Below are 57,671 nucleotides of genomic sequence, written 5' to 3' on the forward strand. Positions count from 1 at the left end.
TTCACACTCTGCCTTTTAGTATAGCTTTGAGACTGCTCTTTCACCCTTTCTCTTTCTTCAGTATCTTCAATTGCAGAAAGTCTTGTGTCCAGCTCCAGGTCTAAGAATTCCTGGTCGTATTTTGGAGTGATTAGTTCTTCCCCCCTGCTGTAGTTAAATGGAATCCTCACTCCCCAATCTACAGGCAAAACCTGGCCTAAATTTACATTAGTAACAACATCATACTGCTGTAAATCTTCACGGCTCCTTTGGTTTGGCCCTTGTTCTATAGAACCAAAACCAACAGTACTTCTTCTTCCTGTAGCAGAAACATTGGCAAAATCGGCAAAATTGGTATCCATATTTACTATGCCGGCCCAGCCTCCTTCATTATTTAAACCGGAAAGCCTTAATTCATTAAACCATACTTCTCCACAAAGATCCTGCACTCCTTCGGTACTTGTGCCGTTCTTTACACCCAGCATAAGCATGCGAATATTTCCAAAACTGGGGTTCCCCTTTATTCCAATGCGCAGTCTGCCCATTTCATAATCAGATTCGGCATCGGTTAACACAGCATCTTCAGTAAAAAAATTAAGTTCACCTGTGCTTAAAGAAGGGTCTCCCAAAACTGCAGTTTTTACCTTTTGAAGTAGTTCCAGGGATAAATTCAGGCGGTTTACGTCCGGCCAGATTTCTTCTGCAGTAGCTGCATTGAACTGGGTGGGAGATAAAGGCACTTCAATTTGATAATAGTTTTCTTTAAAATCTGTTCCCATCCTTATAAAAGCAACTAACTGCCCGTCTTTTAAAGGAATTTCACCCAGAAAAGATTCGGCATGAAGAAACATTTCCAGATTTTCATACTGCCGCATATCCAGTTGAAAGTTCTTGTAAACTGCGCGGGCATCCTGTGGTTCCAGATCACAAACTCTGATAAGAAGTGATTGTTCATTCTGGCGAATATTGGTATTCCCTTCATATAACTCTTCACGAAGAACACCGGGAGGTAATACATAAGGAATAGGCTCCCGGTTTTCATTTTCTTCAATATTTACCGCAGCTACTTCAAACAGTGTATTGGAATTTTCGGGAATGGGGCTTTCGGTATTCAGGCTTTGAGTGTACCTTCGGTAGTCGCCTCTTACCAAGTCCATTGTTCCGAATCGTAAAAGAGTAGGATCTTCAAAACCTGTAAGGTACATGCGCATAAACCTGATGGACCGGAAGTCGGCTATTCCTCCCAAAGCAGTGGTTGGTTCATAAATAGGAATTTTGAACTGCAACCATCTTACCGGAAGGTTTTGACCATTCCTGAGCGTGGTTGTAATCTCCCGCACATCGGTTATATACTGATTATTGGCTATTCCCATACCGGGAAAAAACGGAATTTCATACTCAAAATAGCTGTTAATTGTATTCATGGTGTTGTCCCGGTTAATATCCTCGGTGGTAGGAAGGGTAGTATTCCCCCTATTGGTGTTTCCTACATTGGTAGGGGAGTTACCCTCTGTATTATTGTAATTGAGATATCTTTCTACAATCCCGCCATTGGTATTTAGAAAATATTCGAAATTATCTGCAGAAGGATCTTCTGAATCTGCAAACTGCGGAAAAAACTCAGCTTCGGCAGCATCAAGTAATCCGTCATACCCGGCATCCTGATTTATTCGCGCCTGGCCTTCAGAATCAAACGCATAAACCAGGGACTGATCTGCAGGGACTTTGGCAAAATTGGTTAATATAGCATTTTCTGCTCCGCCACCCTGGGAAAGGCCATTTTCGTACTGTTTCCTTCCATCCTTCAGAACATCCTCAGATATATTCCCGAGGTTAAAGACAATTTTTCCACCGGAATCATTCCTGTTATCTTCATAGATGTAGGGGTCCATCACCCAGAATTCTATAAACTCCACATTGGATTGTTCAAAATTGGTGGTATTGATGCCCCTCATTATACCTGCGAAATTCTGTTGTGGAGATGGCAAAATACCCGTTCCGGCTGCGGCAGGGTTGTAATTATATGAACCTCTTTGTTCCGGAAGATAAGAAACATCCATAGTATACAACACCTGTGGCTGCCCCTGCACCACATCGGTATTCGGAAAAATTTCACTTAGCGCTACCCGGCGGGTCCTGAAGTTGGAAAGTTCAGCATCTGTAATACCATCAGGCCTGCTGCTGGTATAAAAAATGGGATCTACCGTGTACCAGGACAATTTGGCTCTTTTGTATCCATACTCTATAGATCCGTTCGCCAATTCCCCACCAAAGCCCAGGGGTACACTGGAAAGCTCCCAGCTAAGAGGTGAATTAATATCTATAGAAGTTTGTGAAGCCTCAAAATCATCTACATAGGTGGTAACATCTCCTTCAAAATCGCTTGCAGCAGGAGCACCGGGTAATAAATATGCAAATTCCCCCCGTACCGAAAGATTGGATTTAACATCGGTGTCTATATTGGGCAGCTTATTCACAAGCCGGGTGAAGAATGGAACTTCAGTCGCGTAATTAAGGTTTACACCAAAAATAGAATTATTGATAGGTTCATAACTATAACTAGATTTTTGGGTAAGTGGTTTTTCCTTTAAATTTAGAAATGTACCTCCCACAAGAAAATTTTCATTAATAAGGTGCTGCACATTAATACCTGTAAACCGCTTGGTTTGCTGCCCGAATAATGCATTGGTTTCGGTATTTACCTGAATAGGAATATCTGAAGCCAACAGCGCTTCATCCAAAATCTGAACCCTGCCTAATTCATAATTCACCACATAATCCACGCCTTCCTGAAGCACCCGGCCTCCGGCAGTAACCGTAACAGACCCCTGCGGCAGGTTAAAGCCAATAGGAATTCCCTCCACTTCACCGGAAGTATACCTTCCCTTTAACTGGAACTTATTTTTATCGGCGTCCTCCTGTTCTGCCTGGGTTTTGGTGGTACGGTAAAGTGACCTGAATACATATTTTTCCTGATTCTCATTCCATGTGGAAGGAAGATCATAAAGCTCTGTCCCGCTGTTGGGAGTGACATCCAGTTTATTAAATAAATATTCACCAAAAGGTTCCACAGTGGTAAAAATCACGTTTCCATTTTCTGGATCTATGGTAATTCCCGGCACATAATCAAAGAAACCATCCCCTCCATTTATAGGATCACTATTGGTATTTAGTTTATCGAGGCGAAAAACCCGAAGCAATGGTGTTTCCTGAACATCTTCAGGCAAAGGCAGCGAGGCATCTGCCGCAGGTTTAATATAATTAAGCGGTTGCGGATCTGTATACAGAATATTCATTCTGAAATCTTCCCGTTCCAACTGATAGGCACCAAGGCTATAGATGTTTTTCATCATCAGGTCCCAGATAGGTTCATTCACATTGGTAATGGTACTTTTTAACAGCTTCACCACCAGGTTTCGGTTAGATCGCGGATTGGCATCAGGATCATTGTTCACGCTTACATCTCCTGTTGCATTCACCCCGTCATTGGCAAATTCTCCTACCTGGTAAACCTCTCCGTTTACGGTGAATTGAAATGCCACGGCCAAAACCTCATCATTGCTCAGGCGCTGGTTCAAGCTAATATACCCCAGCTGGGTATTCAGGGTAAATTCATTAGGTTGAAGCTGGCGTGCGTTTTCCAGCTTCACATAATCTGTTCCTTCAGAAACTGTCACTCCGCCAAATCCTCTGTCTACAGTAGCTACATCCCTTATTGCCGGGGTTAAAACAGATTGGGAAGTACCTGTTATTCCAAAAGGATTAAAATCGTTATTATCATTATCAGGATATGCACCGGGCGGTAAATTAAAGAAGCCGGCAGGCGGTGATTCCACGCCGATATTCCCGGGTACATTAGTTTCTCCTATGTCCTGAATACCCACAATATTACGTGTATCCTGCAAGTTTTGCACGTTATTGGTCCTGTTTGTCACCCATACCTGAATACGTTTAACCTGAATATTAGAATTGATAAAAGGATAATCTTCCAGGGCTTCGTTATAATGGTCCCGAAAGTAATGTGCAAGAAAAAAGTGCCGGTCCTGGTCGTAATCCAGGATAAAACGCTCAAAATCTTCAACCGTGGCACCACCTTCAACATTCACCGTACGACGTTCAGATTTTTGTTCAGAAAAAACGCCGGTTATGGTAGTTTTACCAAACTGCAGTTCGGTTTTAAAACCAAAAAGGCTTTGCGCGCCCTGTATTAATGCCGAATTGAGCGGCATGTTTACATTACCCACTTCAATTTTTCTAACAATATCATCTTCGGTAGGTGAATATTCCAGTTTTAACTGGTTCTGAAAATCGAAAGTAGATTCAGTATCATAATTTGCAGTTACAGCCAGTCTACTCCCAATGTTCCCCATCATGCTTAAGCTAATGCGTTGATCAAAATCAAAACTGAGGTTACTGCGGTTTCGGGGAGAAAATGCAGGATTATCCTGCCGGGTGTACAGCAATCCCAGATCCATTTCAACTGTACCCTGCGGGACTATATTAATTTCGGTTCCCCCAAAAATACTCTCAAAGAAATTATTGTTTACATAGAAGTCGGGCAGGAGATCCCTCTGGATTTCTTCAGCTCCTTCTTTATTTCCGGCAAGGGCATCGTTCTTCAGCTTAAAATAATTCTGCATTTCCTCCTGAAGCACCAGGTCTTCATATTCTTCAGGAGTAAGAATAAGCGGGAGGGAAAAATTGATATCCCCCAGGGTGCGCCGGTAGATGTACCTGTCCAGCAGGGGATCATATTCGTATTTTGTGACAATACTCTCCGGATCGGGCAGGGAAATTTCCCCAAGCACATAACCGGTTTGAGTAGTATCCTGCGGGGTTTGCCCCTCTTCCTGGGCAGAGAGTTTAAAAGAAATTACTAATAGCAACACTAAGGTAGACCATCCCGATGTTGGCATTTGCAAGTAATTGTTCTTCAAAGTAATTATAAATTTTTAAGCGCCTGTTTTATCAAAGACTCAACGGTTGGGGCATGGCTTTCCTTCAAAATTTTATCAATGACTTTTTCAGCTTGTTTTCGGGCAAAACCAAGGGTTTCCAGTGCAGATAACGCTTCTTCCTTTACAGTATTGTCTGAAGAAGCAAAAACTTCATCTTCACCAAAAACTTTAAGAATTTTATCCTTTAAATCGAGAATTACGCGCTGGGCGGTTTTAGTTCCTATACCTTTAATACTTTGAATAGTTGCAGCATCCCCGGCTGCAATGGCTTCCTTAATTTGCCCGGGCTCTAAGGAAGAAAGCATAGTTCTGGCGGTGCTTGCCCCCACTCCGGATACCGAAATGAGCAACCTGAAGATCTCTCTCTCAGATTTTTCCTTAAAGCCGAAAAGAGTGTGGGAATCCTCTTTCACTTGTAAATGAGTATACAGGCTCACAGCTTCATCTTGCGGAATTAACGAAAATGTATGCAGGGAGATATGGAGAAAATAACCAACACCGCCGCATTCTACAACGACATATGTAGGGTTCTTTTCAACAAGCTTCCCTTTTAAATGGTGGATCATGCGTTAACAGAAAGTTAAAGATCCCAAATGTAGTAAAATAAAGCAAAGGCCAATACCGCATTTATGTTATTAAATGCCTCATATTGTTATTGTTTCTTTAGCTTCTTTTCCTTTTCCTGGGCATCTACCACAGCCACGGCAGACATATTTACCATTTCTTCCACACTGGCTCCCAGCTGAAGTATATGTACCGGTCTTTTCATACCCATCATAATAGGCCCTATGGAATCTACATTATTAAGTTCTTTAATAAGTTTGTAAGTGCTGTTGGCGGAATCTAGATTAGGGTAAATCAGAGTATTTACTTTCTTTCCGGCCAGTTTTGAAAAAGGGAATTTTCCCTCCAGCATTTCTTTATTAAGGGCAAAATCTGTTTGTAATTCCCCATCCACATTTAATTCAGGATGAAAGCGATGCAGGTAAGTAACCGCTTCCTTCACCTTTTTCGCCCTCGGGTCTTTTGAAGAACCAAAATTAGCATAAGAAATCATGGCAATTACCGGATCCATACCAAACAATTGTACCGTTCGGGCAGTCATTTGGGCAATTTTAGCAAGATCTTTAGCTGAGGGATCTATATTAATGGAGGTATCACTTATAAAGATAGGGCCGCGGGAGGTATTCATAACGTTGGTAGCGGCCACCCTTGTTACTCCTTTTGCCATCCCTATAAGTTCCAGCATAGGCTTCACCACAGTTGGATATGCCCTGGAATAGCCTGAAAGTAAGGCATCGGCATCACCTTCATTTACCATCATGGCAGCAAAATAGTTGCGTTCGCGCATCAGCTTTTCAGCATCGTAAAGCGTTATTCCATTCCTGCTCCTGGTTTTCCAGTAAACCTGTGCATAAGCTTTCCTGTGCTCTTCCTCCTCATCAGAAATGGGATCGATTATTTCAACATCGGATGCATCAAAATCTATCTCCTTCATTAATTCCTCAATCACTTCCCTTCTTCCCAGTAAAATTGGAGTTCCTATTCCTTCATCTTTAACGATTTGGGCAGCTTTAAGCACATCCAGGTGATCTGCTTCAGCATAAACAATTCGTTTCGGATTTATTTTAGCACGGTTAATGAGCAAACGGGTAATTTTATTTTCGTTGCCCATGCGTTCCAGGAGTTCATCTTCATATTTTTGCCAATCCTGAATAGGCTGCCTGGCGACACCACTTTGCATCGCTGCCATGGCAACTGCCGGCGGCACCTTCGCAATTAAACGTGGATCGAACGGCTTCGGAATAATATAATCTGCCCCAAAATTAAGGCGGGTTTCCCCGTAAGCAATATTTACCTGTTCCGGCACAGCTTCCTTTGCCAGTTCGGCAAGGGCTTTTACCGCTGCCATTTTCATTTCCTCATTTATTTTTGTTCCACGCACGTCCAGTGCGCCACGGAAAATGAAAGGAAAACCAAGTACGTTATTTACCTGATTAGGATGGTCACTTCTTCCGGTAGCCATAATGATATCGTCCCGGGTATCCATAGCCAATTGGTAATCTATCTCGGGATTTGGATTGGCCATGGCAAAAACAATAGGTGTTTTGGCCATGCTTTTAAGCATATTAGGAGAAACAATATTCGCAATGGAAAGCCCTATAAATACATCGGCATCCTTCATGGCTTCCTCAAGGGTATCAATTTTCCTTTCAGTAGCGAATTCAATTTTCTCTTCAGAAATCCCCGGACGATCCTTGCGGATCACTCCTTTACTGTCCAGCATTACTATATTTTCAGCTTTGGCACCAAAAGATTTGTAAAGCTTGGTACAGGAAACGGCTGCAGCACCGGCGCCACTCACCACAATCTTTACATTTTCTATCTTCTTTTCAGCGAGTTCAAGGGCATTTAATAAGGCTGCCGCCGAGATAATTGCAGTCCCGTGCTGATCGTCATGCATTACCGGGATATCCAGTTCAGCCTTTAGGCGCTGCTCAATTTCAAAAGCTTCGGGCGCCTTAATATCTTCAAGGTTGATTCCGCCGAATGTAGGCGCAATATTTTTAACGGTTTCAATGAATTTGTCCACATCTTTAGTGTCCACTTCAATATCAAAAACATCAATATCAGCAAATATTTTAAACAGCAGGCCTTTCCCCTCCATTACAGGTTTGGAAGCTTCCGGGCCAATATCGCCTAGCCCCAATACAGCAGTACCATTAGAAATCACCGCTACCAGGTTTCCCTTAGTGGTATATTTGTAGGCATTGTCTTTATCTTTTTCAATTTCAAGGCAAGGTTCTGCCACGCCGGGGGAATATGCCAGGGAAAGGTCCCTTTGGGTTGCATATTTCTTAGTGGGCACAACTTCAATTTTTCCCGGTTTTGGTTTTGCGTGATAAACCAGTGCTTCGCGTCTTTTCCTTGCTTTGTTATCCATGATATTTTTTTTACCTGATTTACAAAGTTAGGAAGCTTACCCACAATAACTAATTATATATTTTAAAATGTTTGTAAGATATTATCCTCTTCGGAAGAGAAGAAGGGATACAAAGATTTTGAAGGTGCCAACCATTTAGAAAACTAAATTGAATTACAGCAATTTATATGTACATAAAATAATGCTATTTTAGTGCTTAAACTATGATTGTTATGAAACAAATTGCCGTAATGTTTTCCTTTTACACTTTATGTGCTTTAAATCTCCAAGCACAAACCAAAATATTTAATCTTGCCGAAGTTGATGAAGCACCCTTTATTATTAAATGCGCTGACAGCCTTAACAGCAAAGAATGTTTTACTACCGGGTTAAATGAATATATTCATCAAAACATAGATATCATGAAGTTGGTGGACCATCGAAATTTACCAGGCAAAGCCTATGTACAATTTATAGTTACTGAGGAAGCAGTAGTTAGACAGGTAAATGTTAGAACACGAAATAAATTTTTAAAAGAAGAGGCGTTGCGATTATTTGCTGATTTAAAGATAGAACATCCTGCCAGGAAAAATTCGAAGAATGTTGCCATACAACATGTGATCCCCATTACCTTTAATACTGAAGTTTTTAAAAGTTACAAAGATTTTGAAAGGAATGGAAAGAAGCAATAAACCCACAGCACTAACTTTGCAGATATTTAAGGTTTCGTTTCAATCCCTCCTATTTGTTCTTTTTACGGCCGATTTTTTTTGAAAATGACTGAATAAGGTACCACTGCAACTCTCTTCCTTAACATAAGATGATAGCTAATTTTTCATTAATTCCTCCATATCTTCAATGGTGCTTTCCAATTTAGCCAGCAAACTTCCGTAGATTATTTTAGTACTTATTCGATAAGCTAAAACTCCTAATACTGAAAGCAATGCAGCCACACCCGAAAAAATCAAAATTTCCTCAGATAACGGGAGTTGCTTAAAGCCGGTCATTAGTTTGCTACCCCTAAAAAACATCCAATACGCTGGAATAGTCACTAAAGGAAATCCAACTCCCATGAGCCATGTAGAATATCTCATAATACTTTTAACCTGAGTTCTATAGTTTAAGAGATAATCATAGGTGCTATTTCTAACATCAAGTGTATCCAGCTCTTTCAGCTTTTTCTTGTTCAAAAAATAAAGTACAGTAATTAAAGCAGCAACATAAAAACCCAGCAAGAGTTTACCCATAAAAACCAGGATACCAAAAATCACAACTCCAACTGGAATTAAGCTTAAATTATCCTTTTTAGTGGCCCTCTTTATTTGTTCAATAAGAAGTGCCGATTTCCTTTCATACAAATTTGACACCACCGGAGCCGAAAGTTTTTCTTCAGCTTCAAATCCTTTTTTCCAGATATTTTCAATAGATTTTTCCATCAAGTATTTTTTTGATTTGTTTCTTAATTCGGGTTATTCTCACCCCAATATTATTTGGTGTAGTTCCAATTATTTCTGCAATTTCTTTATAAGATTTTTCTTCCAGGTAAAGCAAAATTATAGCACGGTCTAATTCTGATAGTTGCCGTATTGCCCTATACAATAATTGTAAAGATTCATCCTGGAAGGAGTTTTCGGCATCTGGGATATTTTGCACTTCAATGTGATCGGAAGAATAAACCTGTTTCTTTTTCCTCTTCCTTAAAAGGCTCATACATACATTAAGGGAAATCCTGTAAACCCAGGTAGACCATTTTGACTTTTCCTGAAAGTTTTTACGGCTATTCCATATTTGCAGACAAACCTCCTGGTAATAGTCCTGAAAATCCTCTTCTGTATCGGTATATGCCCTGCATATCTTAATGATAATCCCGGCGTATGGCAGAATAAACTGGGTGTAGAAATCTTTACTCAAAATGGTCTTTACCTGTTTAGTGACAAAAAAACCGGTTTATTACAATAACTGAAAAAAAATTTGTGATGCTGTGATACACAGATATAGACAATGAAGGACTTAAATAATATATATTGCGATTATTTAAGCTATTTCTCTAAAAACCTGAGATTTCGTATCAATCCCTCATATTTTGTTCTTTTTACAGCCGATTTTTTAAAGATTTCATTGAAGGTTTCTTTGGTAATTTCCTGCCAATCTTTTTTATCATTTTCCAGCAGTTGCGGGTGCGGGTTAAAAAGCGGCTCATTATGTGGTTTTGAAAACCGGTTCCAGGGACAAACGTCCTGGCAAACATCACAGCCAAACATCCAGTCGTCAAACTTATCTTTGTAAGAGTTTGGCAGCTCATCTTTAAGTTCAATCGTGAAGTAAGAAATACATTTGCTGCCATCTACCTTATAAGGTTCCACAATGGCATCTGTAGGACAGGCATCAATGCATGCGGTACAGCTTCCGCAGTGATCGGTAACCGGCATGTCATATTCCAGATCCAGGTCTACAATAAGTTCAGCAATAAAAAAGAAGGAGCCGGTTTGTTTGGAAAGCAGATTGGAATTTTTACCAATCCAGCCCAGTCCACTTCTGGCGGCCCAGGCTTTATCCAAAACAGGCGCCGAATCTACAAAAGCACGGCCTTCAATTTCCCCAATTTCATCCTGCATGAAATTAAGCAACTGCTTCAGTTTATCTTTTATCACAAAATGATAATCCCGGCCGAAGGCATATTTGCTGATTTTATAAGAATCGTTATTTTGAAAATCGTGAGGATAGTAATTCAGCAACAGGGAAATTACACTTTTTGAACCGGGAACGAGTTTTGTGGGATCAAGGCGTTTATCAAAATGATTTTCCATCCACTGCATTTCGCCGTGGCGGTTTTTATTCAGAAATTCTTCCAGCCGTGGAGCCTCTTCTTCAAGAAATTCAGCTTTGGAAATTCCGCATGACAGAAAACCGAGACGTTTAGCTTCGGTTTTAATCATTTCAGAATATTTCCCTTCATTACTCATAACGATCTTGGACTAAATTTTAGGAGGGCATTTTTTGGTTTCAGCGTTATCAATGGCAAAACTTCAATTTTTCCTGAAGCACCCGATATTTTATAGCGTGAAACCAATTCTGCCACAGCTATAATCATCTCATACATTGCAAAATTGTTGCCAATACATTTCCTGGGGCCGGCACCAAAAGGATAATAAAATGGCTCATGATTATTCTCTCCCATAAATCTTTCCGGATCAAATTTTTCAGGATTTTCCCAGTGCGATTTGTGCCGGTGGATTTCAAACATAGAGAACAACAGGCTGGAACCTTTCGGAATAGAAATTCCTTCATATTCATCTTCTTCAAGATTCACGCGATCTATAAAATAAACCGGCGGATATAAGCGCATGGATTCTTCTATTACGGCAGCAGTATATGTACAGGATTTTAGAAATTGAAAAAGATTTTCAGAGCCTGCCTTTGCTTTCTTAGTTTCTGCAGAAATTTTCTCCTGAACTTCCGGATGTTTTGCAAGCAATTCAGCAATAAAAGTCAGCGCATTTGATGTAGTTTCATGGCCTGCAGTAAAGAGAATTAGAATTTCATCTATCAGCTGTTCTTCATCCATCCCATTGCCATCTTCATAACGGGCGTCCAGCAACATATCCAGCAAATCATCATACCGCTTTCCACCTGCCTTACGTTCTGCCACTATTTTCTTCAGAATATCACGCGCCTCCTGTGTAAGCTGAAGGTGATGCCTTATTTTTCCCGTAAGGTGAAAATACCATCTCTTGAAAGGCTGACGTAGTTCTTTTACCAGCATTTTCTGAGCGGCTTCGGTGATATATTGCAGCCGGTCAATTTCTTCCTGATTAGCCGCACCACTAAATAACGATTGCACCACGGTTTGAAAAGCCAGATCATTAAAAATTGGAAAAATATCAGTTTCCTTATTTGGTTTAATCTTATCCAGCTCAATTTTTATAGCTGAATCTATACTTTCCAGAAGCCGGGCCAGTTGTTTTTTGTGAAAGGCCGGCTGAATCATTCGCCGCTGTTTCTTCCACTTTTCACCATCGGTGGTAAGAAGTCCGTGGCCAATATACTTGGCCATTTCTTTAGTCTGAATTTCAGATTTATGGTAGTCTTTCTGATTCTTCTGAAGGGCATATTTAGCCAGGCCGGCATTCCTGCAAAAGATTATTTTCTTGCCGAAGCCTAGATCTATCTGAAAAACATCACCGAATTTTTCAAAATTTTCATGGTGGAAGGGTAAGGGATTCCGCAGAATACGATTGGCATTCTTTAAAAACTGAAAAGTAGAAACTGTTGGAATCATATTTTTCATCTGGTCATATTAGATTTGACCTCCTCCGGCCTCGATAAATTCTTCCATTAAAACAGGAGAACACAGTATTATATTTTCAGTTTTCATTCAGTTGGGTTATCAAGACCTCACAGGTTTAAAACGTGGGGTCTGTTACTCCCATCCATCTACTAAAAAAGTCCTCCCTGCATGTTATCTTTAATCCTGCCGAGATGCTTATAAGCAGCTTCAGTAACTTCACGGCCGCGGGGCGTTCTGTAAATAAACCCCTGCTGAATAAGGAAAGGTTCGTAAACTTCTTCAATTGTCTCGGCACTTTCGCTCACTGCCGTGGCCAAAGTAGTGATCCCAACAGGACCACCTTTAAATTTATCAATTATCGTACTCAGTATCTTGTTATCCATCTCGTCCAGGCCGTGCGCATCTACATTAAGTGCTTTAAGCCCATATTTGGAAATTTCAATATCTATTTTCCCATTACCCTTTATCTGGGCAAAATCGCGCACTCTGCGAAGTAGTGCATTTGCAATACGCGGTGTACCTCTACTACGACCGGCGATTTCTATTGCCGCATCCAAAGTAATAGGAACTTTAAGAATTTCAGCACTACGCTGCACGATATCAGAAAGCAGTTCGGTAGAGTAATATTGTAACCTGCTGGAAATTCCAAATCTTGCCCGCATAGGCGCGGTAAGCAAACCAGACCTGGTAGTTGCGCCAACAAGGGTAAAAGGACTGAGATTTATTTGAACCGTACGGGCATTGGGCCCTGACTCTATCATAATATCAATTCGATAATCTTCCATTGCGGAATACAAATACTCCTCCACTACAGGGCTCAACCTGTGGATTTCATCTATAAAAAGAATATCACGTTCTTCAAGATTGGTAAGTAAACCTGCTAAATCTCCTGGTTTATCCAGCACAGGGCCGGAGGTAACTTTAAGGCTCACATCAAGTTCATTAGCCAGGATATGGGCAAGGGTGGTTTTCCCCAGGCCCGGAGGACCATGAAATAAAGTATGGTCTAAAGCCTCACCTCTTAAATTCGCTGCCTGAACAAAAACCTTCAGGTTTTCCAGCACCTGATCCTGCCCTGCAAAGTCATCAAAACTGAGGGGACGCAGTGCTCTTTCAATATCAAATTCTTCCGGAGAAAAATTCTCACCGGTAGGATCAAGATTTTCGTTCATAGCATATTTTATTGGCAGTAGGGCTTTATTTAAGATTCAGCCTTCTGCTGAACAAATATAAAAAGAAAAAGCCTCTTCGGTAAGAAAAGGCTTTTTGTATAAATTATAAAAGAAATTTTAATGATTTAGTTCTTCTTCATCTTTTTGAAGTGGTGTGGTCTGCGGAACAAAATCCTGACCATGAATTACATATTCTCCATCTTCATTTATTTTGCTATAATCATAAGGCCAACGATAGACGGAAGGAATAGCGCCAGGCCAGTTCCCATGAATGTGCTCCACCGGGGTAGTCCATTCAAGAGTATTCGATTTCCATGGATTCTGAACAGCTCTTTTTCCGAAGAACATAGAGCTGAAGAAGTTGTAAATAAATGCCAACTGTACCAATGCGGTAATAATAGCCGAAACAGTAATAATTACATTTACATCTGCCAGATCATCAAAATAAGGGAATGCTGTGTTAGTGTAATATCTTCTTGGAAGACCTGCCATACCAATAAAATGCATCGGAAAGAAGACTCCGTAGGCTCCAACAGCAGTTACCCAGAAATGGATATAACCAAGGTTTTTATTCATCATTCTTCCAAACATCTTCGGATACCAGTGATAAACACCGGCAAACAAACCATAGAGTGCTGATATACCCATTACCAGGTGGAAGTGAGCAACCACAAAGTAAGTATCATGCACGTTGATATCCAGAGTGGAATCTCCCAAAATAATACCTGTTAAACCACCAGTAATAAAAGTTGAAACCAAACCTATGGAAAATAACATTGCAGGGTTCATCTGTAAATTTCCTTTCCATAAAGTGGTAATGTAGTTAAAGGCTTTTACAGCTGAAGGGATCGCAATCAACAATGTTGTAAAGGTAAATACCGAACCAAGGAACGGGTTCATACCAGATACAAACATGTGGTGTCCCCATACAATTGTAGAAAGGAATGCAATTGCCAGTATAGATGCAACCATCGCACGATATCCGAAAATGGGTTTACGGGAGTTGGTGGCAATAATTTCTGAAGTAATACCCAGGGCCGGTAGAATTACAATATAAACTTCCGGATGGCCGAGGAACCAGAAAAGGTGTTCAAAAAGAACCGGTGAACCGCCCTGATGTGCCAGTACTTCTCCCTGGATAAATATATCACTGAGGAAGAATGATGTTCCAAAGCTACGGTCCATAATAAGAAGTAGTGCAGCTGAAAGCAACACCGGGAAAGATACCACCCCGATAATTGCAGTTACAAAAAATGCCCAGATAGTTAAAGGCAGCCTGGTCATAGACATACCTTTGGTTCTCAGGTTGAGTACAGTTACAATATAATTTAATGATCCAAGAAGTGAGGAAGCAATAAACACAGCCATTGCCACCAACCATAAGGTCATACCCGTACCAGATCCACTAATTGCCTGAGGCAATGCACTAAGCGGCGGATAAATGGTCCATCCCGCCATGGCAGGCCCGGATTCCACAAAAAGAGAACTTAACATGATAATACAGGACAGGAAGAACAACCAGTAAGAAACCATGTTCAAAAATCCAGATGCCATATCACGCGCACCAATCTGCAACGGAATAAGAAGGTTACTAAATGTACCACTTAAGCCCGCAGTAAGCACAAAGAAAACCATAATGGTACCATGGATAGTCACCAAAGCCAGATAAATGGAAGGAGACATTACACCATCTGGCGCCCATTTTCCCAATAATACTTCAAAAACCCAGAAAGATTCCCCGGGCCAGGCCAGTTGCATCCTGAAAAGGATAGACATGGCAATACCTATAACTCCCATTAAAAGTCCGGTGATAAGATATTGCTTGGCAATCATCTTATGATCCTGACTAAAAATATATTTTGTTATAAATGTTTGTTTATGATGATGTCCATGATCATCGTGATGATCGTGAGCCGGTGCGTTTGCTATTGCTGACATATCTGTACTTCTTTAATCTTTTAATTTTCTACTCCTTGATCCTGATCCATTGCCTCTGTGGTCTCCCCTACTTCTTTTGGCGGATCCCACTGCTCCTCTTCCTGTCCTCCGGGATCCTGAACCTCTACAGGTTCATTCTGAGCTGCCTCGGTGGCCATAGTTTCTTTAAAAGTGGTTTGCTCTTCAATCCACTCCTGATAATCTTCAGGACTTTCAACCACAATTTTCATTTGCATATTGTAGTGTGCAATACCACAAATTTTATTACAAAGCAGATAATAATCAAATTCGTAAGAATCTAAAGGTGCTTCTCCATTTGCAATTAAGGTTTTACTATTATCCTTTCTTATTTCATTAATGTTCCGCACCTTATCTTCCATATACTGGCTTGACCTCATATCTTCAGTAGTGATAGTTGGAGTAAAGCCAAATTGAGTAATCATACCCGGCACCACATTCATTTGAGCCCGGAAATGAGGGAAATATGCAGAGTGTAATACATCCTGGGAACGAAGTTTAAAAATTACCGGCCTGCCTACAGGAAGGTGTAATTCAGTAGCTACAATATCATCTTCGGCATAGCTGTCGGTTTGATCTACACCTACTGTATTAACTCCTTCTATAAACCGGACATTTGCCTTTCCAAGGGTATTATCCTCACCTGCATAGCGGGCGGTCCAGCTAAACTGCTGTGCATATAATTCAACCACCAAAGGATTATCCTCTTCATTTACATTCATAATATTAGACCATGTAAACAAGCCGTAAAGAATCAAACCTGCCAGAACAATTACCGGAATAATGGTCCAGATAAATTCCAGACGGTCATTATCGGCATAAAAAAGAGCTTTTTGCCTTTTGTTTCCTCGGTATTTATAAGCAAAATAAAACAGTAAAGCCTGGGTGATTACCTGTACAGTCATAATAACCGCAATGGAAATAAACATCAGGCTGTCGTACTGAGAACCATGTTCGGAGGCTGCTCCCGGAAGATAGAACTGACTATAATACCAGAAACAGTAAATCATTAATGCAAAGAACATAATCACGAATATAAACATGAAAAGTCCCTGGGTATTATTATCCTTATCGTTGGCTACCTGCGAAGTATCTGTATCGGGTCTTTTTGATAACTGGAATATCTTTGACATTTGCCATCCAGTTACGGCCAGAAGTGCCAGTACTACGATTACTAAAAATACGGTCATCTTTTATATTCTTCTTTAAACAATCAATCTTTTATTAATAATGGTAATTTTCACTCTCCTTTATAAAAGGATTCCTTTTTACCAGTAGCGGCGCCTTGGTAAGTGCACTAAAGACCACAAAAGTAAACAATCCTCCAAAGAAAAGCACAGCACTTATTTCAGGAATTCCTATAAACCAGGATTCTCCCACGGTTGCCGGCATTATCATCACAAAAACATCAAGGTAGTGACCAATTAATATCACAATACCAGTCATGATCACAAACCAGTTTACGCGTTTGAAATCACTATTCATGAGCACCAATACCGGAAACAGGAAATTAATAGCCACCATTCCGAAGAAAGGCAGGGTATAATCTTCTATACGCGTAATAAAGTAAACCACTTCTTCCGGAATATTAGAATACCAGATTAACATAAACTGTGAAAACCACAGATAGGTCCAGAAAATACTAATCCCGAACATGAATTTGGCAAGATCATGAATATGACTGTTATTCACAAATGTGAGGTAATTTCTTGATTTCAAATAGATAGTAATTATTGCGATAACCGTAATTCCCGAAACAAACATACTTGAGAATACATACCATCCAAACAAGGTACTAAACCAGTGCGGGTCTACACTCATAATCCAGTCCCAGGACATCATAGATTCTGAAACCGCGTAAAATACTAAAAATCCTGCCGCAAGTTTGAAATTTGATTTGAACCACCTGTTATCTGTGGCATTATCCAAACGGATAGAATTTCTTCTTAATAAATACCTGAAAAGAATCCATCCCCCCAAATATACAGCTGCTCTTATTAAGAAGAACGGGACATTCAGATAAGAAGATTTATTTTGAATTATCTCGTCAGTAGCAACTACTTCGGGGTCCATCCATATAAACAGGTGATTTACATGAAATCCAGCCAGTAAAAGAATAATAAAAATAATCACACCTCCGGGAAGAATATAGGCTGTTATTGCTTCCATTACCCGGAATAATACCGGAGACCATCCAGCCTGAGCTGCGTATTGAATCGCATAGAAAACAAGTGCACCCAGAGAGATCATAAAGAAAAAGAAAGCTGCAACATAAAGTGCTGCCCATGGCCTGTTTTGAAGCTGATGTAAAACATGCTCATAATGATCATTCTCATGAGATCCAGCTTCAGCATGCTCTTCCTCTTCACTAAGATGGGTTTGCTCTTCAGCCATTTCATTATCGGTACGTTCATCAATTTCATATCCTGCCGGCTGCGGGTACTCTGCTTCATCTCCAATTTCTTCTTGATGAGTTTCACCGTGCGCTCCGTGGGATGCCAACATTTCCCTTACCTCCCCAACGGAATCCGGCGCTGCTATAAATCCGTAAACGAGACCTATGGCACCCACAATCATACAGATAATTGCCGTTAATTTTAATTTACTAGATAGCGTGTACATATTACTAGATCTAAATGCTTTATTCTTAATTTTGGTTTTCCTGGTCTCCTGATGTAGTGCTTACACCACGCCCATTATCCTTAACAATTATAGGCTTCTCTGCATTAATTGCAGGTATAAGATTTCGGGCTGGTTCTGCCCCTCTCTGGGTTTGATCAAATTCCCTTTCCGGGCCACCCTGCAGATCATTTTTCAACTTCATCACATACTGATCAATTAACCACCGCTCTGTTATAGTGGTTTGAGAGGCATAGGATCCCATATTATTAAGTCCGTAATACATCACATGATAAACGGTACCTTCATTTATATTTCTTCCGGCATCATCGTAAGGAGGGATACCAAGAATTTTTTCTCTTTCGGCCAAAATACCCTGTCCATCTCCATTATCGCCATGGCAGACTGCACAATAAATTGTGTACAATTGCTTTCCGGCAGCGAGGTTGTCTTCAGTATATGGTAATGGATTCTTTAGATTGGCCCTTGCCGCTGCAAATCCTTCAGGAGTATTCTCATATGGATAAGGCATCCATCCCCTTGGAACTGATCCCTCAGCCGGCAATTTTGCTTCCTGCCCATTTTCAAACACCGGATACTCCCCATAAGTCTCATAGGTTACGGTATGGTACATATTGGGCATATATTCATAATTTCGACTGCTGTCTTCCGCACAGGAAATCACACTTGCCGCAAAGATGAACAACAATAAATATCTTCTAAATGAACTTTTCATTCTGCCTGATTATTTTTCAATTAATTTAATTTCAGATGCACCGGTATCATACAAAAACTTCGTTAGACCATCTACATCATGTCCCGCGGCATCTATTTCCATAAGGAACATATCATCTGTTGTCCTTACATCGGGATTCTCAGCTTTCTTAAATGGCCATATTTTGCTTCTCATATAAAAGGTGATAACCATGAGGTGAGCTGCAAAGAATACCGTAAGTTCAAACATAATTGGCACAAAAGCCGGCATATTTTGAAGAAAACTAAAACTTGGTTTACCACCAATATCCTGTGGCCAGTCCTGTATCATAAGTCCGTTCATCATTACTACCGCAACGGTCAAACCAACTACTCCGTAAAGAAAGGAAGTGATTGCTAATCTTGTTGGAGCAAGCCCCATTACCTTATCAAGACCGTGCACCGGAAAGGGAGTATAAATCTCGCCAATGTGATAACGTGCTTCACGAACCTGCTTTACCGCCTGGAGAAGCAAGTCGTCATCATTGTAAATAGCGTGTATAACTTTTGATGCCATCTTATTTATTTTTTAATTCGTTCGCCTGTGCCGCCCAGTTTTTACGTTTCTCTGCACCAGGGAAACCTTCAATAACTTCATAAAGCAATACAAAATCTTCATCTTTTAGGTTACTTACCTGTTCAAACCTGTAAATCCCAACCTGATGCAGGCGCTGTTCAAGTAATGGACCTACAGCGGTAAGTTTTTGCAGGTTGTCCTGTTTATGAGTGGCAGGATCGTAAGTACCAATTCTGGCCAGCATTTCGTCTATTCTATCTCTTGTCACTTCGGAAACTGTAAGTGCATCGGCATTTACGGTATCTTCATGTTCATGTCCATCTCCATCTCCATCAGATGCAGTTTCATCGGAAGAAGTTACACGGTTATAGTTTTCAGCATTCTTTTCATCCCTGGAAGAATTTGCAGCAGGCTGAGGAGGATTTGGATCATAATGTTTAACATGATCTCCATGCTCGGCTCTTAGGCGCTTGTATTTTTCTCCAGAAGCTTTTAAAATAGATTTCACCTCTGCCTGCGCAATTACAGGAAATGAACGTGCATAAAGCAGGAACAAAACAAAGAAAAATCCAATGGTTCCTATAAATATACCAATATCAACAAAGGTTGGGGAGAACATTGTCCATGCAGAAGGAAGGTAATCCCTGTGCAGCGAGGTAACGATAATTACGAAACGCTCAAACCACATTCCAATGTTTACAATTATCGAAATAAAGAAGGAGAACATAATGCTTCTTCTTAATCGCGGGAACCACATAAACTGTGGAGAGAATACATTACAGGTCATCATAGACCAATATGCCCACCAGTAGGGCCCCGTTGCCCTGTTAAGAAATGCATATTGCTCATATTCCACTCCTGAATACCACGCGATAACCAGTTCTGTAATGTAAGCTGTACCCACAATAGAACCAGTAATCATGATTACGATATTCATTAATTCTATATGCTGAACCGTAATATAATCTTCCAGATTAGAAACTTTTCTCATAATGATAAGCAGTGTGTTTACCATTGCGAATCCGGAGAAAATTGCACCTGCAACAAAGTAGGGAGGGAAAATGGTGGTATGCCATCCCGGAATAACCGAGGTAGCAAAGTCAAAAGATACAATGGTATGTACTGAAAGTACCAGCGGAGTTGCCAGCCCGGCAAGAACCAGTGACACCTCTTCAAAACGCTGCCAGTCTTTTGCACGACCACTCCAACCGAAAGAAAGGATACTGTAAATTCGTTTGGTAAAAGGGGTAATAGCCCTGTCCCTGATCATTGCGAAATCCGGCAATAATCCTGTCCACCAGAAGACGAGGGATACTGAAAGATAAGTGGAAATCGCAAATACATCCCATAGCAGCGGAGAATTAAAGTTGGGCCACAAACTTCCAAACTGGTTTGGAATTGGCAACACCCAGTAAGCCAGCCATGGCCGTCCCATGTGAATAATAGGGAAGAGACCTGCCTGCATAACCGAGAAAATTGTCATCGCTTCTGCCGAACGGTTAATTGCCATTCTCCATTTCTGACGGAATAATAGCAGTACTGCTGAAATAAGGGTTCCTGCGTGCCCGATACCTACCCACCAAACAAAATTGGTGATATCCCAGGCCCATCCCACAGTTTTATTTAATCCCCATGTTCCTATACCTGTAGATACTGTATAAACAATACAACCTAATCCCCACATAAAGGCCACAAGCGATATGGAAAAAACTATCCACCAGGATTTATTCGCCCTTCCCTCAACCGGGGCAGCCACGTCTATAGTAACGTCGTGGTAGGTTTTATCACCAGTAACTAAAGGCTTTCTTATAGGTGCTTCGTAATGAGACATATCCTTTTAAAATTGATTCTTTATTAATGTTTTATTAAGCGTCAGCAGTGTTTCTAACTTTGGTTTGATACATTACATTCGGCTTAGTACCAAGATATTCTAACATGTGGTACATTCTATCGTCTGTACTTTTCTCATAAATTAAGGTAGAGTCGTCATTAACGTCTCCAAAAACAATAGCACCCTTATCGCAGGCCAAAGAACAGGCAGTCTGGAATTCTCCATCCTCCACAGGCCTACCATCACGTTTGGCATCGAGAATAGTTTTTTGGGTTCTCTGGATACACATAGAGCATTTTTCCATAACCCCTCTGGAGCGTACAGTCACATCAGGATTTAAAACCATACGTCCAAGATCGTTGTTCATATGATAATCGAACTCCTCGTTTTTGTTATACAGGAACCAGTTGAACCTACGTACTTTATAAGGACAGTTATTCGCACAATATCTTGTACCCACACAACGGTTATAGACCATCTGATTTTGTCCCTGACGCCCATGTACGGTTGCCGCTACAGGACATACAGTTTCACAAGGGGCGTGATTACAATGCTGGCACATAACTGGCTGAAAAATCACCTGCGGATTATCTGCAGGTTGCTCAAGTTCAGCAAAAGTAGAAAGTGAGCTGCCAAGGCCAGACATATTTTCTTTGGTTTCTATATCAGATCCAAAGCCTTCATCTTCAGAAGCGTAATATCTATCAATACGCAGCCAATGCATATCCCTGGATTTTCTCACTTCTTCCTTCCCTACAACCGGCACATTGTTTTCTGCGTGACATGCTATCACACATGCCCCACAACCGGTACAGGCATTGAGATCTATAGACATATTGAAATGATGCCCTATACTGCGGTCAAAGCTCTCCCACATATCCACTTCCGGAGCCGTAACCGGAGTCTCCTGGTGATTAAGGGAAACTTCAGGTACAGGGTTCCAAAAATGGGAATCCTTGGTATTGAAGATTTCAAGGGTGGTTTCTTTAACAATATCCCCCCTACCCATCAAAGTATTATGGAGCTGAATACATGCAAATTCATGTATACCTTCAGCCTTTTCCAAAGTAATGTTTTGGAAAGATTTAAAATTTTTATAAAGTGGGTAAGCATTCACACCCACCTGCATTTCTTCCTGAATTGCCTCAGTTTTACCATATCCCAAAGCCAGCGAAACAGCACCTTTAGCCTGTCCCGGCTGAATTATAACCGGCACATTTTTAACCAAAGTATCCCCCAGCCTAATGTTCACATAACTACCATTTAACCCCCCATTGGCCACATGGTAATTTTCAAGTTCCATTTCTTCGGCATCTGCCCTGGAAATTTTTAAGTAATTATCCCATGAAGCTCTTGTAAGAGGATCAGGCATCTCCTGTAACCAGGGATTATTAGCCTGCTGCCCGTCACCCATGGCAACCGAAGTATAAAGCTCCAGCTCCATTCCATTATTTTCAGAAGACTGGGAAAGATTTCTTGCGGCGGCTACATCGTTATTTATGCCCGCGCCACCTTCCGCAGATGTTTCTCCCGTAATTGCATTGTCAACACCATTTTCTACCTGAAAAGCTCCGTCATGCAAAGCTTTTGACCATGCTTCTTCACCACCAAGCATCCCGGACCACATTTGCCTGAGGTATTCATAATAAGTTTGATTATTATCACTCCATCTAAGCAACACATCCTGAATTTGCCTTGTATCAAACAACGGCCGGATGGTTGGCTGCATCAAAGTAAATTGCCTTCCGGTAAACTGAACGTCTCTCCAGCTTTCAAGATAATGTGGCGTAGCGCCAATAAATTCACATAATTTAGCCGTTTCATCTTCTTTGGAAGAAAATGCCACCCGCAGGTCTACTTTTTTCAGGCCTTCCACAAATTGATCTGCATTAGGCAGGCTGTAAACAGGATTTACACCAGCAATAAGAACAGCACCAATCTGGCCGGCATTCATATCTTCCACCAACTGCATTACCTGCGCAGCATTACCCTGACGAAGCAATCTTGGATTCTCCACATCTACAACTTCACTGGCAAGGCGCTCATTTATTGCAAGCGCCAGAGCCTGTGCGTCATCATCAGGAATACCGGTAATTACAACACCTCCGTTCCCTGATCTTCTAAGTTGTGCCGCAGCTTTAACAACAGCATCATCAAGTTTAGAAGGAAGTTCACTTGTAGAACCGCCCCCAACAATGTAACCATAAAGTGCAGCTAAAACTGCTTTTTGCTGAGATGGTGTTACAGGAATACGTTTATCTGCATTAGAACCCGAAAGACTCATATTTGATTCAAACTGTACATGCCTGGACATTCTTCCTTCTTCTTTAGGGATACGTCCCAGAGCATATTGTGAATCATAACCACCTCCCTGCCAGTCACCAAGGAAATCTGCACCAACAGAAACAATAGTTTCAGCTTTGGAAAAATCGTAAGAAGGAAGAGCCCTTCTGCCGTATCTTGCCTGAAAAGCGTTTAATGCCGAATCCTCAGAAACGGTATCATAAACCACATGCCTGACATTTCCATATTTCTGCGAAAATTCATTTATAAGCCTGGAAGTGGAAGGACTGGCATAGGTAGGAGTAATTAAAGCAATCTCTCCATCTACATTATCCAGCCGGCCTCTTACAGCACGATCAAATTCTTCCCAGGAAATATTTTGTCCGTTAGCTTTTGGACGCTTAAGCCTTTTACTATCATATAAAGATAATACCGATGCCTGCACTCTCGCATTTGCCCCGGTATTCCCCATCGTATTAACCTCAATTTTAATTGGCCTCCCCTCGCGGGTTTTCACCAACACACTGGAAAAATCAAACCCATCAGCCATAGTAGTGGCATAATAATTTGATTTTCCGGGAACAATTCGCTCCGGCTGCACCACATAAGGTATAGAGGTAACCACCGGCCCCTCACATGAAGCCAGAGTGGCCGCAGCTGTACTAAATCCAACATATTTAAGAAAGTCTCTCCTTGAAGTTTTTGAATTCTCAAGAGAATTTTTGTTCCCCAGAAACTCATCAACCGGTATTTCCTCAACAAATTCTTTCTGTTGGAGTGCCTCAACAATAGAACTATCTTCCTTTAGCTCTTCAACACTTGTCCAGTATTTTTTGTTTGATGACATATATTTCTAAATATTAACTTCTTGATTAAGCCTGCCGTTTAGCAGGAAAATAATTTTTTAGTAGTGGCATTTACCACATTCTATACCACCCATCTGGGCAGCAGTTACTTCTTCTACACCATATTTCCTGGCCAGCTCTTCATGAATCTTGTCATAATACTGATTCCCTTCCATTCTGACTTCGGTTTCACGGTGACAATTAACACACCAACCCATAGTAAGAGGAGCATTTTGGTACATCACCTCCATTTCCTGCACAGGACCATGACAGGTTTGACATTGCGTCCCCTGAACAGAAACGTGCTGCGAGTGATTGAAATATGCAAAATCCGGAAGGTTATGCAAACGAATCCATTTTACCGGCTTCGCTTCCCCAGAATATGTTCTTGAACCGGGTTCCCAACCGGTAGCAGCATAGAGTTTAGCAATTTCTTTATCATAAAATTGCTTTGAGAATTCTTCAGTAGCAGTTTCAGGGGCTACTTCAGAAATTGATTTATGACAGTTCATACAAACATTCAGAGAAGGAATTCCTGAAGTTTTAGAAGTCCTTGCCGAAGAATGACAGTATCTACATTCTATTTCGTTATCCCCGGCGTGAATCCTGTGAGAGAAATGAATAGGCTGAATAGGCTTGTAACCCTGATCAACCCCTACCTGCATCAAATAACCGTATCCAAAATAGGCTACCGTAAGCAACACAAAAACAGCTACTACAACCAGCAGAAATTCATTTTCAACAAAAGCCTTATGAATAGGTTTTCTTTTTGGTTTCTCCGGAAGCACCACCCCGCTAGCTTCTGCAAAATTTCTAAGCGTTTTGTTTACCAGGAACAATACCGCCAAAAGCATTAGCAGCACAAATGCAAGAATCCCTAGGATAATATCCATGGAAACCCCCTGTCCTCCACCGGAAGCACCTGCTTCCCCGCCAGCCTGTTGCCCTGCTGCAGGCTCAGGTTTAGGCTGCTCTACATAAGCAAGAATATCGTTAATTTGGGTTTCGGTTAACTGCGGAAAAGGAGGCATTACTGTCTCATTGTATTCCTCAAAAATAGCAACCGCTTCTTCATCTCCCGAAGCTATAAGGTTCCCGCTATTATTTATCCACCTATAAAGCCAGTCCATATCGTGACGACTTGTCACGCCATTTAAAGCAGGACCTATAGATTCTGAATATGGCTTATGACAGGCAGCACAAAGGGAATTAAACAATGATTTTCCACTGGCCGCATCACCCAAACCGGTTGCAGCTCCCGAGTCTTCAGATTCTCCGCCCTCAGACGGAGCCTGTTCCTGCCCCTGTTCAGCAGCATCCTGCTGAGCCGAAGCATCTGCCTGGTCCTGAGCTATCCCAATAACTGTAAACGAGAGAAAAAATGCTACCCCTAAAAGCAGTATTCGTGAAGTTGAATGGCGGTATTTCACCTTTTTCATATTATAAGTTGAATTAACGTCTAAACTTTGGTACGGTTTTTATACATAACTACTGCATTAAAAAACGCCTTTCGCACCCCTAAATTCGTCGACAAAAGTAATATATAAAGTCCATTTTAGGAATGTTACAATAGTGTTAATCGATAATTTATAACAGTTCTAAATAATAATTATGAACACTTTTATGTTTTTAATTTTACATTTGTTTTAAATCCCGTAAATATGAGAATCTTAGCTCCTAAAAAAATAATATTAGCCGGTTTGTTGGCAACATTTTCTTTTATGAATTTATCAGCCCAGGAAGGAAATTACAATGTAAACCAGGATGAAAAAATATCTAAACTTCTTGAAATAAAAACTGGTATGTCCCGCGAAAGTAAAATTGGGGACCGATATAAAATCCAATTGTTCTATGGCGACAATAATGAAGCAAGCGAAGTCTATAAAAAGTACAGCAGTGAGTTTGATTATCCGGCTATTATCGATTACGAAACTCCTAATTATAAAGTTTACGTAGGAAATTTCCGAAATAGGTTGGAAGCAGACCGGGCACTACTAAAAATTAAAGAAGCCTTTCCGGGAGCTTTTATTCCGAAGCCTAAAAGAAGGTAATTGCAAGATGAAGCATAAAAGTAAATGGACAGTGGAGAATGGATAAATGAAAACTATGTTGTTAAACATATAAAGGCAGAGAAATTCCACATTTATCGGCAAGAGAAAATCAACAGCCTTATTGATCCTTGGTAGGATATTAAACAAAAAAAGCCGCTCTCCTAATGAGAACGGCTTTTATATTTGATAAAACTGAACTTTTATTTCAATTTCTTCTTAACCTCTACTTCTCTGAAGGCCTCAACTACATCACCCTCTTTAATATCATTGTAATTCTTCACCTGCAATCCACAATCGTATCCTTTGGAAACTTCTTTCACATCATCCTTAAATCGTTTCAAGGAAGAAAGTTCCCCGGTAAATACCACCACTCCGTCACGAATAAGCCTTATTCCTGAGCTTCTGTAGATTTTTCCTGAAGTAACCATACAACCAGCAATTGTTCCAATTTTGGAGATTTTAAATGTTTCCCTGATTTCGGCAGTACCGGTAATTTCTTCTTTCAGTTCAGGAGACAACATTCCTTCCATCGCATCTTTAAGATCGTTGATGGCATCATAAATAATTGAGTAAGTCCTGATGTCTATTTCTTCCTTATCGGCAACCTGCCTGGCGTTTCCAGCAGGACGAACGTTAAATCCGATAATAACGGCATCTGACGCTGAAGCAAGTAGTACGTCACTTTCAGTAATTGCACCTACTCCTTTATGAATAATATTCACCTGAATTTCTTCCGTAGAAAGTTTCTGGAAACTATCTGTTAACGCTTCAACTGAACCATCCACATCACCCTTCAGGATAATGTTCAACTCTTTGAAATCTCCAAGGGCAATTCTACGTCCAATCTCATCAAGCGTGATATGCCTTTGGGTTCGTACCGTTTGCTCACGTTGCAGCTGGGTTCTCTTGGCAGCTATATTCTTAGCCTCCCTTTCATCAGTCATTACTTTAAAAGTATCACCCGCCTGAGGCGCGCCGTCCAATCCTAGAATAGATACCGGGGTAGAAGGTCCTGCCTCCCTTACCTCGTGACCACGCTCATCCTGCATCGCTTTAATTTTACCACTGCTCCTTCCGGCAAGAACGTAATCCCCTATCCTTAAAGTACCTGTCTGTACCAGAACTGTTGATACATACCCACGACCACGGTCCAGGTAAGCCTCCACTACAGTACCTGTAGCCAGACGGTCCGGATTTGATTGTAGTTCCAGGATTTCTGCTTCAAGAAGTACTTTCTCAAGCAGTTCCTTAACACCCTCCCCTGTTTTAGCTGAAATATCATGAGACTGAATTTTACCTCCCCAGTCTTCCACAAGCAGATTCATACCCGCAAGTTTTTCTTTAATTTTCTCAGGATTTGCAGTTGGCAAATCAGATTTGTTAATAGCAAAAACTATAGGTACACCTGCTGCCTGCGCGTGAGAAATTGCTTCCTTGGTTTGGGGCATCACATCATCATCGGCCGCAATTACTATAATTGCAATATCGGTAACCTGTGCACCACGGGCACGCATAGCTGTAAAGGCCTCGTGACCCGGAGTATCTAAAAATGCCATTTTCTGGCCACCTTCCAGTTCCACCCCGTATGCTCCAATATGCTGGGTAATACCACCACTTTCGCCCGCAATTACATTTTCCTGACGGATGTAATCCAGAAGGGACGTTTTACCGTGATCTACGTGTCCCATAACTGTAACAATAGGAGCTCTTGCTTTAAGGTCTTCAGGATTTTCTTCTACTTCCAGTGTAGTTTCCTCTACGTCTGCAGTTACAAATTCCACCTCATACCCAAACTCCTCAGCAACTATAGAAAGTGTTTCAGCATCAAGCCGCTGGTTCATGGTTACCATCATACCAAGAGACATACATGCGGAAATTACCTTTGTAACCGGCACATCCATCATGTTGGAAATTTCAGTAACCGTAACAAATTCGGTTACTTTTAATGTTTTGCTTTCAAGCTCCTGTTGTGCAAGATCTTCTTCGGAACGTTGACGGTGTTGATCCCTCTTACCTCTTCTGTATTTGGCACCTTTACCTTTGCCGGATTTCCCCTGAAGTTTTTCAAGAGTTTCACGAACCTGCTTTTGCACTTCTTCTTCGCTTGGCTCTTCTTTGGTAATAGGTCTTGAACGCGGCTTATTGCGTCCTTTTCTACCTCCGCCACCTCCCTGAGCACCGGGTTTAACATCTTTACTTATTCTTCTGCGACGCTTCTTACGTTTGTCTTTATCGTCAGCTTTTTTGTCTTCTTTTTTCTTTTCAGGTTTTTTGAATTTAGAAAGATCAATTTTTTCACCTGTAAAATTAGGACCATCCAATTTTGCATAGTTGGTCTTTAAAGTACTCGATTCCTCTTTCTCTTCAGTAGCCTCCGATTTTTCTTCCGGTTTGGCAGATTCCTCTTTTTTAACCTGTGGTTTCTCTTCTTTCTTTTCAGAAGCCGGAGTTTCCTTCTCAGGCTGTTTTTCTTCTTCTTCTTTAGAAACTTTTTCGGACTTTACTTCCTCAGGCTTTGCTTTCTCAGGTTTTGGAGTCTCCTCTGCCGCGGGCTGTTCAGCTTTTTCAGACTCTTTTTCCTTTTTAGGCTCTTTTTCCTTTTCAGCTTCTGTCTCAGATTCAGGTTCAGAAGTGCCAGATTTTTTATCGAGGTCTATTTTACCTACTTTTTTAGGCCCTGAAAGCTTAGCTCTTGCTGAAACAACCTCATCTTCCTCTTTTTTATCTTCAGCCTTACGTTTCTCTTCCATTTCTTTTTCGCGGGCCAGGCGAATTTCTTCCTTCTCTTTCCTCTTCTCCTCTCCTACTTCTTTGGAAGCCACCTTTTTACTTTTATCAGTTTGAAATTCATCAAAAAGTACCTGATAAGTTTCAGGGGAGATTTTGGTAGTGGGACGCGCCTCAATGTCGTAACCCTGAGAATTTAAGAATTCCACAGCCCGATCCAACGAAATATTGAATTCGCGTAATACCTTGTTTAATCGCATTGTTTTTGCTTCAGCCATAAATTGCCCTCTAAATTAACCTCTTTTTGTTATTATAAAAAATGTTCTGAATCCAAAGCATTACTCTTCTTCAAATTCATCACGCAACACCTGGAAAACCGCCTTAATCGTTTCTTCTTCAAGATCGGTACGGCGCACAAGATCATCAACATCCTGCTCTAAAATACTTTTTGCAGTGTCCAGGCCTATTTTAGAAAATTCAGCTATCACCCAATCTTCAATTTCATCTGCAAACTCACTTAACTCGACATCTTCCTCTACACCTTCTCTAAATACATCTATTTCAAAACCTGTAAGTTGCCCTGCAAGTCTTATATTATGTCCTCCTCGGCCTATAGCCTTGGAGACTTCTTCTGGCCGCAACATCACCTCAGCCCTTTTATTTTCTTCATCTAATTTAATCGAAGTAATTTTAGCTGGACTAAGTGCACGGGTTATAAATAATTGGTCGTTATTGGTATAGTTGATTACATCAATATTCTCATTACCTAGTTCACGCACAATACTATGAATTCTGGATCCTTTCATACCCACACAGGCCCCTACAGGATCTATCCTGTCATCATAAGAATCTACTGCCACTTTAGCCTTTTCACCGGGAACCCTAACAACTTTTTTAATAGTAATAAGTCCGTCAAAAACCTCGGGGATTTCCTGTTCAAATAATTTTTCAAGGAATCCCGGTGCTGTACGGGACATCAAAATAGTAGGTTTATTCCCTTTAAGCTCCACACTTTCAATAATTCCTCTTACGTTTTCTCCTTTTCTGAAGAAATCTGAAGGAATCTGCCTGTCTTTAGGCAAAACAATTTCATTACCCTCATCATCCAGCAGGATTATTGCTCTATGCCTGATATGATGAACTTCCGCATTGTAAATTTCGCCTTCAAGCTCTTTAAAATGCTTATAAATATTGGTATTATCATGTTCATGAATTTTGGAAATAAGATTTTGCCTTAGCGCCAAAATTGCCCTTCTTCCCAAATCTTTCAATTTCACCTCTTCAGAAACATCTTCCCCAACCTCAAAATCCGGCTCAATTCTACGCGCTTCGCTTAGCGAAATCTCCTGGTTTGGATCCTCCACCTCGCCATCAGCAACCACCACACGGTTTCTCCAAATCTCAAGATCCCCTTTATCGGGGTTTACAATAATATCAAAATTATCATCTTCACCATACTTTTTCTTTAAAGCATTTCTAAAGACATCTTCTAAAATCGACATTAAAGTAACACGATCTATTAATTTATCATCTTTAAATTCTGAAAATGACTCTATCAAGGCGATATTTTCCATATCAATTTTTGATTAAAATGTTATCATAACTTTAGCTTCCACAATATCTGAATATGGTAAAACAGCTTCTTTCTCTACGGTATGCTTCCCTTTACCTATAGGTTTTGGCTCCCGGGCTTTCCATTTCAGATGGATTTCCTCATCATTTGCATTGGTTAAAGTACCTTCAATTTTGTCTTCGCCGGTTTTAACCTGCAATTTTCTTCCAATATTTTTTTTGTATTGCCGGGGCAGGCTTAGAGGCTCTGAAACTCCCGCAGAAGTCACTTCAAGAGAGAAATCTACCTCATCTCTATCCAGATTATGTTCAACACTCCGGCTAATCTCTATACAATCATTAACCGAAATTCCCTGGTCACCATCAATTATAACCTTTATATGATTATTGCCGCTAACGTCAAGACTGATTAAAAATAAAGAATTATTTTTTTCGAAAGCTTCATTCAGTAACTTTTCTACTTTCTCCTGTAACATACTGTTATAAAAAGAGGGGACTTTTCGTCCCCTCGCTGTACTTTTTAGTTTCAACGATGCAAATATAGAAATAAAATTGGAGATAGAAAACCGGTTATACAACGATAATTTATTCGTAAATTTATGATTGTAAATACTTTCCCAATTCGTTAAATACAGGAGATATGAAAAAAATTCTTGTACCGACCGATTTTTCTGATCAGGCTGAAGTTGCATTAAAAGTTGCCGCCAGCCTAGCCAAAAAGTTTGATAGTGAAATTTTTCTCCTTCATATGCTGGAATTGCCGCTACAACTAATTGACCCCATCCAGGGAGCTTCTTCCCGTAATTTGCCGGAATCAATATTTTTTATGAAACTCGCCCACCAGCGATTTACAAAACTTATGTCCAAGCCATTTTTAAAAGGAATCCGCGTTCATGAAACCGTACAGTTTCACCAGGCTTTTGAAGGCATAAAAGATTTTAGTAAAGAAATTGATTGCGACCTTATAATTATGGGGTCCCACGGGGCAAGCGGGTTCAAAGAAATGTTTATAGGTTCCAATACTGAAAAGGTAGTGAGGTCTTCTGAAATCCCGGTACTGGTAATAAAAAATACCAATGCTGAATTAAATACAGAAAAACTTATTTTTGCTACAGATGCCAAACCTGCCACTATCCATACTCTCCAGAAAGCTGCAGATTTTGCCAAAACCATAGATGCTGCTTTACATCTTTTATACATTAACACCCCAAATGATTTTATAACATCAAAAGAAGCCGGAGAACGCCTTAAAAATTTAACCGAAAAAATAGATATTAAACCACATTTTCATATTTACAACGACATAAGTGTAGAAAAAGGAATTTTAAATTTTGCAGCCGGGACAAATGCCGGATTAATAGGAATAGGAACACATGGCAGAAAAGGCCTGGCCCATTTCTTTAACGGGAGCATAAGCGAAGATCTTGTAAATCATGCTCAACACCCTTTAGTAACCTTTAAAATTTAAAGAAATGTTTTAAGAGCCCCCTCTCGAACAAAAATCCACAGGTAATTCCAGAAAGATTTTGTTTTATTACGAGCTATCTCTATATCCTTAAAGTTCTTCCTCGAATCTGTTTCACTTTTCACGAACAGATTAGCTACTGTAGAGAGGAAATTATTTTTTTCTTCTCCATTCTTCTTTAATACTGTAACCTCAAAATTTTCGTAGGAAAGATTCAAATCGCCACCGGCTCTATCATCATTTCCTGAAAAATCAAATACCAGATCACTAATGCTTCCGGACACCTGTACGTTCATAGCGGGTTTTAAAAATTCATTAATTTCCTCACTGGCTAACTGCCCCATATTGCCCGACATCTGAAAACGATCTGACACATCGCTAACATCAAACTCCCAATGTACTTTTAGCGGCGCTTTTTGGAAAAGATCCGTGCGCACATCAATTTGAGTTTTAGGAAAACCTGGTTTATCCATACCTATATTGGTAAGATTGTACACAGAAGCATGCATATTTGAAAAATCTACCGCTCCGGGAGGCCTATCATCATGAACTTTTTCGGAGTATTTAATATAAACATTGTTCATGTCCATGCTGTCTATACCAACTTTAAAAGGCAACTCCCTTAACATCTGGCTATATAAATTTTTAGTTCTGGGATCATCCGGAGGACGCTTATCCCTATAGATCATAAATTCGATATTGTTAAGTTCCAGAAAAGGATTTTGAAACTGAAGGCTGTCATTTTGAAATTCCCATGAAAAATCGTTCATAATTAATTCTTCAATATTTAATTCATAACGGTCTTTCTCATAAGGGATATGCTGCTGGTGTTCAGTTTTGCTGTATTTTGGCAACATTCTGATTTTGCTGATATTGATCTTTCCGTTGTTCGCACTAATCCCCCCTATGGTAAGAGTATGAAGATCGTTCATCTGCAAAAAGAGAGAATCACTTTCTATAGTGTAACCTTTATATTTAAATGGCACCGGTTCGGAAAGTGTTTGTTTATTTACTTGAACTTCCTGAAGATGGATACGGCTGAAAGTTGTAAAGAATTTTGCAATTGAATCCTGCTGAGCAATTTTCACATCACCATTATTAATTGTAAGATCCTTTATAAGCACATCTTGTTTAAATGTGGAATTCTTTTTTTCGGTTTTAGATGCTGAAGAATCCCTGGATTGCTCAATGAGCACGTGTGGTTCTGAAACAGAAAGATCTCCAATAATAATTTTATTATTGAAGATATATTCAACAATATCGATACCCTGCAGGCTCGCCTGCGCAACAGAGATTTTTTTTCCTTTTACATCAACTTTTGCCTGGGTTATTTCAGCACTTTGATTTAGAAGGTTTACATCCAGACTTTCGTAAGAAGCCTGAGCCTGGGTTAAAGCACCCTCAAGTGCTTTTTGCAGTTTATTTTCAAGGATATTATTAGCAATTAATAACAAGACGGCTAAAGCCGCCACGATTCCAGCAATAACAACTAACGTCTTTTTTGATTTCTTCAAAATGTAAGGGAAAAATTAGGTGAAAACCCAATTTACAATTTAAAGCCTCCTGCCAATGATAATTAATAATAATTAACTTAATTCTGAAAATCCTAAGAGAATGGTTGTTAAATTTTAGTCAAACTATTGTAAAATTCTAACAACGATTCCTTTTACAATGTATATTTGTTTCAAACCTGATAAGCAAGATGTTATTAAAGCTAAGTATAAAAATCCTTTTTATTGCCGTAGAGCTGTTTCTGGGCTTTTACAGCATTATTCTTAGCGATAGCCTTCTTGTAAAATTTATTTTCTTTGCTGTTACTGCAGTAATGATTGCCTTTGCCGTTACCAAAATTGTTAACAAGCTATTACCTGTAGATAAGGATTATATTTCTCTTGAAAAACAGGAACAAATGGATGATAAATAAATCTCCACACTTTCTTATATCAGGAACTACTAAGTAATCATTCAAATTTTTCATCTAATAATTTTCTGAAGAAGTTTCTATTATGGAAGTCACATGCATTTCAGATACACACAACAAGCATGATGAATTATCCTTACCGGAAGCAGATTTATTGATTCATGCAGGTGATTTTACAGAAGCAGGCACAAAAAAAGAAAGTTTGGAATTCCTTAACTGGTTTTCTTCTCAGCCTCACAAGAATAAAATCCTTATAGCCGGTAACCATGATTTTTATTTTGAAAAACATAAAGATATATACAATATTATCCCTGAAAATATTCATTACTTAAAGGATAGTGGCATTGAAATAAACGGGCTTTATTTTTGGGGTTCCCCAGTAACTCCCGGTCAACTGGGATGGGCTTTTAATCGGGAAAGAGGCAGGGAAATTAAAAAGCACTGGGATAAAATTCCAGTAAATACTAATGTTCTTATTACTCACACCCCCCCTTATAAAATAATGGATGTTCTTGATAACGGAGAGCATATAGGTTGTGAAGAATTACGAAAAAAGATAAATGATCTACATCTAAAAATGCATGTGTACGGACATCTTCATGATTCCTATGGCTCTGTAAAAGCTGCAGAATGCCTTTACGTGAATGCCAGTTGCCTTGATCAAAAGCATCGAAACATCAATATTCCCAATACCTATACCTTATAAATATTAAAGAGATTTTAAATAATCTATCGTAAGTTAAATATTTATTAAGCAGGGCATTATTACCTTTTTTTTAACATGAAATGATCTTTCTCATATTAACTTAGCGCCGTATTAAAAACAGTTAGTAATTTAAAGAAGATTTTTATGGAACAAACCTACACACCAACAGAATTGATTGAGGAGGTTAAAAATCTTATATCATTTAGTATTTCTAATCTCGAGGCAGAAAAATCTGATTTTAAGATTATGCACAGAGCGATTATTAAAAAATACTTTGAGGCTAAAAATGTTAAAATAGATTATGATAAGCAGCTGGTAGAAATGCAGATTCCTGTGGGAAGAAAAAAGTATACTAATATAACTTTTGAATGTCAGGATATAGAGCGATTTTTAAAAGCATGTCTTAAACGGGATGAGAAAAATCTATACTTTTATCAGGAACTACTTTCTCATTACAATATAATTGTAGCTGCTTAAAATCTAAACTTCAGCCAAGAGCTGAAGTTTTTTATTTCTGCGTAGTTTAAATCCTTTTTATCCCATTCGCTTTTGCTATCTCCTGAATCTTTTCAATACTCACCGGTTTGCTTATAAAACCTTCTATCTCGTTATAAAATCCAGCTTTCTCAATATCAGAATTTGCGATTGAAGAAGTAACTATATAAATTCTCGTTTCCAATGCAAAATCCGGTCTTATTTCCCTCATTTGTTCAATGAAATTCCATCCATCAATCCGGGGCATATTAATATCCAAAAAAATAACTGTTGGTAAAATCCTGTCCGGATCCTTAAAATCCTGCAGTGCTTCAGAAGCACTGCAATATGTTTGCTTCTCCCTAAATAAGCCCGTCCTGCAAATGATTTTACTCATTATCATCTGGTAAATTTCATCATCATCGATAACACAAATAGTTTGCTCCACACCCGTCTAAATTAGATTTTAAAAGTTATTACCTCTATCCATTTCAATTTCTTCGCTTGTGCAATTAGCGTATATAAAGCGATTTTTATAAAATTATCCAACAATTTCGCAACGGATGAGATTTAAGATAATCTTTCAATCCGAAAAACTCCGGATTTTCTCTTTATCAATTCCCATACCAGTATTTCCTATATTTCTAATTATGTATCTGAAGGATAGTTGGCTATAAGCTAATTAATCTAGCTGTATTAAAAGCAACATACCACTGCTCCAACAGTATTAAAATCTACTTTAATAAGATACAGAAAATGTAGGATACCGGCAGAAGCCGCTCTCTCCATAAGAGGACGTGAAATGAGAATAGCAGTATTACCTATCATAGGAATTGGGGCACACCTGAAATCCATAAATTTACCTGAGGCTGACAGCAATATACTAAAAAATAAATTGCACTTTAATTTGACTGCTGTCCTTCATTTTAAGATATTATGAGAGCCAAACTCATATTTTACAGTTTCCCTTGATCTTAAATATCACATATGTAACAAGACAGACATTAATTTTGCCGCTGCTCGAAAACAAAGAAGAAGCAAAATCTTAGAGAAGAAGTTTTTCTTAAGAAAGAAAAAACCGAACTGCTTTCACAATTCGGTTTTACACTTGTTGTTGGCCTACTAGGGCTCGAACCTAGACTCTTCTGGACCAAAACCAGACGTGTTGCCAGTTACACCATAGGCCAATGCTTAAATGCGGATGCAAATTTAAAACAAAGTTCTTTACACGCAAATATTTTTTCAAAAAATTACGGAAAAAATTTAAATTCATGCATATTACTTTTTGATGCAAGAAATAGATTTTAAATATTCGCATGACTTTTGAAAAATATTTCGTTTTAAAGGCCGTTAATCAAGCATTCACATATTTATTATTAAATTCGCCACATTATAATATAGAACCTGTTGGCAAACCTGCAGGATGAATTGGAAAATAATTTAAAGTTCGAGCAAAGCCTCGGGGAATTAAACCCTCTTAGAAGGATTCAACCTTAAGATAAAATGACAGATTTCAACTTTGGTAAATGGAATAAAATACTGGGATGGCTGGTATTTGCCATTGCTCTTACCACTTATAGCTTAACCCTGGAGCCTACGGCAAGTTTCTGGGACGCGGGAGAATATATTGCAACCTCGGCCAATCTGGAAGTAGGGCATCCTCCAGGGGCTCCATTTTATCAAATGATGGGAGCATTTTTCTCTACTTTCGCACCCGATGACAGCAATGTGGCACTAATGGTGAACTTCATGTCTGGCCTGGCTAGTGCTTTTACCATATTATTCATGTTTTGGTCCATAAGCCTGCTGCTTTTAAGAATTACCGGCCCTGTAGCCAAACTTTCACCCTCTAAGAAAATGGCTGTTTTGGGAAGTTCTTTAGTTGGATCTTTAGCCTTCACTTTCACCGACAGCTTCTGGTTTAGTGCTGTAGAAGCCGAAGTTTATGCTATGGCTTCCTGTTTTATGGCAATTATGTTTTACCTCGGGCTGCTGTGGGAAAGAGACATGTTTAAGCCACGGGGCAATCGTTGGGTAATATTAATCAGCCTTGTGATTGGCCTTACCTTTGGAGTACATTTCCTTAGCCTTTTAACGATTCCGGCAATAGGGTTTCTTTACTTCTTTAAGAATTACAAAAAAGTTACCGTAAAAAACTTTATTATCGCCAATCTTGTGGTAGTGGCCGTATTATTATTCATTTTTAAACTTCTGTTACCATACACGCTAACCTTCTTTGCTGCCTCAGAAGTGTTTTTTACCAACTCCCTTGGTATGCCTTTCAACACAGGAACCATTATTGCTTTCCTGATTATTATAGCGGCTTTTTACTTCGGAATCACCTATACCCGCAAAAGAAAATACTATCAATTAAATACACTTTTCCTGTGCATCCTGTTTATCCTGATTGGTTTTTCCAGCTGGATTATGCTTCCAATACGTTCCAATGCCCCAACAGTGATTAACGAAAATAGTCCTGACAATGCCAGGGAACTGCTTGCTTATTACAACAGGGAACAATACGGGGAGACACATTTATTTTACGGTCCGCAATGGTCTGAAATGTATGCCGGTCTAGACGAGGATAATCCTTACATGGATGCCAAGCCTAAATATGAAAAAGACGAAGAACTGGGTAAATATGTAATAGTAAACGACTATAAAAATGCCCGCCAAAACCTGGATGATGATCATAAAGCTTTGCTGCCAAGGATGTGGAGTACAGAACATGCAGTAAATTATATGGAGTTCACAGGGCCGCTGGATTTTACTGTAAAACCGGAATATCAGGGAGAGCAGCAGCTTATGCAGGCAATCAATGAATTTAGAACCAGCTATTCCAGGGGACAGCTAACCAATGAAGATTATCATAATTTCCTTCGTAGGTTCAGCAACTATATTAATGTAGAAAAACCTTCGTTTGCTTCCAATATTGCCTATTTACTGGAATATCAGATAGGTTATATGTACTGGCGCTACTTTATGTGGAATTTTGTAGGGCGGCAGGATGATATTCAGGGAAAATATACCGATATGAACGGAAACTGGATTAGCGGCATAGACTTTATAGATAAAATGCATGTGGGCCCGCAGGAAAACCTTCCCAGTGATGCATTAAACAATAGTGCCCGGAACACCTATTATTTCCTCCCGCTGTTGTTGGGATTAATCGGCTTTGTTTTTCAGTTTAAAAAAGATAAAAACACCTTTTGGGTACTACTGGTATTTTTCCTGTTTACAGGTATTGCCCTAAAAATTTATTTAAATGAAAGGCCATTTGAGCCGAGGGAAAGAGATTACGCCCTTGTAGGTTCTTTTTATGTTTTTGCAATCTGGATAGGGTTCGGTGTTTATGCCCTCATAGATAAACTGAAGAATTTTGTAAAGCCGAAAATTGCTGTTCCTGTAGTGGTAATTGCAACCCTCCTGGCCGTCCCAACACTGCTGGCGAGTGAGAACTGGAATGATCATGACCGTTCTAACAAATTCACGGCGCTTGCCATGGCGAAGATGTACCTGGATTCGGTAGAAGAAAACGGGATAATTTTCACCATTGGAGATAATGATACCTTTGCCCTCTGGTATGCCCAGCAGGTAGAGAAATACCGTACAGATGTAAGGGTGATCAACACCAGCCTTTTCGCTACCGACTGGTATATAGACCAAATGAAACGAAAGGCTTTTGAAAGTGATGCCATTCCATCTCAGCTTACTCATGATTTCTATACCGGGAAAAATGATGCAATTTTTCTGGAGCAGAGAACAGATGATACCTTGGCTATAAATACCTGGCTGGATTTTATTGAAAGTAACGATCCGCGTACGCAGGCTGAACTGCAGGGGGGGCAAATGGTAAATACCTACCCTACCCAATTTGTACGTATACCTGTAGACAAACAGGCGGTTCTTGAAAATGGCATAGTGGAACAAGATGAAGCCGCCGAAATTGTAGATCATATAGATATTAAAATAGATGGACGCGTGCTTTACAAAAACCGCCTGATGATGTTAGATGTTATTGCCAATAACAACTGGGAAAGACCAATTTACTTTACCGGCGGCAGCTTTGGAGATGAAGATTATCTTTGGATGAAGGATTATCTTCAATTAGAAGGGGTTGCCTATAAATTAGTACCAATCCACACACCGGTAGATCCACGAAATCCTTTTGAGATGGGCAGGGTTAATACCGAAAAAATGTACAATATCGTCAAGAACTGGGACTGGGGAAACATGGGAGATCCTAATATTTACCATGATCCTGAAACCCGCAAAAATTCTATTACTTACAGAAGCAACCTGGCAAGACTGGTGGAAAACCTGCTCAACGAGGAAGACACTACCGCAGCCAAAGAAATTCTTGATCTGGCTATGGAAAAAATGCCGATAGATGAATATGGCTACTATTCACTTTTGGAGCCTTACATAAATGGTTATTATGAAGTTAATGAGCCTGAAAGGGCACGGGAAATCTGGGAACAGGTTACACAGAAATACCAGGAAGAGCTGAAATATTACAGCAATTGGAATTTGGACAGACAGTATAGATATGCCGATGAAATAATTTCCAACATTGAGCGCTACCGCAGTCTTGTGGATATCCTTATTAGGCAACAGGATGAAGAAATTGCTCGGGAAAAGGCTGAAGAATTTAATAAATATTTGAAAATGTTCAGGCACTTCTATGCAGAGGAAGAAGAAATTCTGGAAACAAATCCGCAGCAACAGATAATTGAAGAGCAGTATGACCGGGAAATGAATCCGCAGGGAAGAATAGATTCAGTTCCGCCCAATTCCCTAGAGAAATTGAAGAATAAGCAAATGCCATAGATTTACCGCTTTTATTGGTGAAATTGGGCATTTTGCTACTTGCATTTCCTGATAAAGCTTATGAACAAATTTATGGTAAAATATCCTGCTGTTCTCAAATGGCTATATCCTCGTAGATTAGCCAGATTAAAGGAATCGCAGGTTATTTCTATCACATTTGACGATGGCCCTATTCCTGAAATAACCCCATGGGTTTTAGAGCTTCTGAAGAAATACAATGCTAAAGCAACCTTCTTTTGCATTGGTGATAATGTTAGAAAAAAGCCGGAGCTTTTCCGCAGGATTATTTCTGAAGGACACTCCATAGGAAATCATACTCATAATCACCTCAACGGGTGGAAAACATCAACTTCAGCATATATGGAAAATATCCTTCAGGCCGAAGAAATTATGAACGCTGAAGTAAAATTAGAAAAGGGAAAGAGCAAAAGAGGGATTGCGAAATTAGGAGAAAAAGAAACTACAAATACCAGATTACAAACACCAAACTACAAACTTTTCCGCCCGCCCTACGGAAAAATTAAAAACAGCCAGGCCCGGGAACTTTCAAAATCGGGATATAAGATTGTAATGTGGGATGTAATCAGTTACGATTTTAATAAGAATTTATCTCAAGAAGATTGCCTTCAAAATGTACTTAGGCACGCCACAGAGGGAAGTATTATTGTATTTCATGACAGCACAAAGGCTTTTAAGAATTTAGAAACAGTGCTTCCGCAGGTGCTGGAATATTACAGCCGCAAGGGCTATAAATTCAGGAGACTTTAAGCATATTCTTTCAAAAGATCAATAAGTTTACCGGCCTCCTGCCCTCCACTTTCTCTCCACTTCATCTCACCGCTTTTATAGATCATTAATGTAGGAAGTGTTTTTACCCGAAGTGCCTCAGCCAGCTGCGCGTTTTTATCTACATCTATTTTGACCACCCTTGCTTCATCGCCTAAAGCTGCGGCAACGTCCCGCAGTACGGGGTGCATGGCTTTGGAAGAATCATTCCAGTCGGTATAAAAATCCAATAACACCGGAATGTTTGTATCTACTAAATCTCCAAATTTTGACATACTAAGCGTATTTTATACTATCAGGCTATTACCTGAAATCAGATCTTTTATCAAATATAATAATTTCCCATTACTATGCAGGCTTAGGCCCCTTTTTAAGCTCAATAACGGTAATCTCCGGCCAGATCCCGACTCTCCCAGGATAGGCTAAAAATCCGAAGCCGCGGTTCACATTCATTGCCCTGCCCAATTCCTTATAAACTCCAGCCCAATGCTTATACCTGTATTGCACAGGACTCCATTTAATCCAGCCTGGAATTTCTATTCCAAACTGCATTCCATGCGTATGGCCGCTTAAAGTAAGCTGATAATGTTTTTCATCATATCTCACCTTTTCCTCCCAATGAGAAGGATCATGGCTTAGCAATACTTTAAAATCTTTCGCACTTAATCCTGCTCCTGCCTTATCCAGATCACCTTTCTTTTTAAATCCGCCGGCACCCCAATTTTCAACTCCCACAAGTGCAATTTTTTCTCCATCCCTTTCAAGAAAACGGTGTTCATTCAGCAATAAGTTCCAGCCCATTTCAGCATGAACGTCTTTTAACCTTTCCAGGTTGGCTTCTTTTGCAGCGGTGCTCTCCCACTGCACGTAATCTCCATAATCATGATTTCCTAAAATAGAATACACACCGTCCCGGGCTTTAACAGAAGAAAACATTTCTTTCCAATCATCCATTTCTGTAGCTTTATTATTCACCAAATCCCCGGTAAAAAAGATCACGTCACTCTGCTGCTCTTTCAGCAAATCTACTCCGTATTTTATTTTTTCAGGATTATCAAAACTGCCACTGTGAATATCACTAATCTGGCTAATCCTGTATCCATCAAAAGCAGCCGGCAAATCATCAAAATATAGCGTATGCTTCAGTACCCTGAAGTTATACCTTCCTTTATACATTCCGTAGAGCATGGAAGCAAATGGAACGGCAGCCAGCCCCAGCGCCACCTGACTTATAAATTTTCTTCTGGACGGAAGACTAAAGTTATTACTGTTATTCCCGATCTTCCTGAACGTTGCTACAATAAACCTCACCACATCTTCCCCAAACATAAAGATGAAAAAGATAAGTTTTGGCAAGAAGAATACCAGGAAAAAACCTATAGCATAAGATTTGGCACCGGCCCAACCTTCTCCACTCCCACTGTTAAACTGGTAAAGGATATTGGCCAGAATAACAAGTGAAAAAAACAGATAGAGATAATATATCCAGGAATACCTGCTAATAGTCCTGAAAACCTGGTAAGCGTAGATATCCAGTAAGACGTACACAACTACAAAAATGATCCAGCGCATGAAAATATAATTTTCGGCAAAGGTAATTCTAAAGAAGCTTTCTTCCCCAGATTACCTGATTATTAATCCGATAGCGAAATAAGCAATTTTTATGCTAAAGTATCTTTTCTTAAAGCTAAATTTCGCCTTTGCATATTGCTGCCGAAAGCCTAACTTTCCGCCGCTAAATACACATTCGCCTGCCTGATGAAAAGAAGAAAATTTATCAAAACCACGGGAATGTCGGGTGTGGCCCTTGCCGGCAATTCATCAATGTTTAGTGCTAACTTTTTAAGACCTTTTTCCACAATGAAAAACACGCCAATAAGTATTGCCACATGGAATTTTCAAAAAGCCACTAAAAAAGCAGGAGAAATGCTTTTTCAGGGAGCGGGTGCCCTTGATGCTGTAGAACAGGGAGTGCGGGTGGAAGAGGCTAATCTTAAAAACACCACTGTGGGAAACGGCGGCGCGCCGGATAGAGAGGGAAATGTTACCCTGGATGCCTGTATAATGTCTCCGGAAGGCAATGCGGGCGCTGTGGTTTATCTCAAACATATTGCACATCCGGTTTCGGTAGCGCGTAAAGTAATGGAAAAAACTCCGCACGTGATGCTCGCAGGCGAAGGGGCCTTGCAGTTTGCCCTGGAAAATGGCTTTGAGAAGGTAAATTTGTTAACCGAAGAATCTGAGCAGGAATGGAAACAATGGCTGGAGCATAAAAATTACAAACCTATTATAAACATCGAAAATCATGACACTATAGGGATGTTATGTATAGACGAAAAAGACGATATCTCCGGGGCGTGTACCACTTCAGGTCTTTCCTATAAAATGAACGGCCGTATTGGCGATTCTCCTATTATAGGTGCCGGATTGTTTCTGGACAACGAAATTGGCGGTGCTGTTGCCACAGGAATGGGAGAAGCGATAATGAAAAGCGTAGGCAGTTTTCTGATTGTGGAATTGATGCGCCAGGGAAAGTCTCCCCAGGAAGCCTGTGAAATTGCCGTAAAACGAATTGTAAAACAAAATTCAAATTATAAAGATTTTCAGGTTGCCTTTGTTGCTCTAAATAAAAATGGTGATATAGGTTCTTATTGCCTGCATAAAGGTTTCTCCTACGCAAAATATCAAAACAAGAAAACTTCCAATAATCCAAGTCAGTTTTATATCTAATCTCCGAAGCAATTCAAATGAATCAAAAAAAATCTTATCGCACTGCATTTATTTTCTTAACCATTCTTTTCTTTCTCTGGGGCTTTATCACCGTTCTGGTAGATTCACTTATTCCAAGGTTACGTGAAGTTTTTACCCTAAGTTATTTTCAGGCAGGAATGGTACAATTTGCTTTTTTTGGTGCCTTTTTCCTCCTTTCTATTCCGGCGGGATATATTCTATCTAAAATAGGATACAAAAAAGGAATAATATTAGGCCTTAGCACCATGGCCATAGGTTGCCTGCTATTTTATCCCGCAGCATCCTACAGGATCTTCGGGATTTTTATGCTGGGCTATTTTATTCTGGCCGGCGGAATTACCATTTTACAGGTTGCCGCCAATCCCTATGTGACAATTCTGGGGCCGGAAAGTTCAGCTTCCAGCCGGCTAAATCTATCCCAGGCCTTTAATTCCCTGGGCACTTCTATAGCCCCGCTTATTGGCGCGCTTTTTATACTGAGCGATAAAGTTATGACTTCAGAAGAAATTGCTTCCATGGATGCCGCCAGACAAAAACAATATTATATTTCTGAAGCTGCCGCCGTACAGGAACCTTTTGTGGGAATTGCCATTTTTATTGCAATTATAGCTTTGGTTTTTTCCTTTGTAAAACTACCAAAAATTGGAGATACCGCTGCTTCAAATGATTATGGGAAAGTACTGAAAAATAAAAATCTCCTGCTGGGTGCGCTTGCGCTCTTCTTTTATGTAGGAGCTGAAGTTTCGCTGGGCAGCTATATGGTGAACTATTTTTTAAGCCTTGACCTGAGCGAGACCATTATCAAAACACCGCTTATGCGCAATATTGCTGAATGGCTCCTTTCCTCAGGAATAACCGAAGCCAGCAGCATGGCCGTTGTAGGGGTTTTTGTAACCTTTTACTGGACCGGCGCAATGATTGGCAGATTTATTGGCTCTTATCTTACAAAAATCATGAATCCCGCCCTGGTGTTGAGCTTTTTTGCGGCCTGCGCAGTAACAATGCTTATCATCACCAATTTCACAGTTGGCTTAGTTGCAATGTGGACCATAATTGGTATTGGCCTTTTCAACTCTATTATGTTTCCCACCATTTTCAGCCTTGCACTGGACGGCCTGGGAGACGACAAACCACAAGGCTCAGGAGTTTTATGTACCATGATTGTAGGAGGCGCAATTATCCCACCCGCTTACGGTTTCCTTGTAGACAGCTTTAGCTTTAACATTGCTTTTATACTGGTAATGTGCTGCTATGCTTATATCTTCTATTACGGCTACAGAAATAAACGCCGGCAGGTAAGTATCTAATTATAATGAAAGCCGTTCTCATTTTGAACGGCTTTTCTTTTAGTAAGATTATCTTTGTAGTTTTGAAACTTTCAGTAAAATAACATTTCCACATATATGTCTTCTCAAAAACGATTATTTCTGGTTGATGCCTACGCCCTTATTTTCCGCGGATATTATGCCTTTATCAAAAATCCGAGGATCAATTCCAAAGGTTTTAATACTTCAGCCATAATGGGCTTTATGAACTCCCTTTTTGACGTAATCCGAAGAGAAAAACCAGATCATCTTGCCGTTTGTTTTGACAAAGAAGGGAGCGTGGTTCGAACTGAAATGTTTACCGACTATAAAGCGAACCGGGATGCCACTCCAGAGCCTATTATGCAGGGCATTCCTATTATTCAGGATATTTTAAGAGCCATGCATATTCCCGTTGTGGAACTTCCCGGGTGCGAGGCCGATGATATTATTGGAACGCTCGCGCAACAGGCCGAAGGGGAAGGCTACAAAGTTTTTATGGTTACTCCAGATAAGGATTTTGCCCAGCTTGTTACTGAAAACATATTTATGTACCGCCCTGCAAGAATGGGTAACGGAATCGAGATTTGGGGGATTCCGGAAGTGCAGAAAAGATTTGCCGTAGAACGCCCGAAACAGGTGATTGATTATCTTGGAATGATGGGTGATGCTGTAGATAACATCCCCGGTTTACCAGGGGTGGGCGATAAAACTGCCAAGAAATTCCTGAAACAGTTTGGCAGTATGGAAGGCCTTCTTGCCAATACCGCTGAACTGAAGGGAAAAATGAAAGAAAAGGTGGAAGCCCATGCCGAACAGGGAATTCTTTCCAAGAAACTGGCGGCAATTATAATCGACTGTGATGTAAAATTTCATGCAGAAGATTATGAACTTTCCATGCCCGATGCTGAAAAGGTACAGGAAATTTTTGACGAACTGGAATTCCGTAGGCTTAAGGACCAGTTTATAAAATTATTCAGCGGGGAAGAAGACCATCCGCAAACGCAGGTGAGCAACTCCTCATCAGCACAACAAAATGCGGAAACTGCGGGGGCAGGTCAGTTTTCACTTTTTGGTGCGGGAGATGCAGAGAAAATCGAGGCCACTTCAGGACGAAAATCACTGGAAAACACACCTCATGTTTATCAGGCAGTAGCTACAGGAATGGCGCAAAAACTTTTTCTTCAGAATTTAATGAAGCAAAACAGCGTATGTTTTGAAACTGAAACCGACAGTGAAAATCCGTTGGAAGCATGTCTTATAGGAATTGCTTTTTCCTGGGAATCCGGTAAAGGATTTTATCTTCCGTTTCCCGAGGATCAAAATGAAGCGAAAAATCTTATTGAAGCGGTACGGCCATTTTTTGAGGATGAAAACATTGAAAAAACAGGTCAGAACCTCAAATATGATATTAAAGTTTTAGCCCGCTACGGCATTGAAATAAAAGGTACGCTTTTCGATACCATGATTGCCCATTATCTTATTAATCCCGATATGCGCCATAATATGGATGTTCTAGCCGAAACCTATCTTAATTATTCCCCGCAACCACTATCGGAACTAGTAGGCAAAAAAGGCAAAAATCAGAAAAGCATGCGGGATATCACGCTGGAAAAACAGTCGGAATATGCGGTGGAAGATGCCGATATTACCCTTCAGCTAAAGCAGTTTTTTGAAAAGGAGTTAACCGAAGCAAATACGCGTAAACTTTTTGACGAAATTGAAATTCCGCTGGTAAGAGTTCTGGCAGGCATGGAACTGGAAGGCATTAAACTTGACCAGGATTTTCTTGGCTCCCTTTCTGAAGCTTTAAACCGTGATATTGCTGAACTGGAAGAAAGGATTTATGCTGATGCTGGCGAAGAGTTTAATATTGGCTCCCCGAAACAACTGGGCATTATCCTTTTTGAAAAGATGGAACTGGTAAAGAAGCCGAAAAAGACCAAAACCGGGCAGTACTCCACCAGTGAAGATATACTTTCGGTTTTGGCCAAAGATCATGAAATCATTCAGCGGGTACTGGATTATCGTGGACTTGTTAAGCTGAAAAACACTTATGTAGATGCTTTGCCGGGGCAAATTGAAAAAACCACCGGCCGTGTTCATACCGATTATGTCCAAACTATCGCGGCCACAGGAAGATTAAGTTCAAATAATCCTAACCTTCAAAATATACCTATAAGGACCGAAAGGGGACGCCAGGTGCGTAAGGCCTTTGTCCCAAGAGATAATGAGCATATTCTTCTGGCTGCCGATTATTCCCAGATTGAACTCAGAATTATCGCGGCTCTTAGCAAGGAAGAGAATATGATAAAAGCTTTCCGCGAAGGTGAAGATATTCACGCTTCTACCGCTGCCAGGGTATTTAATGTGCCTATTGAAGAAGTTACCCGGGAACAAAGAAGCAATGCAAAAACGGTTAATTTTGGTATTGTGTATGGTGTTTCTGCCTTTGGATTGAGTAACCAAACCAGCCTTTCCAGATCGGAGTCTAAAGAACTGATTGATACTTACTACAAAACATATCCAATGCTCAGCAATTATATTAGTGAGCAGGTGGCTTACGCCAGGGAAAATGGATATGTGCAAACTATTTTGGGCAGGAGAAGGTATTTAAAAGATATAAATTCTCAGAACGCCGTAGTAAGAGGTGCTGCGGAAAGGAATGCAGTAAATGCGCCAATCCAGGGAAGTGCCGCAGATGTTATTAAACTTGCAATGATCAATATTCACCGTAAACTGAAGAACAGCAATTACAAAACTAAAATGCTGCTACAGGTACATGATGAACTCGTGTTTGATGTTTATAAGCCGGAATTGGAAGAGATAACCAAAATGATAAAATCTGAAATGGAAAGTGCTTACACTATGGAAGTACCTTTAGAGGTAGATTTGGGCACAGGACAAAACTGGCTGGAAGCCCATTAAAGAAGGCTTCAAATAAAGAAATATAAGTGTCTCATTGATTTGGAGTATGTTCGTTATTTAATTGTATAGATAAAAGAGGAAATTAAAAGTTCAAATAGGATCGGCCCCCGTAAAACTTCAATACCTTCAGGAAAAATAAAATTGTTACTAAAATGTCTGCTAATCAGAAAAAAGAAACACATTATTCTTTTGTACAGAAGGTTTGGATTGTTGGCCTTATATTTTCTTTAATAGCTACAATCCTTCTAATTTTTGAGGCTACCTTCAATATTCTTATCCTTGTTTTGGCCGGAAGCCTTTTTGCCTGCTTTTTTAGAGGAATAAGCTCCTATATTAGACATAAAACAGGATGGAGTGTAAAAATCACATTATCTATTTCTGTTATTGGAACGCTGTTAATCATTGCCGGAATTTTCTGGCTTATTGGAGCAACAGTTTCCTCACAGACTTCACAAATTGAAGAAACCTTTCCAGTTATAATAGAAGACGCACAAAATTCACTCAATGGCAGCCGGGTGGGCCGGGAGATTATGGAGCAACTGGAAGAATTACAATCTTCAGAAAAAATTCCACAGTACCTGTCCAAGTTTTTTATGACTACCTTTGGCGGGATAGGAGACGTTTATATTATCCTTCTTATAGGTATTTTCTTCACCATCTCTCCTCATTTATATAAAAGTGGAATTGTTCTGCTTGTTCCTCCCGGGAAAAGGGATAAAGCGGAAGCAGTACTGAAACATTTAGGATCTGGCCTTACAAAATGGCTAGCGGGAAAATTCATTGCTATGTTCGCAGTATTCATTTTAACCGCTATTGGCCTGGTTATCCTGGGTATGCCCATGTGGCTCACACTGGCGGTTTTTGCCGGGATTTTAAACTTCATACCTAATTTTGGTCCATTGGCGGCAATGGTTCCCGCAGTATTAATGGCACTGGCTATTAGTCCCACCACCGCGCTCATTATTATTATTATGTATACTGCAATACAACTTATAGAAAGCAGTTTTATTACCCCAAAGGCCCAGCAAAGGTTAATAGAGATTCCACCGGCATTGATCATTATTTCCCAAATTTTTATAGGTGCGATGACGGGGATATGGGGAGTGATATTTGCGACCCCATTAGTATTGATAATAATTATTCTTGTACAGGACCTTTATGTGAAGCCCATGGAAGAAAAAGACACTTAATCCTCGCGGTAGGAGTAACTTGTGGATTATGCATTGAAAAGAACATTAATAGTTTAAAAAAGAAAGCCCCACAATTGGGGATTATGTGGAGCTTTCAAACTAACAAAAACTAACAAGTTTAAATTTTCTTATACACAGTTTCTATTTGTGTAACATCACCTACCACTGTGTTTTCCCTGCCATCATTAATATAACTAGCCCCGTCAACTTCTGCTGCCGTCAGGGTGACCGTAAGATACTCACCATCTGTCTCACTGGAGAGCGAAATATTTTTAGTTTCGGTAATGGTCATTCCATTTAAGTCAAAAGTTACTTCCAATTTAGTAGTATCATTTTCATTTACCACATCATAATTTGCAGAATAGGCTCCATAACTACAGCTAAAGCCTCCGGGGGTGGTAAAATTTAATTTAGCCTGCCCTGTCTCAACATTCCCGTTATCATAAAAATGAAAATACATAGCATTAAAGCAATCTGTTTCTTCAAGAATATTGGTACTGCTGTCCGGCTCTCCATCGTTAAGATTAACTGCCACATCAGAAGTCATGGAAACAAGCTCCCACCTTCCTACAAGGTCACTACTTTCTATGGTAGCATTAGCCGTAAGCATTTTAGACTGAGTTTGCTGCACTTCCATCATTTCGTCCTGATCGGCTTCACAGGACATTATTGAAAATGCCAACATAATACAGGCAATAGGGGTAATTTTTAATAGGTTCTTCATCATAGTTTGGGTTTAGATTCGGGAAGGGCAAAAATACTACAACTCTTCCTTTATTTATGACTATATTAACATAAACTATGCCACTTATCGATAAAAAACACATCTTTGACTTGTTTCTACGCTTCTACTATCCATATTGTAGGAAAAAGAGGCTTCATACCAGTTAACCATGCAATATCATTCAAAACATGTTTAAAACAATAAAAGCCTTCTGAAAACCAGCATTTTCTACTTAGATAAAATATTGAATGGCGTGTTTGCTATATAGATTAATAATTGTACATTTGCAGCCCATTTTCCCAGGATCAAAATTGGGATTATGGGAATGGAATGTTTAATTATTAAGTAAAACTATTTAGTGTGGACACATTAAGTTACAAAACAGTATCAGCCAATAAGGCTACCGTTACCAAAGAATGGGTACACGTAGATGCTGAAGGACAAACACTGGGACGTCTTGCTTCTAAAGTAGCAAAAATACTTAGAGGGAAGTATAAACCAGACTTCACCCCACACGTTGATTGCGGAGATAACGTGGTTATCACAAACGCTGAAAAAATCAACTTAACCGGAAAAAAATGGGATTCCAAGGAATACATTCGACACACCGGTCATCCAGGGGGACAAAAAAGTCTTACAGCATCCGAATTATTCAACAAAGCTCCTGAGCGATTAATTGAAAAAGCGGTAAAAGGAATGTTGCCTAAAAACAAACTGGGCGCAGACTTATTCAGAAATTTAAAGGTTTATGCAGGATCTGAGCACGGCCAGGAAGCACAAAAACCTAAAACTATTAACTTAAACGATCTTAAGTAATGGAGGTTATTCACAAAATTGGTCGTAGAAAAACGGCAGTTGCACGTGTTTATGTTTCTGATGGAAATGGGAACATTACCGTGAACAAAAAAGAGATGAACGATTATTTTACTACCGGTACACTTAGGTATAAAGTAAATCAGGCACTAAACCTTACCGGAAACGATCAAACTTTTGATGTTAAGGTAAATGTTTACGGTGGCGGAATTACAGGACAGGCAGAAGCTATTCGTCTTGCACTTTCCAGAGCAATGGTAGCATTAGACGAAGAGCACCGTACAACTCTTAAACCGGAAGGTTTATTAACAAGAGATCCACGTATGGTAGAACGTAAGAAGTACGGGCAGAAGAAAGCACGTAAGAAATTCCAGTTCTCTAAACGTTAATTATCCGGGCACAGCCCTTAAAGTTCATTTAAATTAAAAATATTTTTGTTGTTACTCCGGGGTCACACTAAGCTTTGCGAAGTGCCGGTAGTTAGTTTAGCATCTAAACAAGCAAGGCCATGTTTATAACAGCCACTTGCCTGTTGCTATCTTCAACAGAACGTAAACTATTACAAAAATGGCAAACAAAGTAGAAGTAAAAGAATTACTTGACGCAGGTGTACATTTTGGACACCTTACAAGACGATGGAATCCAAATATGGCTCCTTACATATACATGGAGCGCAACGGGATTCACATCATCAACCTATATAAAAGTGCTGCTAAAATGCAGGAAGCCGGAGAGGCTTTGGCAAAAATCGCAGCGAGTGGTAGAAAAATACTTTTCGTAGCTACCAAGAAACAAGCTAAAGAAATTGTTGCTGAACAAGCAGAAAGAGCAAACATGCCTTACATCACTGAAAGATGGCCCGGTGGTATGTTAACCAACTTTGTAACTATTCGTAAAGCTGTTAAAAAAATGGCTTCTATTGATAGAATGAAAAAGGATGGTACTTTTAATACCCTTTCTAAAAAGGAACGTCTGCAGGTAGATCGTCTTAGAGCAAAGTTGGAGAAAAACCTTGGCTCTATTTCAGATATGTCCAGGCTTCCAGCAGCTCTTTTCGTTGTTGATATTACACGTGAACACATTGCAGTTAAAGAAGCTCAAAAATTAAACATTCCAATTTTTGCGATGGTAGATACAAATTCTGACCCTCGTGAAGTAGATTATTTGATCCCTTCAAACGACGATGCTTCTAAATCTATCAGCAAAGTAATTTCTTATGTTGCAGATTCTATAATTGATGGCCTTTCTGAAAGAAAGTCTAGCAAAGAATCCAAGAAAGAAGAAAAAGCTGAAAAAGACGCTAAAGGGGAAAAGTCTGAAAAAGCAGCTCCTAAAGCCAAAAAAGAGAAAGCTGAAGCGCCTTCTACAGATGCCGAAGATAAAAAGGCTATGAAAGACGCCAAGAAAGATGTAAAGCTTGAATCTAAACAGCAAACTTTAGATAAATCTTCTTCTAACGAAGAAGAAGAATAAAATATAATAGTTTGGTAAATTTTACAAGTCGTTTAGTTCGTTTTTTCAATCTGGCTAAACGACTTTTTAATTCTAAATAAAATCAAATACTATGGCTAAGATATCCGCCGCAGAAGTAAATAAACTAAGAAAAGCTACCGGTGCAGGAATGATGGACTGCAAAAAAGCTTTGGTAGAAGTTGATGGTGATTTTGACAAGGCAATTGAAGTTCTTCGTAAAAAAGGACAAAAAGTTGCTGCCAAGAGAGCAGACAGGGAATCCACTGAAGGCGCTGCAATCGCTAAAGTAAATAATGACCAAACTAAAGGTGTGGTTATTTCTCTGAATTGCGAAACCGACTTTGTTGCTAAAAATGATGATTTCATAGCACTTGCACAAAGCCTTGCTGAACTTGCCCTGGACTACAACACAAAAGAAGAGCTTTTGGCTGCAGATTATAAAGGAATCACTGTTCAGGATAAGCTTACAGAGCAAACCGGGGTAATTGGTGAAAAGATAGAGATTGGATCTTTTAAAACCCTGCAGGCTCCTTTTGTAGGATCTTATATTCACGCAGGTAACAAAATTGCCGTTGTAACAGGACTTTCTGCTAACGTAGACGGAGCTGATGAGGCTGCCAAAAACGTTTCTATGCAGGCTGCCGCAATGAATCCTGTTGCTTTAAATGAAGAAGGCGTAGACCAGTCAACTATAGACAAAGAGATTGAAATTGCCAAAGATCAATTGCGCCAGGAAGGCAAACCTGAAGAAATGCTTGATAAAATCGCAAAAGGTAAAATCAACCGTTTCTTTAAAGATAATACTTTGGTGAATCAGGATTACATTAAAGGTAACAAAGAAAGCGTTGCCGATTATGTAAAATCTGTAGATGCTAACCTTACCGTTATTGGTTTTGAAAGAGTAGCTTTAGGAGAATAATTTTTTCAATACAAAACAAAAAACCGCTTTCTGATTCAGGAAGCGGTTTTTTTCTTTTAATTACCTAAGATGAAGTGTCACCTTTAAGCGTAGTGGAAAGTTCAGCTTCCCTTTTACGTTCAAAAGATCCTGAACCAGGTTCAGGAGGAAAAACCTCTTCATTAATACTCTGCTTTTCCCAGTTTTTCTGCAAAAAATATCTTAAAACTTATGTCGGCTCAAACCTTCAAATTCAAAGAATTCTCCATAGAACAAGATAAATGCGCCATGAAAATAGGAACTGATGGTGTCCTGTTAGGCGCATGGGCTTCCCTTAGCAATCAACCGGAATCTATCCTGGACATTGGCACCGGCACAGGGCTTATTGCTTTAATGACGGCACAACGTTCTGATGCTCTTCTTATAGATGCCATAGAAATTGAAGAGAACGCTTATGAACAGGCGGTTGAGAATTTTGAGAGTAGTCCCTGGGGTGACCGCCTTTTCTGTTATCATGCCGGTTTAAATGAATTTGCTGAAGAAATGCAGGATGAGGAAAAATACGACCTTATCATTTCAAATCCGCCCTTCTATGCTGCGCCTCTAGCTCCGGAAACAGCCGAAAAAGAGGAAAAAATGACCAAAGCCAGGAAAATGGCCCGATTTGCCGATGCACTGCCTTTTGGCCATTTAGTAAGAGGAGTATCTATGCTACTTTCAGAAAAAGGAAACTTCAGCGTGATTATCCCCTTTTCTGAAGAAGAAAATTTTATTAAACTGGCCGCGGAAGTAAATTTGTTTCCGCAGAAAATTACCCGTGTAAAAGGCACAGGAAAAAGTCCTGTAAAAAGATCGCTGCTAAACTTCAGTTTTCATAAAACCGCAACAGAAGAAAATGAGCTCGTCTTAGAAATATCACGCCATAATTATACGGAAGAATATAAAGATCTGGTGAAACCTTTTTATCTGAAATTATAGCCCAATTTTAAAGCCTCTCCTGGAAGATTTGGACCTTATAGGTTTTTGATAGGTCAGTGTTTGCAAGATAAAAAAGATTGGTTGCTGTAAAACTCTTGGTTACATTTGTGTAAAACCACATATGAATGAAACCAGATCAATTCGAATCCCCTGATTATTATAATCTTGACGAGCTACTTTCTAACGAACATAAAATGGTTCGTGAGGCTACAAGAGAATTTGTAAAACGTGAAGTTTCCCCTGTTATTGAAGAAGCAGCACAAAAATCAGAATTCCCAAAACAGCTTTTAAAAGGCTTAGCTGAAATTGGCGCATTTGGATCTTATATTCCTGAAGAATATGGCGGTGCAGGCCTGGATCAGATTTCTTACGGATTGATTATGCAGGAAATTGAACGAGGGGACAGCGGGATACGTTCTACAGCTTCGGTGCAATCTTCACTGGTGATGTTTCCTATTTTTGATTACGGAACAGAAGAACAGCGTAAAAAATTTTTACCTAAACTCGCCAGCGGGGAAATGATTGGCTGTTTCGGCCTAACGGAGCCAGATCATGGTTCAAACCCCGGCGGTATGACCACCAGCTTCACTGACGAGGGAGACCATTATTTGCTGAATGGCGCGAAAATGTGGATTTCCAATTCGCCTTTTGCAGACATTGCCATAGTATGGGCTAAGGACGAAAATGGAAGAATTCATGGGCTTATTGTGGAACGAGGCATGCAGGGATTCTCTACTCCCGAAACTCATAATAAATGGTCTTTACGCGCCAGTGCCACCGGTGAATTAATTTTTGACAATGTAAAAGTCCCCAAAGAAAACCTTTTACCAAATAAAAGCGGTCTCGGAGCTCCATTGGGCTGCCTGGACTCAGCCCGCTATGGAATTGCCTGGGGTGCCATTGGAGCCGCAATGGATTGTTACGAGACTGCGCTTAGATATGCCAAAGAAAGAATTCAGTTTGAAAAACCTATTGCCTCAAAACAACTTCAGCAGAAAAAGCTGGCGGAAATGATTACCGAGATTACCAAAGCACAGCTCCTGGCATGGAGGCTTGGAGTGCTGCGGAATGAAGGAAAGGCCACTTCAGCTCAAATATCTATGGCCAAAAGAAATAATGTAGAAATGGCCCTTAAGATAGCTCGTGAAGCACGGCAAATTTTAGGCGGAATGGGAATTATTGGAGAATACAGTATTATGCGGCATATGATGAACCTGGAAAGCGTAATTACCTACGAAGGTACTCATGATATTCATCTGCTTATAACAGGAATGGATATTACAGGGCACCCTGCTTTTTAATCTTAAGGAAATGACCTTTATCCAAAACCCCGGGACCGGGCCGAAAGGAATTCCCAATTTAATATAGTAGTAAGCCTCATACCCTATTCAGAAAATATTTTACATTAAATCGAAACAGGGGCAGCGTTTACACCGCTTACCTTTTTTATATTTTTCGCAACATTTATTCTTTAAAAGCTTCCGCTTTTTTGCCACCACACCATCCATCTGTAAATAATCCTTTGATTTTTCAGAATAAAAAATGATTATGCACAATGTAGTACTCATATTATTAATATACCTTAAAAGTGGATAGCTGCGTGTTAATCAATCCAAAAAATGTGCCTGAGATTTTAGAAATCCCTGAATAACTGTAATTTTGCAAAAAAGCAGTCAGTATATGATTCAGGAGATAAATGAAAATCTTAAACCACAGAGAGAGCAGTTATTAAATCATTCTTTATATGAAAAAATTTCTACTCCACAGCAACTCCAGATTTTTATGGAGCACCATGTTTTTGCGGTTTGGGATTTTATGTCTTTACTTACTGCATTGCAGCAACGGTTTACAAGAACCACAAACCCGTGGATTCCTGTAGGCGATCCGGATGTAAGATATCTTATCAACGAAATTGTGCTTGCTGAAGAAACCGATATTAACCTGGAGGGAAAACACCAGAGCCATTTTGAAATGTATCTTGATGCTATGACTTCAGCGGGAGCCGATACCCGTAGAATAAAAGATTTCCTATTACAGGTTACCCACGGTACCGATATTTTTTTGATTATTGCCGCTATAAAACTTCCTGTAAGTATTAAGCAGTTTCTAAAAAATACCTTTAATGTCATTTCTGAAGGAAAGCCGCACAACATTGCTGCTGCTTTTACTTTTGGAAGAGAAGGGCTTATCCCTGATATGTTTTCTTCAATTATAACCAACATTCAGAAAAAGTTCCCTGATAAAGACCTGGAACAATTCAAATACTATTTTGACCGCCATATTGAATTAGACGGAGATGAGCACGGGCCAATGGCTTTTAAAATGGTGGAAAAACTCTGCGGAAGAGATGTAGACAAGTGGGCGCAGGCCAAAAATACTGCTGAAAAATCTCTTCTAAGCCGAATTGAATTGTGGAACGGGATAGAAAAGGAAATTGAGGAAAAAACACTGGTTCATAAATAATCCTTTTCAAAACATCTGGCCGGCACTATCCTCTAAATCATTAATTCTACTACATCGATTCCGGAGCCAATTTAACTTCCAATCCGTCAAGTTCTTCGGTAATTGGAATCTGGCAGCTTAACCGGCTGCTATCTTCAACAAAAAAAGCCTGGTCCAGCATATCTTCTTCTTCTATACTCTGTTCCGGAAGCATATGCCCAAGATTAAGAATATAACACTGGCATGAAGCACACATGGCCATTCCCCCGCAAATTCCTATTGTTCCTTCAGGAGCAAGCTCATATGAGCGAATCACTTCCATAAGGTTCATATTCATATCTGTGGGTGCGTCTACAGTGTGCGCATCCCCTTCCCTGTCTATAATAGTAACTTTAATATCAGACATTTTTCTTGATCTAATCAAACATCGCCATTCAGAACTAATTACTGCCATGGGCAGGTTTATTTCAGAATTAAAAAGAAGCTGAAATAAATTCAGCCTGACGATAATATTAATTTATATTTTAACTATTTCTTTTTTAACTTCTTTTCCTATTGCCGCCAAAGTCGCTAAGTGTGATAACCACATATACTGATACGTGATCAGGCATATTATAACATTCCCCTTCAGGATCTGGTAAGGTGCTTTAAGCTTAATGCTTCAAAAATAGTTAAAAGCCCTGCCGGGCCTGCACAAAGCATAATTATATGTATCCTGATCATATTAAGAACTTGCTTCCTGGTCTAACGTTCAATATTAATTACCTGCTCAATTTGCGGCACGTATTTTTTAATGGTCATTTCAACGCCCGATTTAAGAGTCATTTGATTAACAGAACACCCCACACACGCGCCTTCCAGCTGAACCCTGACGAGCCGGTCATCTTCAATAGAAATAAGAGAAATATTCCCGCCGTCACTTTCCAGAAACGGGCGAATTTCTGCCAAAGCCTTCTCTACATTAAATTTAACTTCTTCGCTTGTCATCTATTTCTTTTTTACTGCGCTGCATCCAGCCATTGTAGTAATTTTAATCGCCTCGGTTGGCGGTATATTTTCATTCCTGTTCACAGTTTCCTGCACCATGTTCCTGGTAATATCTTCAAAGGCCTTTTCCAGCGGAGTTTCAGCCTGCAACGCAGCTGGTCGCCCAATATCACCAGATTCTCTCAGGCTTTGTACCAGAGGAATTTCCCCCAAAAATGGAACCTGCAAATCTTCAGCAAGATGTTTTGCTCCCTGTTGCCCAAAGATATAATATTTATTATCAGGCAGTTCTTCCGGAGTAAAATATGCCATATTCTCTACAATTCCCAATACAGGCACATTAATACTTTCCTGCTGGAACATTGCCACTCCTTTTTTAGCATCGGCCAAAGCAACATTTTGAGGTGTACTTACCACCACGGCTCCCGTTATAGGAAGTGACTGCATAATGGAAAGATGAATATCGCCTGTTCCAGGAGGAAGGTCTACAAGTAAAAAATCCAGTTCTCCCCAGGCTGCATCAAAAA

General features: G+C 39.9%; 47 protein-coding genes and 1 tRNA gene (2 of these 48 running past the window's edge). 19 read left to right on the forward strand and 29 right to left on the reverse strand.

Going from position 1 to position 57,671, the window contains the following annotated elements:
• The 3 genes from sov to RM539_RS00515 all read right to left on the reverse strand — a co-directional run.
• Positions 1 to 4,895, reverse strand: the 5' portion of a protein-coding gene (sov, locus tag RM539_RS00505; RefSeq protein WP_311501879.1) for a T9SS outer membrane translocon Sov/SprA. The gene continues 2,257 nt to the left of window position 1, outside the view; the window shows 4,895 of its 7,152 coding nt (coding positions 1-4,895); its start codon is at positions 4,893 to 4,895; the stop codon falls past the left edge of the window.
• 26 nt (positions 4,896 to 4,921) lie between these two features.
• On the reverse strand, positions 4,922 to 5,503 hold the full coding sequence (gene ruvA / locus RM539_RS00510; RefSeq protein ID WP_311501509.1) for a Holliday junction branch migration protein RuvA: 582 nt from the start codon (positions 5,501 to 5,503) through the stop codon (positions 4,922 to 4,924).
• 86 nt (positions 5,504 to 5,589) lie between these two features.
• Positions 5,590 to 7,881: an NADP-dependent malic enzyme gene (locus RM539_RS00515; RefSeq protein ID WP_311501510.1), complete on the reverse strand. Its 2,292-nt coding sequence runs from the start codon at positions 7,879 to 7,881 to the stop codon at positions 5,590 to 5,592.
• 212 nt (positions 7,882 to 8,093) lie between these two features.
• Between RM539_RS00515 and RM539_RS00520 the strand changes: the two genes are divergently transcribed.
• Positions 8,094 to 8,552: a hypothetical protein gene (locus RM539_RS00520; protein WP_311501511.1), complete on the forward strand. Its 459-nt coding sequence runs from the start codon at positions 8,094 to 8,096 to the stop codon at positions 8,550 to 8,552.
• A 135-nt stretch (positions 8,553 to 8,687) separates the two neighbouring features.
• On the opposite strand, the gene RM539_RS00525 is transcribed toward RM539_RS00520, so the two are convergent.
• From RM539_RS00525 to RM539_RS00585, 13 genes are all read right to left on the reverse strand, one after another.
• Positions 8,688 to 9,296, reverse strand: a complete 609-nt coding sequence (locus RM539_RS00525) for a hypothetical protein (RefSeq protein WP_311501512.1) — start codon at positions 9,294 to 9,296, stop codon at positions 8,688 to 8,690.
• Entirely contained in the window at positions 9,280 to 9,771 is a 492-nt protein-coding gene (locus RM539_RS00530; protein WP_311501513.1) for an RNA polymerase sigma factor, read from the reverse strand. Before RM539_RS00530 ends, RM539_RS00525 begins: the two co-directional genes overlap by 17 nt.
• 128 nt (positions 9,772 to 9,899) lie before the next feature.
• A complete protein-coding gene (gene queG / locus RM539_RS00535) occupies positions 9,900 to 10,823 on the reverse strand; it encodes a tRNA epoxyqueuosine(34) reductase QueG (RefSeq protein ID WP_311501514.1) in 924 nt (307 codons plus the stop codon).
• Complete coding sequence (locus tag RM539_RS00540; protein ID WP_311501515.1) at positions 10,820 to 12,148, reverse strand: cytochrome P450; 1,329 nt, start codon at positions 12,146 to 12,148, stop codon at positions 10,820 to 10,822. Before RM539_RS00540 ends, queG begins: the two co-directional genes overlap by 4 nt.
• Before the next feature lie 149 nt (positions 12,149 to 12,297).
• Positions 12,298 to 13,320 (reverse strand): Holliday junction branch migration DNA helicase RuvB, encoded by a 1,023-nt coding sequence (gene ruvB / locus RM539_RS00545; RefSeq protein WP_311501516.1) that lies wholly within the window; start codon positions 13,318 to 13,320, stop codon positions 12,298 to 12,300.
• Positions 13,321 to 13,437: 117 nt separating this feature from the next.
• The gene (locus RM539_RS00550) at positions 13,438 to 15,258 is read right to left on the reverse strand and encodes a cytochrome c oxidase subunit I (protein ID WP_311501517.1); all 1,821 of its coding nucleotides are present in this window, start codon (positions 15,256 to 15,258) and stop codon (positions 13,438 to 13,440) included.
• A 20-nt stretch (positions 15,259 to 15,278) separates the two neighbouring features.
• Positions 15,279 to 16,466, reverse strand: coding sequence for a cytochrome c oxidase subunit II (locus RM539_RS00555; protein WP_311501518.1), 1,188 nt, complete (start codon positions 16,464 to 16,466; stop codon positions 15,279 to 15,281).
• 34 nt (positions 16,467 to 16,500) lie between these two features.
• On the reverse strand, positions 16,501 to 17,898 hold the full coding sequence (locus RM539_RS00560) for a quinol:cytochrome C oxidoreductase (RefSeq protein ID WP_311501519.1): 1,398 nt from the start codon (positions 17,896 to 17,898) through the stop codon (positions 16,501 to 16,503).
• A 25-nt stretch (positions 17,899 to 17,923) separates the two neighbouring features.
• Positions 17,924 to 18,631, reverse strand: a complete 708-nt coding sequence (locus RM539_RS00565; RefSeq protein WP_311501520.1) for a c-type cytochrome — start codon at positions 18,629 to 18,631, stop codon at positions 17,924 to 17,926.
• Between the two features lie 9 nt (positions 18,632 to 18,640).
• Complete coding sequence (locus RM539_RS00570; protein WP_311501521.1) at positions 18,641 to 19,165, reverse strand: DUF3341 domain-containing protein; 525 nt, start codon at positions 19,163 to 19,165, stop codon at positions 18,641 to 18,643.
• Position 19,166: 1 nt separating this feature from the next.
• Positions 19,167 to 20,996 carry an NrfD/PsrC family molybdoenzyme membrane anchor subunit gene (nrfD, locus tag RM539_RS00575; protein ID WP_311501522.1) on the reverse strand — a complete coding sequence of 610 codons (1,830 nt, stop codon included), beginning with the start codon at positions 20,994 to 20,996 and terminating at the stop codon, positions 19,167 to 19,169.
• Positions 20,997 to 21,030: 34 nt separating this feature from the next.
• Positions 21,031 to 24,126, reverse strand: a complete 3,096-nt coding sequence (locus RM539_RS00580) for a TAT-variant-translocated molybdopterin oxidoreductase (RefSeq protein WP_311501523.1) — start codon at positions 24,124 to 24,126, stop codon at positions 21,031 to 21,033.
• Between the two features lie 57 nt (positions 24,127 to 24,183).
• Entirely contained in the window at positions 24,184 to 25,563 is a 1,380-nt protein-coding gene (locus RM539_RS00585; protein WP_311501524.1) for a cytochrome c3 family protein, read from the reverse strand.
• A gap of 282 nt (positions 25,564 to 25,845) precedes the next feature.
• On the opposite strand from RM539_RS00585, the gene RM539_RS00590 reads away from it, so the two are divergent.
• Positions 25,846 to 26,175 carry an SPOR domain-containing protein gene (locus tag RM539_RS00590; protein ID WP_311501525.1) on the forward strand — a complete coding sequence of 110 codons (330 nt, stop codon included), beginning with the start codon at positions 25,846 to 25,848 and terminating at the stop codon, positions 26,173 to 26,175.
• A 200-nt stretch (positions 26,176 to 26,375) separates the two neighbouring features.
• On the opposite strand, the gene infB is transcribed toward RM539_RS00590, so the two are convergent.
• From infB to rimP, 3 genes are read right to left on the reverse strand one after another with little or no spacing between them, the layout of a single operon-like run.
• On the reverse strand, positions 26,376 to 29,180 hold the full coding sequence (infB, locus tag RM539_RS00595; RefSeq protein ID WP_311501526.1) for a translation initiation factor IF-2: 2,805 nt from the start codon (positions 29,178 to 29,180) through the stop codon (positions 26,376 to 26,378).
• 60 nt (positions 29,181 to 29,240) lie between these two features.
• Positions 29,241 to 30,476, reverse strand: coding sequence for a transcription termination factor NusA (nusA, locus tag RM539_RS00600; protein ID WP_311501527.1), 1,236 nt, complete (start codon positions 30,474 to 30,476; stop codon positions 29,241 to 29,243).
• Between the two features lie 12 nt (positions 30,477 to 30,488).
• Positions 30,489 to 30,950, reverse strand: a complete 462-nt coding sequence (gene rimP, locus RM539_RS00605; RefSeq protein ID WP_311501880.1) for a ribosome assembly cofactor RimP — start codon at positions 30,948 to 30,950, stop codon at positions 30,489 to 30,491.
• 164 nt (positions 30,951 to 31,114) lie between these two features.
• On the opposite strand from rimP, the gene RM539_RS00610 reads away from it, so the two are divergent.
• Complete coding sequence (locus RM539_RS00610) at positions 31,115 to 31,942, forward strand: universal stress protein (RefSeq protein ID WP_311501528.1); 828 nt, start codon at positions 31,115 to 31,117, stop codon at positions 31,940 to 31,942.
• Here RM539_RS00610 and RM539_RS00615 read toward each other — a convergent pair.
• Entirely contained in the window at positions 31,939 to 33,453 is a 1,515-nt protein-coding gene (locus RM539_RS00615) for a hypothetical protein (protein WP_311501529.1), read from the reverse strand. The genes RM539_RS00610 and RM539_RS00615 overlap by 4 nt on opposite strands.
• A gap of 188 nt (positions 33,454 to 33,641) precedes the next feature.
• Here RM539_RS00615 and RM539_RS00620 point away from each other — a divergent pair, with 188 nt between their 5' ends.
• From RM539_RS00620 to RM539_RS00630, 3 genes are all read left to right on the forward strand, one after another.
• Positions 33,642 to 33,863 carry a hypothetical protein gene (locus RM539_RS00620; RefSeq protein ID WP_311501530.1) on the forward strand — a complete coding sequence of 74 codons (222 nt, stop codon included), beginning with the start codon at positions 33,642 to 33,644 and terminating at the stop codon, positions 33,861 to 33,863.
• Positions 33,864 to 33,945: 82 nt separating this feature from the next.
• Positions 33,946 to 34,566, forward strand: a complete 621-nt coding sequence (locus RM539_RS00625; protein ID WP_311501531.1) for a metallophosphatase domain-containing protein — start codon at positions 33,946 to 33,948, stop codon at positions 34,564 to 34,566.
• 144 nt (positions 34,567 to 34,710) lie between these two features.
• Positions 34,711 to 35,043 carry a hypothetical protein gene (locus tag RM539_RS00630; RefSeq protein WP_311501532.1) on the forward strand — a complete coding sequence of 111 codons (333 nt, stop codon included), beginning with the start codon at positions 34,711 to 34,713 and terminating at the stop codon, positions 35,041 to 35,043.
• Between the two features lie 46 nt (positions 35,044 to 35,089).
• Here the strand turns inward: RM539_RS00630 and RM539_RS00635 are convergent, their stop codons facing one another.
• Together RM539_RS00635 and RM539_RS00640 are read right to left on the reverse strand one after the other, a co-directional pair.
• A complete protein-coding gene (locus RM539_RS00635; protein WP_311501533.1) occupies positions 35,090 to 35,488 on the reverse strand; it encodes a response regulator in 399 nt (132 codons plus the stop codon).
• Between the two features lie 666 nt (positions 35,489 to 36,154).
• Positions 36,155 to 36,227: transfer RNA gene (locus RM539_RS00640), tRNA-Gln, on the reverse strand.
• 316 nt (positions 36,228 to 36,543) lie between these two features.
• On the opposite strand from RM539_RS00640, the gene RM539_RS00645 reads away from it, so the two are divergent.
• Both RM539_RS00645 and RM539_RS00650 read left to right on the forward strand, forming a co-directional pair.
• Positions 36,544 to 39,870, forward strand: a complete 3,327-nt coding sequence (locus tag RM539_RS00645; protein ID WP_311501534.1) for a glycosyltransferase family 117 protein — start codon at positions 36,544 to 36,546, stop codon at positions 39,868 to 39,870.
• Between the two features lie 60 nt (positions 39,871 to 39,930).
• On the forward strand, positions 39,931 to 40,638 hold the full coding sequence (locus RM539_RS00650; RefSeq protein ID WP_311501535.1) for a polysaccharide deacetylase family protein: 708 nt from the start codon (positions 39,931 to 39,933) through the stop codon (positions 40,636 to 40,638).
• Here the strand turns inward: RM539_RS00650 and RM539_RS00655 are convergent.
• Together RM539_RS00655 and RM539_RS00660 are read right to left on the reverse strand one after the other, a co-directional pair.
• Positions 40,635 to 40,931 (reverse strand): thioredoxin family protein, encoded by a 297-nt coding sequence (locus RM539_RS00655; protein WP_311501536.1) that lies wholly within the window; start codon positions 40,929 to 40,931, stop codon positions 40,635 to 40,637. The genes RM539_RS00650 and RM539_RS00655 overlap by 4 nt on opposite strands.
• 73 nt (positions 40,932 to 41,004) lie before the next feature.
• Positions 41,005 to 42,228, reverse strand: coding sequence for a metallophosphoesterase (locus tag RM539_RS00660; RefSeq protein ID WP_311501537.1), 1,224 nt, complete (start codon positions 42,226 to 42,228; stop codon positions 41,005 to 41,007).
• Positions 42,229 to 42,414: 186 nt separating this feature from the next.
• Between RM539_RS00660 and RM539_RS00665 the strand changes: the two genes are divergently transcribed.
• The 4 genes from RM539_RS00665 to RM539_RS00680 all read left to right on the forward strand — a co-directional run bounded on the left by RM539_RS00665 (position 42,415) and on the right by RM539_RS00680 (position 48,829).
• Positions 42,415 to 43,386, forward strand: coding sequence for an isoaspartyl peptidase/L-asparaginase family protein (locus RM539_RS00665; protein ID WP_311501538.1), 972 nt, complete (start codon positions 42,415 to 42,417; stop codon positions 43,384 to 43,386).
• Positions 43,387 to 43,403: 17 nt separating this feature from the next.
• On the forward strand, positions 43,404 to 44,714 hold the full coding sequence (locus RM539_RS00670) for a sugar MFS transporter (protein WP_311501539.1): 1,311 nt from the start codon (positions 43,404 to 43,406) through the stop codon (positions 44,712 to 44,714).
• 96 nt (positions 44,715 to 44,810) lie between these two features.
• On the forward strand, positions 44,811 to 47,639 hold the full coding sequence (gene polA, locus RM539_RS00675; RefSeq protein ID WP_311501540.1) for a DNA polymerase I: 2,829 nt from the start codon (positions 44,811 to 44,813) through the stop codon (positions 47,637 to 47,639).
• Between the two features lie 152 nt (positions 47,640 to 47,791).
• Positions 47,792 to 48,829 carry an AI-2E family transporter gene (locus RM539_RS00680; protein ID WP_311501541.1) on the forward strand — a complete coding sequence of 346 codons (1,038 nt, stop codon included), beginning with the start codon at positions 47,792 to 47,794 and terminating at the stop codon, positions 48,827 to 48,829.
• A gap of 118 nt (positions 48,830 to 48,947) precedes the next feature.
• Here RM539_RS00680 and RM539_RS00685 read toward each other — a convergent pair whose 3' ends face one another.
• Positions 48,948 to 49,556 carry a hypothetical protein gene (locus RM539_RS00685; protein WP_311501542.1) on the reverse strand — a complete coding sequence of 203 codons (609 nt, stop codon included), beginning with the start codon at positions 49,554 to 49,556 and terminating at the stop codon, positions 48,948 to 48,950.
• A gap of 357 nt (positions 49,557 to 49,913) precedes the next feature.
• Here RM539_RS00685 and rplM point away from each other — a divergent pair, with 357 nt between their 5' ends.
• The 4 genes from rplM to tsf all read left to right on the forward strand — a co-directional run bounded on the left by rplM (position 49,914) and on the right by tsf (position 52,758).
• On the forward strand, positions 49,914 to 50,369 hold the full coding sequence (gene rplM, locus RM539_RS00690) for a 50S ribosomal protein L13 (RefSeq protein ID WP_311501543.1): 456 nt from the start codon (positions 49,914 to 49,916) through the stop codon (positions 50,367 to 50,369).
• Positions 50,369 to 50,755 (forward strand): 30S ribosomal protein S9, encoded by a 387-nt coding sequence (gene rpsI / locus RM539_RS00695; protein ID WP_311501544.1) that lies wholly within the window; start codon positions 50,369 to 50,371, stop codon positions 50,753 to 50,755. The genes rplM and rpsI overlap by 1 nt, the downstream gene beginning before the upstream one ends.
• A 178-nt stretch (positions 50,756 to 50,933) precedes the next feature.
• Complete coding sequence (rpsB, locus tag RM539_RS00700; protein WP_311501545.1) at positions 50,934 to 51,839, forward strand: 30S ribosomal protein S2; 906 nt, start codon at positions 50,934 to 50,936, stop codon at positions 51,837 to 51,839.
• 91 nt (positions 51,840 to 51,930) lie between these two features.
• Positions 51,931 to 52,758, forward strand: a complete 828-nt coding sequence (tsf, locus tag RM539_RS00705; protein WP_311501546.1) for a translation elongation factor Ts — start codon at positions 51,931 to 51,933, stop codon at positions 52,756 to 52,758.
• A gap of 64 nt (positions 52,759 to 52,822) precedes the next feature.
• Here tsf and RM539_RS00710 read toward each other — a convergent pair whose 3' ends face one another.
• The gene (locus RM539_RS00710) at positions 52,823 to 52,951 is read right to left on the reverse strand and encodes a hypothetical protein (RefSeq protein WP_311501547.1); all 129 of its coding nucleotides are present in this window, start codon (positions 52,949 to 52,951) and stop codon (positions 52,823 to 52,825) included.
• Positions 52,952 to 52,968: 17 nt separating this feature from the next.
• Between RM539_RS00710 and RM539_RS00715 the strand changes: the two genes are divergently transcribed.
• From RM539_RS00715 to RM539_RS00725, 3 genes are all read left to right on the forward strand, one after another.
• Complete coding sequence (locus tag RM539_RS00715; protein ID WP_311501548.1) at positions 52,969 to 53,715, forward strand: tRNA1(Val) (adenine(37)-N6)-methyltransferase; 747 nt, start codon at positions 52,969 to 52,971, stop codon at positions 53,713 to 53,715.
• Between the two features lie 125 nt (positions 53,716 to 53,840).
• Positions 53,841 to 55,016 (forward strand): acyl-CoA dehydrogenase family protein, encoded by a 1,176-nt coding sequence (locus tag RM539_RS00720; protein WP_311501549.1) that lies wholly within the window; start codon positions 53,841 to 53,843, stop codon positions 55,014 to 55,016.
• A gap of 379 nt (positions 55,017 to 55,395) precedes the next feature.
• Positions 55,396 to 56,178 carry a DUF3050 domain-containing protein gene (locus RM539_RS00725; protein WP_311501550.1) on the forward strand — a complete coding sequence of 261 codons (783 nt, stop codon included), beginning with the start codon at positions 55,396 to 55,398 and terminating at the stop codon, positions 56,176 to 56,178.
• A gap of 49 nt (positions 56,179 to 56,227) precedes the next feature.
• Here RM539_RS00725 and RM539_RS00730 read toward each other — a convergent pair whose 3' ends face one another.
• The 3 genes from RM539_RS00730 to RM539_RS00740 form a co-directional block, all read right to left on the reverse strand.
• Positions 56,228 to 56,563, reverse strand: coding sequence for a 2Fe-2S iron-sulfur cluster-binding protein (locus tag RM539_RS00730; RefSeq protein ID WP_311501551.1), 336 nt, complete (start codon positions 56,561 to 56,563; stop codon positions 56,228 to 56,230).
• Between the two features lie 338 nt (positions 56,564 to 56,901).
• Complete coding sequence (locus RM539_RS00735; protein WP_311501552.1) at positions 56,902 to 57,144, reverse strand: NifU family protein; 243 nt, start codon at positions 57,142 to 57,144, stop codon at positions 56,902 to 56,904.
• A protein-coding gene (locus RM539_RS00740; RefSeq protein ID WP_311501553.1) for an Mrp/NBP35 family ATP-binding protein crosses the window boundary here: on the reverse strand, positions 57,145 to 57,671 show its 3' portion. The gene runs 610 nt beyond the window's last position; only the last 527 of its 1,137 coding nucleotides appear in the window; its start codon lies beyond the right edge, outside the window — the gene reads right to left on this strand; it ends in the stop codon at positions 57,145 to 57,147.

The sequence above is a fragment of the Autumnicola musiva genome, from assembly GCF_031846585.1.
GTDB classification, from domain to species: Bacteria; Bacteroidota; Bacteroidia; order Flavobacteriales; family Flavobacteriaceae; genus Autumnicola; species Autumnicola musiva.

Coding starts and splice junctions, on each gene's coding strand:
- ruvA (WP_311501509.1), bottom strand. CDS start 5,503: ATGATCCACCATTTAAAAGGGAAGCTTGTTGAAAAGAACCCTACATAT.
- RM539_RS00515 (WP_311501510.1), bottom strand. CDS start 7,881: ATGGATAACAAAGCAAGGAAAAGACGCGAAGCACTGGTTTATCACGCA.
- RM539_RS00520 (WP_311501511.1), top strand. CDS start 8,094: ATGAAACAAATTGCCGTAATGTTTTCCTTTTACACTTTATGTGCTTTA.
- RM539_RS00525 (WP_311501512.1), bottom strand. CDS start 9,296: ATGGAAAAATCTATTGAAAATATCTGGAAAAAAGGATTTGAAGCTGAA.
- queG (WP_311501514.1), bottom strand. CDS start 10,823: ATGAGTAATGAAGGGAAATATTCTGAAATGATTAAAACCGAAGCTAAA.
- RM539_RS00540 (WP_311501515.1), bottom strand. CDS start 12,148: ATGAAAAATATGATTCCAACAGTTTCTACTTTTCAGTTTTTAAAGAAT.
- ruvB (WP_311501516.1), bottom strand. CDS start 13,320: ATGAACGAAAATCTTGATCCTACCGGTGAGAATTTTTCTCCGGAAGAA.
- RM539_RS00550 (WP_311501517.1), bottom strand. CDS start 15,258: ATGTCAGCAATAGCAAACGCACCGGCTCACGATCATCACGATGATCAT.
- RM539_RS00555 (WP_311501518.1), bottom strand. CDS start 16,466: ATGACCGTATTTTTAGTAATCGTAGTACTGGCACTTCTGGCCGTAACT.
- RM539_RS00560 (WP_311501519.1), bottom strand. CDS start 17,898: ATGTACACGCTATCTAGTAAATTAAAATTAACGGCAATTATCTGTATG.
- RM539_RS00565 (WP_311501520.1), bottom strand. CDS start 18,631: ATGAAAAGTTCATTTAGAAGATATTTATTGTTGTTCATCTTTGCGGCA.
- RM539_RS00570 (WP_311501521.1), bottom strand. CDS start 19,165: ATGGCATCAAAAGTTATACACGCTATTTACAATGATGACGACTTGCTT.
- nrfD (WP_311501522.1), bottom strand. CDS start 20,996: ATGTCTCATTACGAAGCACCTATAAGAAAGCCTTTAGTTACTGGTGAT.
- RM539_RS00580 (WP_311501523.1), bottom strand. CDS start 24,126: ATGTCATCAAACAAAAAATACTGGACAAGTGTTGAAGAGCTAAAGGAA.
- RM539_RS00585 (WP_311501524.1), bottom strand. CDS start 25,563: ATGAAAAAGGTGAAATACCGCCATTCAACTTCACGAATACTGCTTTTA.
- RM539_RS00590 (WP_311501525.1), top strand. CDS start 25,846: ATGAATTTATCAGCCCAGGAAGGAAATTACAATGTAAACCAGGATGAA.
- infB (WP_311501526.1), bottom strand. CDS start 29,180: ATGGCTGAAGCAAAAACAATGCGATTAAACAAGGTATTACGCGAATTC.
- nusA (WP_311501527.1), bottom strand. CDS start 30,476: ATGGAAAATATCGCCTTGATAGAGTCATTTTCAGAATTTAAAGATGAT.
- rimP (WP_311501880.1), bottom strand. CDS start 30,950: ATGTTACAGGAGAAAGTAGAAAAGTTACTGAATGAAGCTTTCGAAAAA.
- RM539_RS00610 (WP_311501528.1), top strand. CDS start 31,115: ATGAAAAAAATTCTTGTACCGACCGATTTTTCTGATCAGGCTGAAGTT.
- RM539_RS00620 (WP_311501530.1), top strand. CDS start 33,642: ATGTTATTAAAGCTAAGTATAAAAATCCTTTTTATTGCCGTAGAGCTG.
- RM539_RS00625 (WP_311501531.1), top strand. CDS start 33,946: ATGGAAGTCACATGCATTTCAGATACACACAACAAGCATGATGAATTA.
- RM539_RS00630 (WP_311501532.1), top strand. CDS start 34,711: ATGGAACAAACCTACACACCAACAGAATTGATTGAGGAGGTTAAAAAT.
- RM539_RS00645 (WP_311501534.1), top strand. CDS start 36,544: ATGACAGATTTCAACTTTGGTAAATGGAATAAAATACTGGGATGGCTG.
- RM539_RS00650 (WP_311501535.1), top strand. CDS start 39,931: ATGAACAAATTTATGGTAAAATATCCTGCTGTTCTCAAATGGCTATAT.
- RM539_RS00655 (WP_311501536.1), bottom strand. CDS start 40,931: ATGTCAAAATTTGGAGATTTAGTAGATACAAACATTCCGGTGTTATTG.
- RM539_RS00660 (WP_311501537.1), bottom strand. CDS start 42,228: ATGCGCTGGATCATTTTTGTAGTTGTGTACGTCTTACTGGATATCTAC.
- RM539_RS00665 (WP_311501538.1), top strand. CDS start 42,415: ATGAAAAGAAGAAAATTTATCAAAACCACGGGAATGTCGGGTGTGGCC.
- RM539_RS00670 (WP_311501539.1), top strand. CDS start 43,404: ATGAATCAAAAAAAATCTTATCGCACTGCATTTATTTTCTTAACCATT.
- polA (WP_311501540.1), top strand. CDS start 44,811: ATGTCTTCTCAAAAACGATTATTTCTGGTTGATGCCTACGCCCTTATT.
- RM539_RS00680 (WP_311501541.1), top strand. CDS start 47,792: ATGTCTGCTAATCAGAAAAAAGAAACACATTATTCTTTTGTACAGAAG.
- RM539_RS00685 (WP_311501542.1), bottom strand. CDS start 49,556: ATGATGAAGAACCTATTAAAAATTACCCCTATTGCCTGTATTATGTTG.
- rpsI (WP_311501544.1), top strand. CDS start 50,369: ATGGAGGTTATTCACAAAATTGGTCGTAGAAAAACGGCAGTTGCACGT.
- rpsB (WP_311501545.1), top strand. CDS start 50,934: ATGGCAAACAAAGTAGAAGTAAAAGAATTACTTGACGCAGGTGTACAT.
- tsf (WP_311501546.1), top strand. CDS start 51,931: ATGGCTAAGATATCCGCCGCAGAAGTAAATAAACTAAGAAAAGCTACC.
- RM539_RS00715 (WP_311501548.1), top strand. CDS start 52,969: ATGTCGGCTCAAACCTTCAAATTCAAAGAATTCTCCATAGAACAAGAT.
- RM539_RS00720 (WP_311501549.1), top strand. CDS start 53,841: ATGAAACCAGATCAATTCGAATCCCCTGATTATTATAATCTTGACGAG.
- RM539_RS00725 (WP_311501550.1), top strand. CDS start 55,396: ATGATTCAGGAGATAAATGAAAATCTTAAACCACAGAGAGAGCAGTTA.
- RM539_RS00730 (WP_311501551.1), bottom strand. CDS start 56,563: ATGTCTGATATTAAAGTTACTATTATAGACAGGGAAGGGGATGCGCAC.
- RM539_RS00735 (WP_311501552.1), bottom strand. CDS start 57,144: ATGACAAGCGAAGAAGTTAAATTTAATGTAGAGAAGGCTTTGGCAGAA.